Source organism: Domibacillus sp. 8LH, from assembly GCF_038806185.1.
Classification (GTDB): Bacteria; Bacillota; Bacilli; order Bacillales; family Domibacillaceae; genus Domibacillus; species Domibacillus indicus_A.
Genome location: NZ_JAVJNG010000002.1, coordinates 115,344 through 173,014, shown reverse-complemented (window position 1 = coordinate 173,014; position 57,671 = coordinate 115,344). Strand labels below are relative to the sequence as shown.

Annotated in this window: 58 protein-coding genes (2 of these 58 cut by a window edge); 6 read left to right on the top strand and 52 right to left on the bottom strand. The window is 46.9% G+C overall.

The genetic code is table 11. From position 1 onward, the window contains the following. The 3 genes from cydD to RG959_RS04340 form a co-directional block, all read left to right on the top strand. Positions 1-1,431: the 3' portion of a thiol reductant ABC exporter subunit CydD gene (gene cydD / locus RG959_RS04350; protein ID WP_342796102.1), read on the top strand. 288 nt of this gene lie to the left of the window's left edge; only the last 1,431 of its 1,719 coding nucleotides appear in the window; the start codon falls outside the window, past its left edge; it ends in the stop codon at positions 1,429-1,431. Continuing rightward, positions 1,397-3,088: a thiol reductant ABC exporter subunit CydC gene (gene cydC / locus RG959_RS04345; protein ID WP_342796101.1), complete on the top strand. Its 1,692-nt coding sequence runs from the start codon at positions 1,397-1,399 to the stop codon at positions 3,086-3,088. Before cydD ends, cydC begins: the two co-directional genes overlap by 35 nt. A 119-nt stretch (positions 3,089-3,207) precedes the next feature. Next, positions 3,208-4,158: a bile acid:sodium symporter family protein gene (locus tag RG959_RS04340; RefSeq protein WP_342796100.1), complete on the top strand. Its 951-nt coding sequence runs from the start codon at positions 3,208-3,210 to the stop codon at positions 4,156-4,158. A 273-nt stretch (positions 4,159-4,431) separates the two neighbouring features. On the opposite strand, the gene RG959_RS04335 is transcribed toward RG959_RS04340, so the two are convergent. The 32 genes from RG959_RS04335 to uxaC form a co-directional block, all read right to left on the bottom strand. Further along, positions 4,432-5,142 (bottom strand): DNA alkylation repair protein, encoded by a 711-nt coding sequence (locus RG959_RS04335; RefSeq protein WP_342796099.1) that lies wholly within the window; start codon positions 5,140-5,142, stop codon positions 4,432-4,434. A gap of 61 nt (positions 5,143-5,203) precedes the next feature. Next, a complete protein-coding gene (locus RG959_RS04330; RefSeq protein ID WP_342796098.1) occupies positions 5,204-5,620 on the bottom strand; it encodes a universal stress protein in 417 nt (138 codons plus the stop codon). A gap of 60 nt (positions 5,621-5,680) precedes the next feature. After that, positions 5,681-7,147 carry a SulP family inorganic anion transporter gene (locus RG959_RS04325; RefSeq protein WP_342796097.1) on the bottom strand — a complete coding sequence of 489 codons (1,467 nt, stop codon included), beginning with the start codon at positions 7,145-7,147 and terminating at the stop codon, positions 5,681-5,683. A 288-nt stretch (positions 7,148-7,435) separates the two neighbouring features. After that, on the bottom strand, positions 7,436-7,717 hold the full coding sequence (locus RG959_RS04320; RefSeq protein WP_342796096.1) for a mannitol-1-phosphate 5-dehydrogenase: 282 nt from the start codon (positions 7,715-7,717) through the stop codon (positions 7,436-7,438). After that, positions 7,686-8,585: a mannitol-1-phosphate 5-dehydrogenase gene (locus RG959_RS04315; RefSeq protein WP_342796095.1), complete on the bottom strand. Its 900-nt coding sequence runs from the start codon at positions 8,583-8,585 to the stop codon at positions 7,686-7,688. Before RG959_RS04315 ends, RG959_RS04320 begins: the two co-directional genes overlap by 32 nt. A gap of 213 nt (positions 8,586-8,798) precedes the next feature. After that, positions 8,799-10,307 (bottom strand): MDR family MFS transporter, encoded by a 1,509-nt coding sequence (locus RG959_RS04310; protein ID WP_342796094.1) that lies wholly within the window; start codon positions 10,305-10,307, stop codon positions 8,799-8,801. A 239-nt stretch (positions 10,308-10,546) separates the two neighbouring features. Further along, positions 10,547-11,170: a HoxN/HupN/NixA family nickel/cobalt transporter gene (locus tag RG959_RS04305; RefSeq protein WP_342796093.1), complete on the bottom strand. Its 624-nt coding sequence runs from the start codon at positions 11,168-11,170 to the stop codon at positions 10,547-10,549. 15 nt (positions 11,171-11,185) lie between these two features. Beyond that, the gene (locus tag RG959_RS04300) at positions 11,186-12,001 is read right to left on the bottom strand and encodes an urease accessory protein UreD (RefSeq protein ID WP_342796092.1); all 816 of its coding nucleotides are present in this window, start codon (positions 11,999-12,001) and stop codon (positions 11,186-11,188) included. After that, entirely contained in the window at positions 11,998-12,615 is a 618-nt protein-coding gene (gene ureG / locus RG959_RS04295) for an urease accessory protein UreG (protein WP_342796091.1), read from the bottom strand. Before ureG ends, RG959_RS04300 begins: the two co-directional genes overlap by 4 nt. Positions 12,616-12,637: 22 nt before the next feature. Continuing rightward, a complete protein-coding gene (locus tag RG959_RS04290) occupies positions 12,638-13,324 on the bottom strand; it encodes an urease accessory protein UreF (RefSeq protein ID WP_342796090.1) in 687 nt (228 codons plus the stop codon). Beyond that, entirely contained in the window at positions 13,317-13,763 is a 447-nt protein-coding gene (gene ureE / locus RG959_RS04285; protein WP_242232607.1) for an urease accessory protein UreE, read from the bottom strand. Before ureE ends, RG959_RS04290 begins: the two co-directional genes overlap by 8 nt. 12 nt (positions 13,764-13,775) lie before the next feature. Continuing rightward, positions 13,776-15,485, bottom strand: coding sequence for an urease subunit alpha (gene ureC / locus RG959_RS04280; protein WP_342796089.1), 1,710 nt, complete (start codon positions 15,483-15,485; stop codon positions 13,776-13,778). After that, positions 15,482-15,805, bottom strand: coding sequence for an urease subunit beta (locus RG959_RS04275; RefSeq protein ID WP_342796088.1), 324 nt, complete (start codon positions 15,803-15,805; stop codon positions 15,482-15,484). Before RG959_RS04275 ends, ureC begins: the two co-directional genes overlap by 4 nt. Positions 15,806-15,817: 12 nt before the next feature. Continuing rightward, a complete protein-coding gene (locus tag RG959_RS04270; protein WP_315693828.1) occupies positions 15,818-16,120 on the bottom strand; it encodes an urease subunit gamma in 303 nt (100 codons plus the stop codon). Between the two features lie 181 nt (positions 16,121-16,301). Next, the gene (gene urtE, locus RG959_RS04265) at positions 16,302-17,000 is read right to left on the bottom strand and encodes an urea ABC transporter ATP-binding subunit UrtE (protein WP_342796087.1); all 699 of its coding nucleotides are present in this window, start codon (positions 16,998-17,000) and stop codon (positions 16,302-16,304) included. Beyond that, complete coding sequence (gene urtD / locus RG959_RS04260) at positions 16,994-17,746, bottom strand: urea ABC transporter ATP-binding protein UrtD (RefSeq protein ID WP_251271340.1); 753 nt, start codon at positions 17,744-17,746, stop codon at positions 16,994-16,996. Before urtD ends, urtE begins: the two co-directional genes overlap by 7 nt. After that, positions 17,721-18,788 (bottom strand): urea ABC transporter permease subunit UrtC, encoded by a 1,068-nt coding sequence (gene urtC / locus RG959_RS04255; protein WP_342796086.1) that lies wholly within the window; start codon positions 18,786-18,788, stop codon positions 17,721-17,723. The genes urtD and urtC overlap by 26 nt, the downstream gene beginning before the upstream one ends. 11 nt (positions 18,789-18,799) lie before the next feature. Continuing rightward, complete coding sequence (gene urtB / locus RG959_RS04250; RefSeq protein WP_342796085.1) at positions 18,800-19,702, bottom strand: urea ABC transporter permease subunit UrtB; 903 nt, start codon at positions 19,700-19,702, stop codon at positions 18,800-18,802. A 59-nt stretch (positions 19,703-19,761) separates the two neighbouring features. Beyond that, complete coding sequence (gene urtA, locus RG959_RS04245; protein ID WP_342796084.1) at positions 19,762-21,012, bottom strand: urea ABC transporter substrate-binding protein; 1,251 nt, start codon at positions 21,010-21,012, stop codon at positions 19,762-19,764. Between the two features lie 585 nt (positions 21,013-21,597). Continuing rightward, positions 21,598-21,909: an iron-sulfur cluster biosynthesis family protein gene (locus RG959_RS04240; RefSeq protein ID WP_251271332.1), complete on the bottom strand. Its 312-nt coding sequence runs from the start codon at positions 21,907-21,909 to the stop codon at positions 21,598-21,600. Positions 21,910-21,981: 72 nt separating this feature from the next. Beyond that, complete coding sequence (locus tag RG959_RS04235) at positions 21,982-23,040, bottom strand: DUF871 domain-containing protein (RefSeq protein ID WP_342796083.1); 1,059 nt, start codon at positions 23,038-23,040, stop codon at positions 21,982-21,984. A gap of 54 nt (positions 23,041-23,094) precedes the next feature. Then, a complete protein-coding gene (locus RG959_RS04230; RefSeq protein ID WP_342796082.1) occupies positions 23,095-24,459 on the bottom strand; it encodes a PTS transporter subunit EIIC in 1,365 nt (454 codons plus the stop codon). Positions 24,460-24,505: 46 nt separating this feature from the next. After that, positions 24,506-25,360 (bottom strand): MurR/RpiR family transcriptional regulator, encoded by an 855-nt coding sequence (locus tag RG959_RS04225; RefSeq protein WP_342796081.1) that lies wholly within the window; start codon positions 25,358-25,360, stop codon positions 24,506-24,508. Continuing rightward, positions 25,357-26,268, bottom strand: coding sequence for an N-acetylmuramic acid 6-phosphate etherase (gene murQ / locus RG959_RS04220; RefSeq protein WP_483298850.1), 912 nt, complete (start codon positions 26,266-26,268; stop codon positions 25,357-25,359). The genes RG959_RS04225 and murQ overlap by 4 nt, the downstream gene beginning before the upstream one ends. Before the next feature lie 247 nt (positions 26,269-26,515). Further along, positions 26,516-27,370, bottom strand: a complete 855-nt coding sequence (locus RG959_RS04215; RefSeq protein ID WP_342796079.1) for an HAD family hydrolase — start codon at positions 27,368-27,370, stop codon at positions 26,516-26,518. An 89-nt stretch (positions 27,371-27,459) separates the two neighbouring features. Beyond that, positions 27,460-27,726: a phosphocarrier protein HPr gene (locus tag RG959_RS04210; RefSeq protein ID WP_242232594.1), complete on the bottom strand. Its 267-nt coding sequence runs from the start codon at positions 27,724-27,726 to the stop codon at positions 27,460-27,462. A 143-nt stretch (positions 27,727-27,869) separates the two neighbouring features. Next, positions 27,870-28,505: a phosphoheptose isomerase family protein gene (locus tag RG959_RS04205; protein WP_342796078.1), complete on the bottom strand. Its 636-nt coding sequence runs from the start codon at positions 28,503-28,505 to the stop codon at positions 27,870-27,872. Positions 28,506-28,592: 87 nt separating this feature from the next. Beyond that, positions 28,593-29,447: a MurR/RpiR family transcriptional regulator gene (locus tag RG959_RS04200; RefSeq protein ID WP_342796077.1), complete on the bottom strand. Its 855-nt coding sequence runs from the start codon at positions 29,445-29,447 to the stop codon at positions 28,593-28,595. Between the two features lie 129 nt (positions 29,448-29,576). Next, the gene (locus RG959_RS04195) at positions 29,577-30,086 is read right to left on the bottom strand and encodes a DUF3231 family protein (RefSeq protein WP_251271319.1); all 510 of its coding nucleotides are present in this window, start codon (positions 30,084-30,086) and stop codon (positions 29,577-29,579) included. 97 nt (positions 30,087-30,183) lie between these two features. Then, positions 30,184-31,668 carry a UxaA family hydrolase gene (locus tag RG959_RS04190; RefSeq protein WP_342796418.1) on the bottom strand — a complete coding sequence of 495 codons (1,485 nt, stop codon included), beginning with the start codon at positions 31,666-31,668 and terminating at the stop codon, positions 30,184-30,186. Further along, positions 31,637-33,100 carry a tagaturonate reductase gene (locus RG959_RS04185; RefSeq protein WP_342796076.1) on the bottom strand — a complete coding sequence of 488 codons (1,464 nt, stop codon included), beginning with the start codon at positions 33,098-33,100 and terminating at the stop codon, positions 31,637-31,639. The genes RG959_RS04190 and RG959_RS04185 overlap by 32 nt, the downstream gene beginning before the upstream one ends. Next, on the bottom strand, positions 33,069-34,514 hold the full coding sequence (gene uxaC, locus RG959_RS04180) for a glucuronate isomerase (RefSeq protein ID WP_342796417.1): 1,446 nt from the start codon (positions 34,512-34,514) through the stop codon (positions 33,069-33,071). Before uxaC ends, RG959_RS04185 begins: the two co-directional genes overlap by 32 nt. A gap of 144 nt (positions 34,515-34,658) precedes the next feature. On the opposite strand from uxaC, the gene RG959_RS04175 reads away from it, so the two are divergent. Further along, positions 34,659-35,648 carry a LacI family DNA-binding transcriptional regulator gene (locus tag RG959_RS04175; protein ID WP_342796075.1) on the top strand — a complete coding sequence of 330 codons (990 nt, stop codon included), beginning with the start codon at positions 34,659-34,661 and terminating at the stop codon, positions 35,646-35,648. 154 nt (positions 35,649-35,802) lie between these two features. Here RG959_RS04175 and bglB read toward each other — a convergent pair whose 3' ends face one another. The 15 genes from bglB to kduI all read right to left on the bottom strand — a co-directional run bounded on the left by bglB (position 35,803) and on the right by kduI (position 51,802). Then, complete coding sequence (gene bglB, locus RG959_RS04170; RefSeq protein WP_342796074.1) at positions 35,803-36,903, bottom strand: beta-galactosidase BglB; 1,101 nt, start codon at positions 36,901-36,903, stop codon at positions 35,803-35,805. After that, on the bottom strand, positions 36,875-38,281 hold the full coding sequence (locus RG959_RS04165) for a family 4 glycosyl hydrolase (RefSeq protein ID WP_342796073.1): 1,407 nt from the start codon (positions 38,279-38,281) through the stop codon (positions 36,875-36,877). Before RG959_RS04165 ends, bglB begins: the two co-directional genes overlap by 29 nt. Beyond that, complete coding sequence (locus tag RG959_RS04160; protein ID WP_342796072.1) at positions 38,278-40,284, bottom strand: beta-galactosidase; 2,007 nt, start codon at positions 40,282-40,284, stop codon at positions 38,278-38,280. The genes RG959_RS04165 and RG959_RS04160 overlap by 4 nt, the downstream gene beginning before the upstream one ends. After that, entirely contained in the window at positions 40,277-40,966 is a 690-nt protein-coding gene (locus RG959_RS04155; RefSeq protein ID WP_342796071.1) for a rhamnogalacturonan acetylesterase, read from the bottom strand. The genes RG959_RS04160 and RG959_RS04155 overlap by 8 nt, the downstream gene beginning before the upstream one ends. 21 nt (positions 40,967-40,987) lie before the next feature. After that, positions 40,988-41,761: a carbohydrate ABC transporter permease gene (locus tag RG959_RS04150; RefSeq protein WP_483298849.1), complete on the bottom strand. Its 774-nt coding sequence runs from the start codon at positions 41,759-41,761 to the stop codon at positions 40,988-40,990. Between the two features lie 120 nt (positions 41,762-41,881). Continuing rightward, positions 41,882-42,781: a carbohydrate ABC transporter permease gene (locus RG959_RS04145; RefSeq protein WP_342796069.1), complete on the bottom strand. Its 900-nt coding sequence runs from the start codon at positions 42,779-42,781 to the stop codon at positions 41,882-41,884. 70 nt (positions 42,782-42,851) lie between these two features. After that, a complete protein-coding gene (locus RG959_RS04140; protein WP_342796068.1) occupies positions 42,852-44,159 on the bottom strand; it encodes an ABC transporter substrate-binding protein in 1,308 nt (435 codons plus the stop codon). A 162-nt stretch (positions 44,160-44,321) separates the two neighbouring features. Then, a complete protein-coding gene (locus RG959_RS04135; protein WP_342796067.1) occupies positions 44,322-45,104 on the bottom strand; it encodes a response regulator transcription factor in 783 nt (260 codons plus the stop codon). Next, on the bottom strand, positions 45,079-46,869 hold the full coding sequence (locus RG959_RS04130; RefSeq protein WP_342796066.1) for a cache domain-containing sensor histidine kinase: 1,791 nt from the start codon (positions 46,867-46,869) through the stop codon (positions 45,079-45,081). The genes RG959_RS04135 and RG959_RS04130 overlap by 26 nt, the downstream gene beginning before the upstream one ends. A gap of 28 nt (positions 46,870-46,897) precedes the next feature. After that, complete coding sequence (locus RG959_RS04125) at positions 46,898-47,533, bottom strand: YesL family protein (protein WP_342796065.1); 636 nt, start codon at positions 47,531-47,533, stop codon at positions 46,898-46,900. Positions 47,534-47,612: 79 nt separating this feature from the next. Then, complete coding sequence (locus RG959_RS04120) at positions 47,613-48,440, bottom strand: sugar phosphate isomerase/epimerase family protein (protein WP_342796064.1); 828 nt, start codon at positions 48,438-48,440, stop codon at positions 47,613-47,615. 143 nt (positions 48,441-48,583) lie between these two features. Continuing rightward, positions 48,584-49,222 carry a bifunctional 4-hydroxy-2-oxoglutarate aldolase/2-dehydro-3-deoxy-phosphogluconate aldolase gene (locus RG959_RS04115; RefSeq protein WP_342796063.1) on the bottom strand — a complete coding sequence of 213 codons (639 nt, stop codon included), beginning with the start codon at positions 49,220-49,222 and terminating at the stop codon, positions 48,584-48,586. A 9-nt stretch (positions 49,223-49,231) separates the two neighbouring features. Next, the gene (locus RG959_RS04110; protein WP_342796062.1) at positions 49,232-50,179 is read right to left on the bottom strand and encodes a sugar kinase; all 948 of its coding nucleotides are present in this window, start codon (positions 50,177-50,179) and stop codon (positions 49,232-49,234) included. A 13-nt stretch (positions 50,180-50,192) separates the two neighbouring features. After that, a complete protein-coding gene (gene kduD / locus RG959_RS04105) occupies positions 50,193-50,957 on the bottom strand; it encodes a 2-dehydro-3-deoxy-D-gluconate 5-dehydrogenase KduD (protein WP_342796061.1) in 765 nt (254 codons plus the stop codon). A 14-nt stretch (positions 50,958-50,971) separates the two neighbouring features. Beyond that, the gene (gene kduI / locus RG959_RS04100; RefSeq protein WP_342796060.1) at positions 50,972-51,802 is read right to left on the bottom strand and encodes a 5-dehydro-4-deoxy-D-glucuronate isomerase; all 831 of its coding nucleotides are present in this window, start codon (positions 51,800-51,802) and stop codon (positions 50,972-50,974) included. 187 nt (positions 51,803-51,989) lie between these two features. On the opposite strand from kduI, the gene RG959_RS04095 reads away from it, so the two are divergent. Next, positions 51,990-52,751 (top strand): IclR family transcriptional regulator, encoded by a 762-nt coding sequence (locus tag RG959_RS04095; protein ID WP_251271283.1) that lies wholly within the window; start codon positions 51,990-51,992, stop codon positions 52,749-52,751. 17 nt (positions 52,752-52,768) lie between these two features. On the opposite strand, the gene RG959_RS04090 is transcribed toward RG959_RS04095, so the two are convergent. Continuing rightward, a complete protein-coding gene (locus RG959_RS04090; RefSeq protein WP_342796416.1) occupies positions 52,769-53,590 on the bottom strand; it encodes a polysaccharide deacetylase family protein in 822 nt (273 codons plus the stop codon). Between the two features lie 53 nt (positions 53,591-53,643). Then, positions 53,644-54,603 carry a 2-hydroxyacid dehydrogenase gene (locus RG959_RS04085; RefSeq protein ID WP_342796059.1) on the bottom strand — a complete coding sequence of 320 codons (960 nt, stop codon included), beginning with the start codon at positions 54,601-54,603 and terminating at the stop codon, positions 53,644-53,646. Between the two features lie 200 nt (positions 54,604-54,803). Here RG959_RS04085 and RG959_RS04080 point away from each other — a divergent pair, with 200 nt between their 5' ends. Continuing rightward, on the top strand, positions 54,804-55,310 hold the full coding sequence (locus RG959_RS04080; protein ID WP_342796415.1) for a shikimate kinase: 507 nt from the start codon (positions 54,804-54,806) through the stop codon (positions 55,308-55,310). A gap of 43 nt (positions 55,311-55,353) precedes the next feature. Here RG959_RS04080 and RG959_RS04075 read toward each other — a convergent pair whose 3' ends face one another. From RG959_RS04075 to RG959_RS04065, 3 genes are all read right to left on the bottom strand, one after another. Next, positions 55,354-56,583, bottom strand: a complete 1,230-nt coding sequence (locus RG959_RS04075; RefSeq protein ID WP_342796058.1) for a CynX/NimT family MFS transporter — start codon at positions 56,581-56,583, stop codon at positions 55,354-55,356. Between the two features lie 49 nt (positions 56,584-56,632). Beyond that, positions 56,633-57,322 carry a TerC family protein gene (locus tag RG959_RS04070; protein WP_483298848.1) on the bottom strand — a complete coding sequence of 230 codons (690 nt, stop codon included), beginning with the start codon at positions 57,320-57,322 and terminating at the stop codon, positions 56,633-56,635. A 73-nt stretch (positions 57,323-57,395) separates the two neighbouring features. Continuing rightward, a protein-coding gene (locus RG959_RS04065; RefSeq protein ID WP_342796056.1) for a lactonase family protein crosses the window boundary here: on the bottom strand, positions 57,396-57,671 show its final stretch. 774 nt of this gene lie beyond the right edge of the window; the window shows 276 of its 1,050 coding nt (coding positions 775-1,050); the start codon falls outside the window, past its right edge; the stop codon is at positions 57,396-57,398.

Sequence of the window (57,671 nt, the reverse complement as noted above, 5' to 3'; positions counted from 1 at the left end):
TTTGCACTCGGCCCCCGCTATTCAAAACAGGAAGGAACCGGGCGGCTTGTCACATTGATTATAGAAGGAACAAACCAGTTCCGTACGTATTTGGATTTGTTTTTACCGAAAATGATGAACATGATGATTCTTCCATTGGCGATTTGGCTGTTTGTTCTGTGGACCGACCGGACATCCGGAATCGTCTTGGCCATCACACTCCCTGTTTTACTCGTTTTCATGGTGCTATTAGGACTTGCAGCCCGGAAAAAAGCAGACAGCCAGTGGGAGGGCTACCAGCGGCTCGCCGGCCACTTCACAGACTCGCTTCGAGGGCTGGAAACATTGACGTTTTTAGGGCGCGCGCGCTCACATCGTAAACAGATCGAGCATGTAAGCGAACAGTACCGAAAATCAACGATGAGCACTTTAAAAGTCGCTTTTCTTTCTTCTTTTGCGCTCGACTTTTTCGCGATGCTGTCTGTCGCAACCGTTGCGGTGTTTCTCGGTCTTGGGCTTGTAGATGGAAAAATGACACTTCTGCCGGCGCTCACTGTGCTTATTTTGGCTCCTGAATACTTTCTTCCGGTTCGGGAGCTCGGCACCGATTATCACGCCACTTTAAATGGTCAGGAATCCGGCCGCGCTATGCAGGACATTTTGGATACGCCTGCTTACACAGAGGCCGCTGGTTTTTCCCTTTCATCGTGGTCAGAGCATGATGAACTGACGTTGTCAGGCGTGAATACCGCTTCCCTGCAAAACATCTCTCTTTCTATTAAAGGACGGGCAAAAGTCGGCATTATCGGGGCAAGCGGCGCGGGTAAATCCACTTTAATCGACGTACTGGGCGGTTTTTTAGGGGCTGATGCTGGAACCATTTCGGTGAACGGCCAGACTGTTTCCCATCTTCAGCAGCCGGCCTGGCAAAACCAGCTGACTTATATTCCGCAGCATCCGTATATTTTCAGCGGAACATTGGCAGATAATATCCGCTTTTACGAACCGGATGCATCAGACGAAGAAGTCATCGAAGCAGCCAAAAAAGCGGGTCTGTCTTCGCTTGAGGAGCTGCTGCATACAACGATCGGCGAAGGCGGACGCCGCCTGAGCGGCGGGCAGATGCAGCGTGTAGCAGCAGCCCGGGCTTATCTCAGCAACCGGCCGGTTGTACTGCTTGATGAACCGACTGCGCATCTGGATATCGAAACCGAAGCGGCTTTAAAAGAAACCATGCTTCCTCTTTTCGATCAAAAGCTTGTACTGCTGGCCACGCACCGGCTTCACTGGATGCAGGAAATGGACTGGATTATCGTGATGGAACAAGGACAAATTGCCGAAGCAGGAACACATGATGAATTAATGAAGAAAAACGGCTTGTACGCCTCCCTCGTACAAGCCGCACGAGGTGATACACATGGGGTGGCTGATTCCTTACCTGAAAGAACATAAACGATTGCTCATTCTGGTTGTTCTGCTTGGCGGACTGACCATTTTTGCAGCCAGTGCGCTGCTGTTTGTATCCGGCTATCTGATTTCAAAAGCCGCTTCACGCCCCGAAAACCTGCTGATGATTTACGTGCCGATCGTATTGGTACGCACCTTCGGCATTATGCGGTCCGTTTCTCGTTATGTAGAGCGGCTGGTGAGCCATAGCCTCATTTTAAAAATCGTCTCCCGCATGCGCGTCCGGCTGTATGAAGTACTTCGCCCGCAAATGGCACGTTTTAAAACCGGTGACGCGCTCAGCTTGTTTGCGGATGATATTGAGCATTTGCAGGATGTATATATTAAATTGATTTTCCCATGGTTAAGCGCCCTGCTTTTATATGTCGCTGCTGTTGTGGCGCTTGGCTTTTTCTCTATTCCGTTTGCTCTTGTGATGGCGCTGTACTTTTTCATTTTTACTGTGCTTGTTCCGCTTGTTTCGCTGCTGGTTATGAAAGCAAAGCAGGCGAAGCAAAAAGAACAGCGTGCTGCGCAGTATGGCCGGTTAACCGATGCGGTAATGGGCATGGGCGACTGGCTGTTCAGTGGACGCCAGCAAGCGTTTGTGGATGACTTTGAGCGTGCTGAACAAAAATGGACAGAGCTTGAATCGGCTAAACGGGCTTTTGCCCGCAGCCGCGACTTTGGTCTGCAGCTGCTTGTCGGAGCGGCGGTTGTCACCATGATGGTATGGGCAGGCGGCCAAAGCGTTAACAGTGAAATGGCACCGATCTTAATTGCTGCTTTTACACTGGTGCTGTTTCCGATTATGGAAGCTTTCCTTCCCCTTTCTTCAGCAGCACAGGAGTGGACCGGCTACGTCCAGTCCCTCGGCCGTCTTGAAAAAGTTGAAGAAGGAAAAACGGAACCAAACATTATTCAGCCGGTTTTCGTAAAAGGAGTGCCGGCACTTTCTTTTGAAGATGTATCTTTTTCTTACAGCGAAACAGAACCGGTATTGAAGCATTTTCAATTCTCTGTGCCGGCAGGGGAAAAAGTAGCGATTCTCGGTCCGAGCGGCGCAGGGAAATCAACAATTATGCAGCTGGCAGAAGGATTAATTTCTCCGCAGGCCGGCACAGTATTGGTAAATGGAAATGAACCGGATGAATACATTTCCCGGGAAATAGCAGTGCTGAACCAGCAGCCATACTTGTTTAACACAACGGTTATGAATAATATCCGGCTCGGCAGCCCGCAGGCAACAGACGAAGAAGTCATCGAAGCGGCCAAACGGGTGCATATGCATGAGTATATTGAATCCCTTCCAAACGGATATGGAACGGTGATGCAGGAAACCGGGGCCCGCTTTTCCGGCGGAGAGCGTCAGCGGATTGCCCTGGCCCGTATTTTGCTGCAGCAGACCCCTATCGTTATATTGGATGAACCGACGATTGGGCTTGATCCTATGACGGAACGGCAGCTGATTGATACCGTATTTGAAGTGCTGGATGGAAAAACCGTTATCTGGATTACTCACCACTTGGCGGGTATGGAAAAAATGGACCGGATTGTCTTTTTAGATAACGGACAGATTCAAATGAACGGCACACACGAAGAGCTGTTCCAGCAGGAAAAACGCTACAAACGGCTTTACGAGCTGGATATGGGGATGAAGTAAGAACAGTCTTTACGGCTGTTCTTTTTTATTGTAAAAAATTAATTAACTTAAAAAATCAGAAAATACGCCCTATTTCGACTTATTTTATGCTATTCTACTATAACGGAGGTGAATACGAATTGAATACATTCGTAAAAGTTAGTCAATTTGCCGGCAAAACATTTGCTATTTGGGTGCTTTTGTTTGCGGCACTCGCATTTTTTCTTCCCGCACAGTTCACATGGATTGCGCCCTATATTTCTATTTTACTTGGTGTGATTATGTTCGGGATGGGGATGACTATTTCGGGAGAAGACTTTAAAGAAGTCGGCCGGCATCCTGTAAAAGTGATCATCGGGGTTTTAGCCCAGTTTATTGTGATGCCTTCTTTGGCTTTTGCTCTCGCAAAAGGGCTTCGGCTGGAGCCGGAAATTGCGATTGGTGTAATTTTAGTAGGCTGCTGCCCGGGCGGTACTGCCTCTAACGTCATGACGTTTTTGGCAAAAGGAAACACCGCTCTATCCGTGGCCATTACATCAGTATCTACACTGCTGGCACCGATTTTAACGCCGGCGCTTATATATCTTTTAGCGAGCGAATGGCTTGAAGTGTCCGCTTCTGCCATGTTTATGTCAGTGGTGCAGGTTGTGCTTGTGCCGATTATTCTCGGCTTGATTGTGCAGCGGTTCTTTAAAAAACAGGTGCAAAAAAGCGTGGACATTTTGCCGCTCATTTCCGTTATAGCGATTGTGCTGATCGTCGCAGCTGTAGTGTCAAATAGCAAAGAAAAAATTGTAGAATCCGGACTGCTTATTTTTGGTGTTGTGATCTTACATAATGGTCTTGGTTATTTGCTTGGATACTTAGCAGGAAAACTATTTAACATGCCATATGAAGACCGAAAAGCCATGGCGATTGAAGTCGGTATGCAAAATTCTGGACTCGGCGCTGCTCTTGCAGCCGCTCATTTCAGTCCGCTTGCTGCTGTGCCAAGTGCCATTTTCAGCTTCTGGCACAATATTTCCGGCCCGCTTTTGGCCACCTACTGGGCGCGAAAAGCAGACCGGAAAGCGGAACGAAAAGCAGCATAGAAATCGTATTTTTTATTAGATGAATGCTTTGCCCGACAAATAAAACAAGTCTCTCATACAAGAGAGACTTGTTTTTGTTTGGTCCATTTGGATAAGCAATGAAGTATCCCCGGTTAACACCTAAACTAAAAAACGCTCTGCCATAGTACTGGCAGGGGTCCAGTCTTTGCAAAGCGCTTTTTAGTTTAGGTGTTCGATTACGTATAAAAATCTTACCATGAACTTTTTAAAAAATCTTTTTTACTGTTATATTATCTTACAAAAAATTTCTATCTAACAAATACACGTTTTTCTCTTTTTACCGACTGCCTTTCGTTCTTCTATTTTTTGAATGTACGCTGTGGCAAGCGGAACTTTGCAGGCCGTATCCCCAACATCGACGTGTACGCTCCCTATACGTGCTGCAATTTCCTTCGCCCGCTCTGAAAGCGGCTTATAATAAGCACCCACGCAAATCACAAAATAATTCATCACGTACCGAACGCGGTTTTGCTCCGTATGAATGTTTTTTTCCACTCTGTTCAACAGTTTATGGACTTCTTCCCTGTCTACCTCGTCATCTGGAGCGATCGACAGGTAATTGCTGTAGGTGCTCCATCCGGCAGCCGCAATCATTTCTTCACCCGACTGCATCCACTCTCGCGCAAGCTCAAGTGCAAAAAGGGATTCCGCTGCAACTTGTGCGACTGTATATTCACTGATCATATACCAGTAAGCACCCTGTACCCATTCGTTCAGCCGTTCTTTCGTCATTTCTTTCGGCTTCACTGTCAAACCCGCTAAATACATAGCATCGCTATTGCCGGATGCGTACAAGTCGTAGACGAGCTGCTGATCTTTTTTTACCTCCTTGACAAAATGTTTTTTTAAATCGCCGACTTTGACACCAAAAAACGGCTCTTTGGCTCCGTGACGGGCAAGTGTTTTTTTCGTTTGATCTGAACCGAACTGCTCAAGCTTTTCCATTACTTCTTCATACGTCATGTTCAAGCCCCCTTTTCTTTATTATAAAGAAAAGCCATTCTCAAAAAGAGAATGACTTGGATTATTTCACAATTAATACAGGGCAGTTTACACGCTTCGCCACTTTATGGCTGACGCTGCCAAGCACCATTTCCTGCAGACTGTTCAAGCCGCGGCTGCCGAGCACTACATAGGAAACAGCTTCCTTATTCGCGTATTCTACAATCGCCGGTCCCGGCACGCCGTGAAGCAGTTGAATTGAATATGAGACGCCTGCTTCTCTTATTTTCTGTTCTGTGCTTTGAAGCTGTTTTCTTCGCTTTTGTTCCAGATCAATAGCGCCCGCACTGTGCAAGACGTCCCTTTTGGATTGATCAAAATCAACGACGAATACAATCACAATCTCTTTGTTCAGCACTTTGGCCAGCTTAATCGCTTCCTCCGCTGCCCGAAGCGCGTGGCTTGATCCGTCTGATGCCAGTAAAATACGACCGTTCATCAACATCCCCCTTTGTTTAAAAAAAGCGCACTGCTTTTACACAATGCGCTCATTTACATGTTAATGTCCAGACAGCTTTGCGTCCTGCTTATCGTGAACAGCCATCCGTTTCACCATGGATGAACTTGCTTCATTTAAGCCTGTCAGGACGGCTTTAATGCCATTATCACGGTATTTCAACACAATTTTATCCACCGCCGCCACGCCAGAATCATCCCAAATGTGTGCCTCAGAAAAATCAATATGCACATTCTTAATTCCTTCCGGCTGATAGTCGAATTCATTCACAAAATCCGTAACGGATGCGAAAAAGATTTGTCCTGTTGCTTTGTAGTGAAGCGTATCCCCCTTGTGGAAAGACGATACAGTTACCTTTGAAATTTTCGCTGTAAAGAAAATCGCACTAAGCAGAATGCCGGCGAACACTCCTTTTGACAGGTCATGTGTGAGCACGACGGTTATGACCGTCACGACCATGACGATGCTGTCCGTGATCGGAATTTTCGTGACGGCTTTAAGAGACGACCAGTCAAATGTGCCAATTGAGACCATAATCATGACACCAACCAATGCCGCCATCGGAATTTTTACGACTACATCGCCGAGCACCATAATTAAAAACAGCAGAAACGCTCCTGCCACAAAGGTAGACAACCGTCCGCGGCCGCCGGATTTCACATTAATAACCGATTGGCCAATCATGGCACAGCCCGCCATGCCGCCAAAAAAGCCGGTTACAATGTTTGCAATTCCCTGTCCGCGTGCTTCCCGGTTTTTATCGCTTGTCGTATCCGTCATATCATCCACAATGGATGCGGTAAGCAGTGACTCTAAAAGGCCGACCATCGAAAGTGCTAAAGCTGTCGGGAAAATAATCGACAACGTCTCCATATTCAATGGTACATCTGGAATCAGAAATGATGGCAAAGACTGAGTAATGTTTCCAAGATCACCGACTGTCCGTAAATCGAAGCCGCCAGCTACTGCAATGATCGTCATGACAACGATCGCAACAAGCGGAGAAGGAACGGATTTAACGAAGCGCGGAAGGATGTAAATGATAGCGAGCGTTGCCGCCACAAACACATACATAACCACTGAACTGCCTGCGAATTGGGGCAACTGGGCAGTGAAAATTAAAATAGCGAGCGCATTGACGAATCCAACCATCACTGAACGCGGCACAAATTTCATCAAGCGCGCAATTTTTAGCCATCCGAAAATCAGCTGCAGCACCCCGGTTAAAATGGTAGCCGCAAACAAGTACTGAAGCCCATGGTCTTTCACAAGTGTTACCATCACAAGCGCCATCGCTCCGGTCGCAGCAGAAATCATCGCCGGGCGTCCTCCCATAAAGGCAATCACAACCGCCATCGAAAATGATGCGTACAGACCCACCATTGGATCTACTCCCGCAATAATCGAAAAAGCGATCGCTTCCGGAATAAGCGCAAGCGCTACGACAATCCCCGACAAGATATCCCCGCGGACGTTGCCGAACCATTCTTTTTTCAGTTGTGTAAACATAAAAAAACACGTCACCTCTAGTAATTTATTTTTTTGACCTCCAACTCTCATGGAAGTCACTACCCGTTTGAAGTTCTTTTATCATATCATGAAACTAGCTCGCTTGAAAACGCACGCTCGTTTTTCCCAGACTGGCAGCCTGGGCCGGAAAACGACAAAAAAAGCCGGAATCTGCTTTGTTGTGGCCGGATTTCTCATTTATCCGGCCCAAATCAAGCATTTTCCGGCCCAGCCGTGAAAAATCCGGCCCTGGGCATACAAAAAAAAGCTGATGGAATCAGCTTCTTTTTAAATTCCTTTTTCCCGCATCGATTCGTATTGTTTCATAACTTCAGCAAAGAGCGAGTCTGACTCATCCAGCTGCGTAAACTTTTTCAGCGCGGATTCAATCCCCCTATGTTCAATTTCCCCTTGCACTTCTACCGCTTCCGGATCCTGTGCATAGTCATATAAAAGCGCTGCTGCAATACTTTTGGCTAAGTAAACCGGCGTTTCACCGAGCAGCTGCTCGTACTGCTTGGCCGGACTGAGGAGACGGTCATTTCCCCCCAAGCTTACGAATCGGCGCACGGCCCACCCGGGTAATATCGTCGCGAATATGCGGGTTAGCAAACCGGCCGATGATTTTTTGGATATATTGGTCATGTTCAGACTGATCAAATCCGTATTTCGTCACTAAAAGACGCCCGGTTTCATTCAAGACTGCCTGGAGCGTCTTGGCAACGTGCTTCATTCTGAGTGCTTCATCAATCGTTTGGGCACCGGTCTGCCAGCCAAAATAAGCTGCGGCTGCATGACCAGTATTAACCGTAAACAGCTTCCGTTCAATGTACGGCTTTAAGTCCGGCACCCAGGTGATGCCTTCCACTGCCGGCTTATCGCCAATCAGCTTGAGTTCTTCCACTACCCACTCGTAAAATGGTTCAACGACCACCGTCAATTTATCCTCATTTGACTGGTTAGGCACAATCCGGTCAACGGCCGCGTCCGGAAATCCAGTTCGTGACAAAATAGCATTACGCTCTTCTTGTGGTATTTTCTCCAGTACCTTCTCTTTTAAGAGCGTACTCCCTCCGATCATGTTTTCACACGCAATTATATTAACAGGTGATGTCCGCTTCCGAAGACCTTCTGCTACAAGCCGCGAAATGTGCGGCAAAATCACCGGGCCAACTGCGGCTGTAATGAGGTCTGCCTCAACAATAGCTTGTATTACACGATCCGCTTCCTCAGCGCTGTTAATGGCCCGGACATTTCTCACCATATGCTCCTCACGTAATTCATCCGCCATTACAACCCGGTATTCCTTTTTTTCGTTCAGCAGGTCGACCACTTCACGATTTACATCTATAAAACACAATTCATATCCTGATTGATATAAAAGACTACCGATAAAGCCGCGGCCAATATTTCCTGCACCAAAATGAACAGCTTGCATATTCATTCACCTCTTCAACTATTCTCGTCATTTTTCTTGTAAGCAGCTCATTCTTTGGGCTGCTTACCAAGTGATGATGAAGCTTTTCTTCATTTATTTTATTTCTGGCTAAAAGCTTACCGATCTGATACTGCCCCTTTTACATTATCTCCTTCTGCTTTAATCGTAAACCTGCTCACGACTTGCTCTTCGAACGAGAAAAACGGCTCTTTTTTAAGTTGTTTGTTTTTTCCCTTCTACTTGCAGCTGTTCGTCTCCCATAAAGTAAACCGCCATAAACGCAAGCGCAATCGGGATAAGTGACCACAAGAATGTTGCCGCAATCGAATGGGACATCGCACTGATGATCACGTTCAAAATATCCGCTGGGATTTGAGCGCGCTGCTCGGACTGAAATATAGTCTGAAGGTTATCAATGCCGAACGTTCCTGTACCGCTTCCACCCAATTTATCCTCCAGCTCATTTGTTAACAGCTTCGTCTGGATAGAGCCGAAAACGGTAATACCCAGCGCCAGCCCAAGTGATCGGAAAAAGGAGTTGGTGGAGTTCGCCGAGCCGCGGTGCCGGTAATCCATTTTGTGTACACTCGCAGATGGCAGCAGCGAAAACGAAAAACCGACGCCAAGTCCAACTGTCACCATATAAACCGTCAGCAGCATACGGCTTGTCTCCGGAGAAATAGTTGCCATAAGAGCCATGCCAACCGCGTAGACAATCACAGAAATCCACATAATACGGCGGTAGGGCATTTTGGCCTGCGCGATTCCTGCAAAAGCACTTCCGGCAACGGACCCAAGCAGCATCGGCATTAAAATAATTCCGGCATTGGTTGCCGATCCCCCGTACACCGCCTGGACAAAAATCGGGATAAAAATCGTCAGCCCGACAAACGTAGCCCCGTACAAGAAAGCAAGTACCTGGGAGGACGCAAACAGCCGGCTGCGAAACATCCAAAACGAAATAATCGGCTCTTCCGCTTTTGTTTCGATCCATAAAAACAGCCCAATAAATACAGTAAACAAGCCAAACAGCAACACGCTCTGCCATGAAGTCCAGGCAAACTCTTTTCCGCCAAGCTCCAGCGCAAACATTAAGCTGATAACGGCTGTTACCAGTGTAACCGCGCCAGCCCAGTCAATTTTCTGCTTTGTATGCACCGGCGTTTCCTTGTAAAAGCGCCCAATCAGCAGCAGGGCTATCAGTCCAATCGGTACATTGACATAAAATACCCAATGCCAGCTGATGGCGTCCGTAATAAACGCACCGAGCAGCGGACCAATCACGCTCGAAGCGCCAAACACAGCACCAAGCATGCCGGTCATTTTCCCGCGCTGTTCGGCTGGAAACACATCAAATACAATCGTAAACGCAATCGGCATCAGTGCACCGCCGCCAATTCCTTGAATGGCCCGGTACACCGCCAGCTGTGGGATCGACTGGGCAACGCCGCACAGGGCAGAACCGATTAAGAATACAAGCAGTCCAAATACAAAAAAACGTTTCCTTCCATACATATCCGACAGCTTTCCGAAAATCGGCATGCCGGCCAGCACCGCTACTGCATATGCAGAGGTAATCCATACATAGCTGTCTACTCCGCCTAAATCAGCCAGAATGGAGCCGAGCGCTGTTGCCACAATCGTGTTGTCCATCGCAGCCATTAAAATGGCCAGCAGCAGCCCCGCCAGGACAAGCCGTAAATTTGTTTGTTCCGTCGTCATTCCACTCTTCCTCTCTTTTTTTACCTGATTACTAGTATAGCAACGAACGACAGAGCCGAACATTAAAAAGCGGTTTTGGGCAAAGAAAGCGGAACTCTTGCAGCAGGACGATTTCTTTGTCAGATAATCTAACCGGCTTGTTGTTCCGCTGCGCTCCCTTTCTGTATACTGAGGGTGTCATCTTTACAGAAGTATTGCCTCTAGGCAGAAAAAAAGCAGCCGGCTTACCGGCTGCTTTTTTATCCTGCGATCAGTCCTGAACCCGTCTCTATAATGTAATAAAGACCGTACAAAACGCTGATTAATGACGTGATCCGCATTAAAAAAAGCGGAATCGTTTTATGTGATGTAACTAAAAACGGAAGGCCCAGCAAAGTTGTAAAAAGCAGCATGCCGACAACTGTTCCCGCTCCGAAAATCAAAATAAACTGAAAGGCTTCTGAGCCGCTGTCAGCTTGTGTCGCTGTTAACAGCACCATGGCCGCACTTCCGGCAAGCCCGTGGATCACGCCAATCGTAAATGATTTTTTGTGGGTATGCTCATAATCTGCTTCGCCCGCCTTAAAGCTTCCACGCATTCCGTTTACACCTAAATAAACGAGCATGACTCCGACAAAACATTCGAGCAGAGCTGCAAGATTCTCAGGAATCTGCCGGCCCAGTGCGATCGCGGTGACGCCGATGATCAGCAGCGTAGCCGTATGCCCAAGCCCCCAAAACACACCCGTTAATGACGAGCGGTACAGCTTTTTTGTCCGGCTTGCAATAGTCGAAACCGCAATAATATGATCCGGTTCTGTTGCATGCTTAATCCCTAATGTAAATCCAAGCAATAAAATCGATAAAAGTCCGCCTTGAATCATAAATAGTTCCCTCTTTCAATACTTTCTAAGCTGCAGCGGCTCCTGGCCCAGTTTCCGGCGCAGCCAGTTGGTGCACTGCAGAATGATTTCTTCGGTGACATGAGAGGCGTGAGCCAGAATCCGTACGGTACAGCCGCCATTTTTCAGCGTAGAAAACCCAATCCGTGCTCCATCGTTATACGGAGCCAGAAGCGGCTCCAGTTCTTCCTGCCAGCCGGGCTCAAGCAGCGGCGAAACAATAAAAAGAGAGCCGACATGTGTATAATCCTCCATTTGCATAAGAGAAAACAAAGGCTGCTGGTCCGGTTTTAAAAAAAGATGGTCATACACCTGCAGCTGGCCGTCTTCGTACATTTTGAGCTTCGACCGAATCCACTCATAACGAAACGGCCGGCCGCTCTCAGACCAGCCCGGTGTTATGCTGTCGCTGTAAAGCAGCGTCGCCCCTTTTTCCATATAGATCGTGGTTGTCTGCTCAAAGCGTGCCTGCTCATACGCAATGAGCGGGTCCGGCATATACATAAACACACTGCCCGCCGCGAGAGATACGTTCATCGACTGAAAAACCGGCTCATGCGGTGTTTTATACACTTTTGCGGCAGACTGCGTCGTCAATATCATTCTCGCATCCTGTTCGAGAATCACCTCTGTATGATAGCGGTCGCCTCCTACGTATCCGCCGCCGACATGAAGGCTGTACACCGTTGGCTCGCTTTCATTAAAATAGATCGGGCGTGCTACTTTAAACGCGCCGTCAAAATACGTATCAGCTATCACCGTTTTATCGCCCCGGCAGACTGCTTTCATCCGCAGCGTGCCGGTCATGCTCATGCTTCCAGCCCCATCAAAAGCGCATTTTCTTTAATCCATTTCACCACGTCTTGAAGTCCCGTTTCCTCTTTTAAGTTCGTAAAGAAAAACGGCTTGTCTGCTCCACGTGATTTTTTCGTATCTTCCGCCATCACATCCAAATCGGCTCCTACATAGGGGGCGAGATCCGTTTTATTGATAATAAACAAATCTGATTTAATCATGCCCTGGCCGCCCTTACGCGGAATTTTCTCGCCCTGCGCCACATCGATAATGTAAATCGAAAAATCCACAAGCTCCGGGCTGAATGTGGCAGCCAGGTTGTCCCCTCCGCTTTCTACAAAAATAATATCCAAATCCGGATGTGCCTCTTTTAATTCATCAATTGCTGCAAAGTTCATGGAGGCATCTTCCCGAATCGCTGTGTGCGGACAGCCTCCGGTTTCCACTCCAATAATGCGTTTTTCCGGCAGAACCCCGTTTTTAATAAGAAATTGGGCATCTTCTTTCGTATAAATGTCGTTCGTCACAACGGCCATGCTGAATTCATCGTTCATCGCACGTGTGAGCTTCTCTACAAGCATTGTTTTGCCGGCACCAACAGGTCCTCCAACACCGATACGTACTGGTTCCATTCTGCACCACTCCTTTTGTTTTTCACGACATAAAAAGCCGAACAGGCAGCTGTTCATGGCGCATTTGTGCGATTTCAAGCCCCGGCATATTCATACCGAGCTCTTCTTCCGTCATCTCTTCTGTTTGGTCTGCAATCTCTCTTATCAACGGCTGCAGCGCCAGCAGGATCCGCTGGCCGTCTGTCTGCCCAAGCGGAATCGCCCGGACAGCATTTTGAATCAAAGACTGAACACCCGAAAAAAGGTGTGCAGCGATGGCATCTTTTTTGCAAGCCTGAAGATAATGGGCCGCCAGGGCAAACACAATAGACGGATGGCCGACCGCTTTCTTTTGGCGGATTTGTTTGTAGTACATATTGATCAACGGGCTTTCATATAAGTCCACACATAGCTTGGCCATTCGTTCACCAATCCTCCGAGTGCCTTCCCGTGTTTCTTTTGGCAGTGCCAGTGCGGAAAGCATGTGGTCAAGCTCCGTTAAATGATCAAAGCGGCCGGCTGCCACACCCTCATAAGCAAGCCGGCAGGCGAGAGCATCCGTATAAGCCATTTGATTGGCTATATAGATTCGCATGGCTGATTCGAATGTTTCAGCATTATGAATGCTGCCTTCGTAAATGTACGTTTCCAGTCCAAACGAGTGCGAAAACGCACCCGAAGGAAAATTGGAATCACACAGCTGCATAAAGGACAGCATTGGATTAATCATGGCTGTGGCCGATATGGCGGAATGCTTTTTTCACCTTGCGCTCTTCGCGGCGAAAAGGAATGCCGAGCTGCTCGAGAAGCTGTTCGACTAAATAGTCATACTGCACAATCATTTCATCGCCTTCAAACTGAGCCGGCAGATGCCGGTTGCCAAGCTGATGGGCAATGTCTCCCATTTGGCCGATTGACTCCGGCATAATAGTTAGAACATCATCGGCCAGCACTTGGATGACAATCATGTTTTTATCATCGCAGTATAAAATATCACCGTTCTGCAAGTCTTTCGGCTCCCGCAGCCGAATACCGAGCTCGCGTCCATGATCTGTTTTCACACGCTGAATGCGTTTAACAAGCTCGTCACTCGACAGGAAAACCCGTTCTGTATGCGGTGCACGAATATCATCTGTTTCCACATTTCCAATTACTTTTTCAACAATCACTTTGATCCCACCTTAAAATAAGAAATAGCGCTGCGCCATTGGCACGGTTTCTGCCGGTTCACACGTTATCAGATCACCGTTTACTTTTACTTCATATGTCTGCGGGTCCACTTCGATCTTGGGTGTTTCACCGTTGTATTTCATATCGCTTTTTTGCAAAGTGCGGATACCGCCGACAGGACGGATCATTTTCTCTAAACCGAGTTTTTCTGGAACACCGCGCTCGATCGCCGCTTTAGACATAAAGGTCATCGATGTTTTGAAAAGTGCCCTGCCGAAGCTTGCAAACATCGGACGGTACAAAGCCGGCTGCGGTGTTGGAATGGACGCGTTTGGATCGCCCATGACGCTGTGGGCAATCAAGCCGCCTTTTAAGACAAGCTCTGGTTTTACGCCAAAAAAAGCGGGCTCCCATAAAACAAGATCTGCAAGCTTGCCTGTTTCAATAGAACCAACGTAGTCGGAAATACCATGTGTTAAAGCAGGATTGATCGTATATTTCGCGACATATCTTTTCGCCCTGAAATTATCGCCTTCTCCTGTTTCTTCACTCATTTTCCCTCGCTGCTTTTTCATTTTGTCGGCCGTCTGCCATGTACGCAAAATCACCTCGCCAATCCGCCCCATTGCCTGGGAATCAGAGCTGATCATACTGAACACACCTAAATCATGCAAAATATCTTCTGCCGCAATCGTTTCTTTCCGAATGCGAGAGTCGGCAAACGCAATATCTTCTGGAACCGATGGATCAAGATGGTGGCAGACCATCAGCATATCCAAATGCTCGTCCAATGTATTGACCGTGTAAGGACGGGTTGGGTTTGTGGAAGAAGGAAGAACATTTGGATAGCCGGCCGCTTTGATAATATCCGGCGCATGCCCGCCTCCTGCTCCTTCTGTATGGTATGTATGAATCACCCGTCCATCGATCGCCGAAATCGTATCTTCCACAAAGCCGCCTTCATTTAATGTATCGGTATGAATAGCAACCTGAATATCGTACTTGTCCGCTGACCTTAACGCCGTATCAATTGTGGCAGCCGTTGTGCCCCAGTCTTCATGCAGCTTTAAACCAATCACGCCTGCTTGAATTTGTTCTTCAAGCGGCTCAATTCCAGACGCATTTCCTTTGCCAAGAAAGCCGATATTCATCGGAAACGCTTCGGCCGCTTCAAGCATACGGAAGACATTCCACTCACCCGGGGTGCATGTGGTCGCATTTGTTCCGGTAGCCGGTCCTGTTCCACCGCCAATCATCGTTGTGACACCGGAGGCAAGTGCTGTTTCAATTTGCTGCGGGCAAATAAAATGAATGTGCGCATCGATGCCGCCGGCTGTGACAATTTTTCCTTCTGCGGCAATCACTTCGGTAGAAGCGCCGATCACAATGTCTACTTTGTCCATCAAAAGGGGATTGCCCGCTTTGCCGATGGCAGCAATCATTCCGTCCTTTACACCAATATCCGCTTTATAAATACCTGTGTAATCAAGGATAATGGCATTGGTCAGCACAAGGTCAACGGCTTCTGCGCGCGTGGCAAGGGGGTGCTGACCCATCCCGTCACGGATCACTTTCCCCCCGCCGAATTTCACTTCATCCCCATACACCGTGTAATCTTTTTCAATTTCGATAAAGAGATCTGTATCTGCCAGACGGACACAGTCACCGGTTGTGGGTCCGAACATATCCGCATACTGCCGGCGTGACATTTGAAAACTCATGCCTCTTCCTCCCCATCAAGCGCGCCATTCACGCGATTGTTTAACCCGTATACGCGCCGCTCGCCGGAAAACGGAACGAGCGCAACTGGCTTGCCGTCTCCCGGTTCAAAACGGACTGCCGTTCCTGCGGGAATGTTCAGCCGTTTACCAAGCGCTTTCTCGCGTTCAAATTCGAGTGCCTGATTCACTTCTGCAAAATGAAAGTGGGAACCAACCTGCACGGGCCGGTCACCCCGGTTTGTCACAAAAACCTTCGTTTCTTCTTTTCCTTCATTGCATACAACCGCAGTGCTCTGAAGCTTATATTCACCAGGAATCATGCGCGCTCCTCCTTAACGTATCGGGTCATGGACAGTGACTAGTTTCGTTCCGTCCGGAAAGGTTGCTTCCACTTGAATATCATGAATCATCTCCGGAACACCTTCCATCACATCATCTCTTGATAAAATCGTTGTGCCAAACTGCATCAGCTCCGGCACCGATTTTCCATCGCGTGCCCCTTCCATTACTTCATACGTGATAAGCGCAATCGATTCCGGATAATTCAGCTTTAACCCTCTGTCTTTGCGGCGGCGTGCCAAATCAGCTGCCACAACAATCATTAACTTTTCCTGCTCGCGTGCCGTCAGTTTCATAAAAAACCCCTTCTTCCTTTTCTGCACACCCTTCATTTTACACGTTAAAAGATAAAGATTTTGTTATCCATGTAATATCTTCTAACATCATTATAACTTTATTTCCAACAAAAAGGAATAAACGTTGTTAGAAAATTTATTTTATTCATAAAAAAAGAGGACGCTTTGTCCTCCTTTCGATTTAAATAATTAAATGTTGTTTTACCAGGTCTTTATGCACCGTATCCGTGATCCCTTCACTTACTACCGTACCGTGATCCAAAATGTAATAATAATCAGCACAGGCAAAAGCAAGGTCGAGGCTGTGCTCTACTAGAATAACACCCATTCCTTGCTTTGAAGCAATGTCGATGATCACCTCTTGAATAAGCTGCACGATTGATGGCTGGATTCCTTCCATTGGTTCATCCAAAAGAAGCATTTTAGGCCTGCTAACGATGGCTCTCGCAATTGCCAGCTGCTGCTGCTGGCCGCCGCTCAGGTCACCGCCTTTTCTATGCATCATTTCACTCAAAATGGGAAACCACTCGAATATTTCACCTGGCAGCTCCTTTCGTTCCTTCCTTGGCAGAGCTTCAAGACCCAATAATAAATTTTCCTCTACCGTTAAGGCTGAGAAAATTTCGCGTCCTTGTGGTACATACGCAACACCACTTCTCGCTCGAAATTCAGGAGCTTTCTTTTCTATTCTTTCATCCATCCACTTGATAGAACCGCCTGCCGGTTTAATCAGACCGGCAATCGTTTTAATCAGAGTAGATTTTCCAACTCCATTACGCCCAAGCACTGCTGTCACTTTCCCAATTTCCGCCTGAAGAGATACATCATTCAGCACCATGCTTTCATCGTACCCTGCCCGGATACCTCCTACTTTTAACACGCGCTGTCTCTCCTTCCGAGATAAACTTCTGCCACTTGTTCATTTTGCTGAATTTCAGACATTGTCCCTTCACAAAGCACCCGGCCTTCATGCATAACCGTCACTTGTTTCGAAAAGTTTCGTACAAACTCCATGTCGTGTTCTACAATTAAAACTGCACAGGTCTTTGAAATGTCATGAATGAGTTCTCCCGTTTTATGGCGCTCAGTTTCACTCATCCCGGCGATCGGTTCATCCAGCAGCAAAATTTCCGGCTCCTGCATCAGCTGCATACCAATTTCAAGCCACTGCTTCTGGCCATGCGCAAGTATCCCGGCCGGCTGGTGCCGCTGTTCGGTTAATCCAATACGGTGAAGCATGGCGTCCATCTTTTCTTCGTCTTCCCTTGTTAATTTGGCTCGCATGACTGCCCAGAGGCTTCTTTTTTGTTTAAGGGAAAGCTCAAGGTTTTCCAGCACAGTCAAATTGGTGAAAACGGAAGGTGCCTGAAACTTACGGGTAATACCGAGACGTACAATTTCATGCTCTTGCAGTTTGCGAATATTTTCTGTTTCCCGGTATACTACTTCACCATCATTTGCTTTCGTTTTTCCGCAAATCACATCAAGCAGTGTCGTTTTTCCAGCGCCATTTGGCCCGATTAAAAAGCGGACTTCCTGCGGATAAACGGTTAAATTAACTCCTTGAAGTGCCTGAAACCCGTTAAACGAGACTTTCACATCACGACACGACAGAATCGGCTGCATCGGCAGTTCCTCCCTTTTGCTTGGATTTGATCCGCTTTTCATTCCACGAATTCACCGCGCCAGCAATACCATTTGGTAAAAACATCACCATAATAATAAATAGAAGACCTAAAAAGATCGACCATATGTCAGGGTAAGACTCACTGAAAAAGCTTTTGGCACTGTTGACAATAATTGCCCCTAAAATAGCGCCAATCAATGAATGGCGGCCGCCTACCGCCACCCACAGCACCATTTCAATCGACGGGATAATCCCCATCATAGCCGGGGAAATAAGACCAACCTGCAGAACGAATAGTGTGCCGGCAAGGCCTGCCAGTGCCGCAGATAAGCTGTAAACGAGCACTTTATAGGACGTTGGGTTAAATCCTAAAAAGCGCACTCTGTTTTCGCCGTCCCGCACGGCAGACAGCACCCGCCCTGCCCGGCTTTTTGTCAAGACAGCAGCAAGAGCAAACGAGGCACCCAAAATCAGAACTGTTACCAAGTAAAGGGCAATCTGCACAAGCGGGGACGCCAATGAAAAACCAAGAAATGTAGTAAAATTCGTTAACCCGTTTGTGCCGCCGGTCCAATCCTGCTTCGCCACAAAAAGTGTTACGAAGACAACAACGACAGCCTGGCTAATTAGGGAAAAATACACTCCCTTAATTCGATTTTTAAACGTTAAAAAACCAAGCATTGCCGCAAGCAGCGCCGGAATCAGCAAAGATGCACTAAGCGCAAAAACAGGATTTGAAAATGGCTGCCAAAATGACGGAAGAGCCGTTACGCCGCTCCATTCCATAAAGTCTGGCAGCGTTCCGCCCGCCGCCGCTTCAAGCTTTAAGTACATCGCCGTGCAATAAGCGCCGAGGCCGAAATAAACACCATGCCCAAGGCTTAAAATACCGGTGTACCCCCAGATGAGACAGATACCAAGGGCGACAAGTGCAAAACATAAAAACTTGCCTAAGAGTGCCAAACGAAATTCCGTTAAATAAAGAGGGCCTAAAAACAGCGCGATAAAAAAAAGCCAATAGCCCAGTTTTTTCTTATCCATTTTGTTCCCTCCTATTCCAATGACCGCGTGCGTGCTGAGAGCAGCCCGGCCGGTTTAAATTGTAAAAAGGCGATAATAGCTGCAAACACGATGACCTTTGCCATGGAGGCACCCGTCCAGAACTCAGCCACTGTGCCAAGCATACCAATGCTAAGTGCACCAAAAACAGTGCCGACCAAGCTTCCAATTCCGCCTAGAATAACAATCATAAAGGCATCGACTATATAATAGGTGCCAATTGTTGAACCAATTGGACCCAGAACCGTTAAGGCACATCCTGCAATTCCAGCAAGTCCTGAACCGATCGCAAATGCCGTCGCGTCCACTTTTTGAGTGGATACCCCCAGGCTTGATGCCATGCTGCGATTCATTGTAACCGCACGCATTTTCCGTCCTGCTGCTGTTTTATCAAGGTATAAATAAAGAGCAATCATACAAATCACAGCAAGCGCGATGATAAATAAACGCTTATACGGAAAAACAGCACCCGCGATTGTTAACCCGCCGTCAAGCCAGGCCGGTGCCGTGACTGCGACATTTGGTGCGCCGAAGATGGATCGTGCCACCTGCTGTAAAATTAAACTGACCCCCCACGTGGCCAGCAGGCTGTCAAGCGGCCTGTGATATAAAAAACGGATAAGCGTTTTTTCAAGAACAAAGCCAAGCAGGGCACCAATTAAAAATGAGAGCGGAATCGCTGCGATATAGTAATAATTAAATAGTGCCGCTGGAACATAATGTGAAAATGCCTGCTGGACCACATAAGTTGTATATGCCCCAGCCATAATAAACTCTCCGTGCGCCATATTAATCACGTTCATTAATCCAAATGTAATGGCCAGCCCAAGGGCAATTAAAAGCAAAATAGAGCCAAGACTAATACCGTTAAACAGCTGTGTAGCCACGACTGCCATGTAGTTCACTCCTTTTAAAAAACAAATAAGGGAGAAGTCTCCTCCCTTATTTGTACCGATTAATTTAGTCCTTCTGCCCAAGAATACGTTTCTAAATACGGATCCGGTTTAACAGGCTCGCCTGAGTTCCATACTTCCTTAAACTGGCCGTCTGCTTGAATTTCACCAATGCGGGCAGTTTTGTACGTATGCTGGTTATCCCCATCAATGGTGACCGTTCCGCCCGGCGCTTTAAATTCAATGCCGCCTGCCGCTTTTTTCACTGCATCAACATCAAAGGATCCAGCTTTTTCAACTGCAGCTGCCCATAAATAAACGGCATTATACGCTGCTTCAATTGGATCACCGGTTACACGATCATCTCCGTATGCTTTCTTGTAAGCCGTAACGAACTTTTTATTTTCCGGCGTATCAGTTGTTTGGAAATAATTCCACGCCGCATAATGGCCTGTTAAAATATCCGTCCCAATGCCGCGAATTTCTTCCTCCGCAATACTGACAGACAGAACTGTAATATCATCCGCTGTAATTCCCGCATCCTTCAGCTGTTTAAAAAAGGCAACGTTGCTGTCTCCATTCAGCGTGTTATAGATGACTTCTGGGTTTTTTTCTTTGATTTTACTGATCAGTGTGCTGTAATCAGTGTGGCCAAGCGGTGTATATTCTTCGCCTACTAGAGTGCCGCCTTCCGCTTTAAGTTGTGCTTTGATTTCTTTGTTTGCTGTGCGTGGAAACACGTAATCAGAACCGATTAAGAAAAAGGATTTTCCTTTGTTTTCAAGAAGCCATGTCACAGACGGAACAATTTGCTGATTCGTTGTGGCTCCTGTATAAAAAATATTCGGTGAAGACTCCATTCCCTCATACTGTACAGGATACCAGAGCAGGCCGTTATTCTGTTCGAATACAGGCAGCATCGCTTTTCGGCTCGCAGATGTCCAGCCGCCGAAAACGGTTGCGACTTCATCTTTCTGCAAAAGCTTTTTTGCTTTTTCGGCGAATGTCGGCCAGTCTGAGGCCCCATCTTCAACGACCGGCTCAATCTGCTTGCCAAGAACACCGCCTTTTGCGTTAATTTCCTCAATAGCCATTAATTCTGCATCCCGAAGTGACACTTCACTGATTGCCATCGTTCCGCTTAATGAATGAAGCACACCTACTTTTACTGTATCCCCTTCTGTATTAGCCGCAGGCTTTTCTTTTTCCTCATTTAAAGCACTTGAAGCTGCACAGCCGCTTAATGCAAGTGCAGCTGCCGAAACTGCTGCGATAATGGTTTGTTTGCCCCAGAATCTTTTCGTCCCTATCATATAAGCACCCCTTAAAATAATGTACGCAGCTTTTTATCCAAAAAGAAAAGCGGATAAATCTGTTATGTATGGTTTTGAAATCAACCTCTTTTATCGCCTCCTAAAAAATAATTTCCCATCAATGTTTGAAAAAGGAACAAAAAACATATAATTCCATGTTAGATCTAACTATATACTCATACTTTTCAGTTTATTTGTCTGAATTTTTGTTAGATTATGTAACAAAAAAGATCTTTCAAAAGAAAGACCCCAAACCGCAGACAAATAAAATCGGTTGCCAAAGGACCTCTTCGCTTCTTTTTCATGCAAGGAGTGCGGGCGGTTGGGATGAGAGCCGGTAAGGTGTCGGGCGCTGCTTGTGCAATTGGCCAAAACTGCATAGCCTGATAGATCCAATTGCCCCTATCACTAAAGCCATAAAAAGCGGATGTGGACATACCGTTTTGGCCGGCTTCCCCTATCGGCTCTTTTTAAGAAGCGACATTGCCTGAAAAGTCCCCGCCTCGTTTTCGGCAATGGAAGTTTTCATAAAGAAAGACTGCCGACTTTGTCGACAGTCTTAAGAATTTTTTAGGGAAAGATTTTTTATGCCCGTTCTAATTTTAAGTTGTAACGATAGGTTTCTTCGGCTGATGTCAGCTTGTAACCCATTGCCGGGTTAAAGTCGAGTGCAATATGGTCATGGAGATTTTCCTGGCTTTCTTTTGAAACAAGAAACGGAATGCCTGAGACGGTAAACAAATCATCGCCTTCTTTTTTACGATCGATTCGCAAATGATATTCGGATGCAATCGAACAGCTGCCGATAAAAATCGATTCAATCCGGACTCCTTCGTTTTCTCCAAATTCGTACTTTTTCAGTTCTGCTACAGCGGCCGGCTTTACATTAATATTCATATCCATCACCTCCCTTTTCTTTTCCCCAGAACGCAAAGAAAAAATCATCGGTGGCGGGGCAAGAACCACTTATTATTCCCAGTGAATGATAAAGCGCCCGCCCGGCCCTACAAATGAAAGCAGCGGCAGGTCTTCCGCCATGGTTCTGCCAATCACATTTACTTTTTCATCGGCTGGCAGGTCATTCAGCGTAATTTGCATTTCCCCGGCATAGCGTAAATACTGTTTGTTGTCGACGGTAATCGTTCCTCTCGGCCGCTCAACCGTCTGAAAAGGCTCTACTGTTTTGTCGCCGATTTGGGCAAACCCTCTTGATTCAACGGAACGAATACAATCTCTTGCCGGGTCTGGCCGGTTCGTTTGAACGTCCGCATAAAGAGTGACATCCGTGAATGGTTTTGCCCGCAGCGGAATACATTCGTCCTCCTCGAAGCACTTAAACTGCCGGAAGGCTTCATCTGACAAGTCCGGATCACCAATCAATACTTTTTGCGTATGCAGCTGACGGATCAGCTCAAGCGCCGCCCCAAAAGGTGCCCGGTTCCGGTGCTTCTCTAATGTAGGCAGTCCCTGAAACAGCGGGCCCCGCTTATGACGGTCCCCCGGAACAAACGCCATGGTACTTAGACCGAGCGAAAGGAGCCATTTATTTTTTTCTTCTATGTAGGCTTCTCCAAGTCCTGTTTCCGGACGCGGATAAAAATTATGCCATGCTTCAATGCGGCTGATATCCGCTCCAGCCGAAAGAATGTCTTCGTATTCACGCCGGGTCAGCGTACTGGCATTGAGTGCTATGTTCATCCTTTTAGAAAGATCTGCAATCGTCTTTCCGGCAATACCGTAATCGACGCGCAGCCCGGTAACGCCCCACTCAAGCAACTCTTCGGCCCGGTCCATAGACAAGCCAATTTTCTCAAGCGATGCGGGAGAAACATCCGCAAAAAGCGCCATCCCTGTTTCCCGGGCGAGCCTGGCAAGCTGGCGGAACCGGCCGCGAAGCTGTGAGGCATCATCCTCGGGAATATGCAGCGATGTAAATACCCACTTAAAGCCATGCTGCTTTGCTTTCTTCACATATTGCTCTTGCTTTTCTCCGATGTCTTGATTTAAATAAACCGAAATTCCAAACATGCGCATCCTCCTTATGTAAAAAGCGCAGAAGAGAGTCTCTGCGCTTTGCTTTCTTCATTCATCAAACTCTTTGGCCATTTCATCTTTAAAGCCGAACAAATACGTAAACGCAAAACCGGCCGCATACGCGATAACAAGTCCGGCTAAATACAATAAAATTTGATGCGGAAGAACAATAAACGAAAGCGGCAGGCCGGAAACCCCAATCGCACTTGTGGCAACGTTGAAGTATGCTTGAAACGCGCCGCCAACACCTGCACCGAGGCAGGCGGTCAAAAATGGCCTTCCGAGCGGCAGCGTTACGCCGAAAATAAGCGGCTCGCCGATGCCGAGCATGCCGGAAGGAAGAGATCCCCCTATCGCCCGCTTTAATCGTTTTTTCTTTGTTTTCATATAAATCGCAAAGGCAGCACCCACCTGGCCGGCTCCACCCATGGCCAAAATAGGAAGAAGCGGATCATCGCCGATGGAATTGAGCAGTTCCAGGTGAATCGGTGTCAGTCCTTGATGAAGGCCGGTTACTACGAGCGGCAGAAATATTGCGCCAAGTACAAAGCCAGCGACAATTCCGCCGATATCTAAAACAGCCAGCAGACCGTTTGTAATCGCGTCAGAAATAAAACCGCCGATCGGCATAAAAATCACATACGTGACAATACCAGTAATTAGCAGCGCAATCGTTGGCGTCACGATAATATCGAGCGACTGCGGCACCCCTTTACGAATCCAGCGCTCTATATAAGCGATGAAAATAGCGGCAAACAAAATTCCAATCAAGCCGCCGCGGCCTGGCACCAATGCTTCTCCAAACAATGTAACGCCTTCAATCGCCGGATTGATGACCAAAATGCCGGCCAGCGCACCGAGGGCAGGTGATCCGCCAAACTCTTTTGCTGCATTTAAGCCGACTAAAATACCCAGGTAAGCAAACAAGCCGCTGCCAATCGCTGTTAAAAGAAGGGCGGTTTGTGAATCAGCCGCCAGCCAGCCTGCTTGAATAATTGCTTTCGATATACCTGTAATCAGTCCAGATGCCACGAGTGCCGGAATGAGCGGAATAAAGATACTCGATATTTTACGCAAAAACAGCTTAAATGGCGTGGCGTTTTTTTCTTTTAATTCTGCTTTTACGGCAGCTGCACGGTCTCTCAGCATCTTTCCATCTGACGCATCCATGATCTTGCTAAACTCTTCTGCGACTTTATTGACTTTCCCCGGTCCTAGAATCACTTGAATCGTTTCTTCTTCGACCACTCCGAAAACCCCGTCAATTTTTTTAATCGCCTCTGTATTTACACGCTCATGATCTACTGGTGTTACTCTCAGCCGCGTCATGCAGTGGGTAAAAGATTCGACATTATCCGTCCCGCCTAAACAGTCGGAAATTTGCTGTGCGATCATTTTATTTTCGTTTGTCATCCCCGCTCACCCTTTCCCCGTATTTCAACCCTTTGTTTCCCCTTTTTTATTTTGATTCTTTTAAAAAGCTGATCGCTTCTCTTGAACGATCAATATACTGTACTGTTTGATCAAATTCTTTTGTTGCCACACCCATAAATAACACATCAATCACAAACAATTGAGCAAAGCGTGAAGCGGTGGCAGCGCTTCTAAGCGGTGCTTCGCTTGATGCAGATGTAAATAAGTTGATATCTGCCAGAGACGCAGCGGTAGACGATCCATACTTGGTTAAGCTGATCGTTTTGACTCCCCGCTTTTTGGCGAGAGACAGGAGACGTGCGACTTCCTGCGTTTCTCCTGAAAACGAAATGCCCAAAAGCACATCATCCGCTTCCGCATTGGCAATCAGGGACGCCACTAAATGTGTATCGGTAAAAGCCGTTGCGTTTTTGTGAATGCGCAGCAGTTTTTGCTGGGCATCCATCGCAATTAAGCTCGAAGCGCCGATGCCAAAACAGTGAACCGTTTTCGCACCCGCCAGCGCCTCGACTGCCGCCTCCATTTGCCCGTAATCCATCAATTCGGCTGTATCCGTTAAGCTTTGAATTCCATTGCTCAATGTTTTCTGTGTAATACCAGCAAGCGTTTCGCCGCTTTCAATGTCCCGGTACCCTGTTTCCGGTACTTTCACTAAATCACCGGCGACCCGGACTTTTAACTCCTGAAACCCTTTAACCCCCATTGATTTGCATAAGCGAATCACTGCCGCGCTGCTTGAGCCAGCCATTTGGCTGATTTCGCTTGCTGTAGCATGGAGTAGTTTTTCTGGCTGCTCCAAAATAAACTGGGCGACTTTTTTTTCTGAAGGAGGCAGCTGGGGCAAAATGCTCCGCAGCCTGTTTAATCCCCCGGTAGTCATTGGCTGCTTCCTCCGCGTGCGTCCCCCATTTTAACGGCTCGGTGTACATACCCTTCCGCTTTTGTTAACAGCTCTTTAGCTTCTTTGAATGGCACGCCGCATTCGAGCATCACAATCGCTGTTTTCACTTCGTTTCCGGCTGCATCGAGTGTTTCTTCTGCCCGCTTTCTTGAAACGCCTGTTACCCGGACAATTGTGTGAACCGCTCTTTGTCTCAGCTTTACATTGCTCACGCGCACATCGACCATTAAATTTTCAAACGCTTTGCCCATTTGCAGCATGGAAGCCGTCGAAATCATATTTAAAATCATTTTTTGTGCTGTGGCTGCTTTTAAGCGTGTAGATCCCGTTAACACTTCCGGTCCGACCACGACTTCGATTGGCTGATCAGCATACGCGCTGATTTGAGCATTTTTATTGCAGGAAATAGCAGCCGTTTTGGCACCAATTTCCCGGGCATACGCGAGCCCGCCCTTTACGTAAGGCGTCCTGCCGCTTGCCGCTAATCCAACGACTGTATCCCTTTCTGTTAATCCGCGGCTTTGGAGGTCCTGCCGGCCGGCGGCTTCATCATCTTCTGCTCCTTCAACCGCTTTTACAAAGGCGTGTTCACCTCCCGCGATAAGACCCTGCACCATTTGGGGCGGTGTGCTGAACGTTGGCGGGCATTCAACCGCATCGAGCACACCGAGACGGCCGCTCGTTCCAGCGCCTATATAAAAAAGACGGCCTCCTTTTTGAAACGAGTGAAGCACAAAGCCAACGACCTGTTCGATGTCAGGAAGCACTTCCTTGACAGCTTCTGCCACGCCATGGTCTTCCTCGTTCATCATCGTTAAGATTGTTTTTGTATCTGCTGTGTCTATCTGCATGGTACGGCTGTTTCTTGACTCGGTCGTCAGCTGCATCAGCTTTTCTTCCAACCAAATCCCCCCTCTTGAATAATGCCATCATTGTAACCGCTTTGATTCTATATTTCAATATTTTTTAATAATTATGAAATAATATTTTAAAAAAGACATAAAACCTTTGAGAATATCCACAAAGGTTTTATGTCTTTTTGATGAAAGCTTTCGCTGGTGAGCATAGGCAGATGGATTCAGCGCCTGCCCTATAGAAAAGTCCGCCGGCTCATCGGCTCTCCAGCATGAACCTTTACTGCATTAAAAAATCGATCGCTTCTCCAATGCCATTTTCATCATTTGAAGCGGTCACATGCTGTGCCGCAGCCCTAACGGCTGCCGGCGCGTTCCCCATGGCAATGCCGATGCCCGCACATTGAAACATCGAAATGTCATTGAAGTTATCACCGATGGCGGCCGTTTGGGACAGCGGCACGCCAAGACGCAGGGCAAGCTCCTTTAAAGCACTGCCTTTCGTTGCACCACGAGGCGAAATTTCTAAATTCACATAATTGGAGCTGCTGGCTGCTTCCACATCCGACAGGCTTGTTTTGATTTTTTGTTCAATCTCCCGAAAATCGCCCGTTTCACTGAAAATGGCCATTTTTGAAACATCCGGATGGTTCTCGAGCCACTGACTGATGTTTGGTGTCACCCGCACCCGGCATTCCTCTAAATATGCGTTTCGCCGTTCCTGCAGGCCGCCTGTTTGAACGAGCGGAAGAATATTTTGATCTACCCATTTCTCATTCCAGGGGTTCTTCTCTGGTACAATCAAGTCGTTTCCTTCATATAAGTGAACGCATATGTTTTCCTCCTCGCAAAATGAAACAAATTGCTTTAAACCTGCGTAAGAAAAGGTTTTTTGATTGAGCAATTCGCCCTTTTCATCATGAAGAACTGCACCATTCAATGAAATAATAGGTGTTTTCAGACCAAGTGTCTCACCAATCCAGCGTGTGGCCAGCGGCGTCCGTCCGCTGCAAATGACGACCTGGCCGCCCCGCTCTTCAAAGGAACGGATCGCCCGGATTGATCGCTGATCAATTTCTTTTTCTTCATTTAAAAGTGTCCCATCCAAATCAATCGCAATCAGTGAGTAAGCCATTTCATTTCCTCCACATTTCGATTTTTATGTATGAAAAAACGGAAAGAAGGGACTCTTCTTTCCGTTTTAAGAGAAGACTTGGGCAAAAATTATTCGCCAAGACCTTGAGTTTTAATTGTTTCGCCTACAGCTTCGATTGCTTGATCTTCGTCAGAACCAGCAGCTGTTACTGTGATAGACGCGCCTTTTGGAATACCAAGAGACATAACGCCCATGATTGATTTCAGGTTTACTGTTTTGCCGTTGTACTCAAGGTTTACATCTGAGCTGAATTTTGAAGCTGTTTGAACAAGTACTGTAGCCGGACGAGCGTGGATACCTGTTTCATCTGTAATTGTAAATGTTTTTTGTGCCATGTTAAGAAAACTCCTTTGTCGTTAAAATTGTACGCTGTTCCTATTATAAAATAAACTGCACACAAATACCACTAAAGTGCTGTCGCATTTTAGCGTAAAACAAAAATCCCTGCTTTTTCTTGTCTCATTGAAAAAACAGAGAATTAAAAGGAAATTTCTTTTAACTCGTATTGGAGAATATAAGTTGACGCTGCCTGTGACACAAGACGGATAAACAGGTTTTGCAGCCATGCCCGCTGGAAGGCGGTTGAATGTTGATCCAAATCCAGCTTTATATTGATATTGGCCGGCATTTTCTCCTCTGGTTCTTGGCCAAGCAGAATACTTGCTGTCATCGCACCGCTTTTCCGTGCGTACCTTAAGCTGCTCTCCGTATAAGATGGTGCCTCTGCCGCAAAGCAAATGACCATATCACGAGGCCCAGCCTGAAGCTCGTTTAAATCCATTCGTGCTAAAAGCTCATTTTTGCCCGATTTTGGGCAGTATTTTTTTCCAACACTATAATTTTGCAGTCTCACTGGTCCGTTTAAATCGGTTATATGAATACGCTCACTTGCTCGAGGAGTCAGATAAATTAATCGTCCGTTTTTTTGAATCGTTTGAATGGCCGCGATCACCAATTTGTGAATTGAACCTATTTCTTCTTTTATGCTTTTGAACGTGATGGAATCGTTTATTTGACCTGAGTGTAACAGTTCGTTGATGTGACGGAAACAGTCAAATGTGTCTTCATCTGCCACTTGCTTAACATCTTGTACGGTTTGCATTCTATCACTCATTTCTCTTGAAGCGTCCCAACTTCTATTATACGCCCAAGAAATAAAAATACAATTTTTCCAGCATATTTTGTGAAATTTTATTTTTTATTATTTTTTTAATTTCGAAACAGCCTCAGATGCTTTTGCATATGGCTCCTCTACATAAGAACCAATTTGATGAAAAACCGCTACGTACAGAGCATCAATCATATTCATCTGAACGGTTCTAGAAGCAATGCTCCCAATCCGCTTTTCATGCTCCACCATTGGCGTTCCAAGGACAATATCCGCTTCTTTGTACAGAACCGATTTGCCAACAGTCGTAATAGCGATGACGGTGGCGCCTCTTGATTGGGCAAAACGAGCGAGCTCAATAACGTCTTTTGTTTTGCCTGATGTACTGATTGCGATAAACACATCTCCCTCCTGCATATGGGCAGCCATCGAAAGTGAAAAATGAAAATCCGGCGTCATGACCGCATGGAAGCCAAGCTTCGCAAATTTATAGTGTCCGTCAACGGCCGCAGCAGCAGAACCGCCTACTCCATAAAATAGGATCATTTTTGATTGAAGCAGTGCCTGGACAGCTTTAGACAGCTCCCGCTTATCCAATGCTGAAAGGGCAGCGTCAAGCGCACCCCGGTTCACGTGAGTGACTTTGTTAAACAGCTCATAGGGCGAATCTTTAGACTGCAGCAATGAGAAGTCATTGACACTCATGGATGTATTCGACAATTCTTTGACGAGTGTTAATTTAAACGTTTTGTAGCTTCCAACCCCAATCGTTTTGCAAAACCGGATGACCGTTGCTTCACTGACTTCCGCCCTTTTCGATAACTCCCCTGTCGTCATGTTCGGTACAAGGTGGGCATTGCTTAAAATAAAGGACGCTACTTTTTGTTCTGCTGTGCTCATTTCACTGCTTTGAAGTTTTATTTTTTCCAGCATCGATGTTCCGCTCATTCGGCCCCTCCTGAATGTATTGTTTTTATCTTATCGGACAGGCTTAAAAAGCGTCAATTGGTGCTGGCACAATTGGTGCTATTTTCAGAAAAAAAGCAGGACTGTCTGGATAACAGTCCTGCTTTTTCACTATGCATTTACGTGGCTCATATGAAGGGGCGGCACGACAAGCCAGCCTTTTTCTTTTAAAAGCCGTAAGTTAGTCTGGCCAAGTTTCGCTTTGGCTGTGTGAAATTCTCCGAACATCATCGCAATGTCCTCACGAATACACTGCGCCATTGCCTGGCTGTGCGATGTTAAGCCCATGCCGATATCCTTTCCGATCATCGACGCAATTTCTGGATCTTGAATACGCGCCCCCGGCGGAATGCTTTCAAGATCTGCATGCGGACGTTCAGGAGGCTCCGGCGGGATCGCTACGCCATTTTCTCTTAAGATTTCATCCAAGCCTGCCATTTCCGCGCGTGCCAATGTTAAGCCTTCCTCAATCACTCTCTTCAAATCGCCATCACCGGCATGGTTTAACATCGTGCTGTAAAAAGCGGCTGCGCTTTTAGCGGCCAGGGAGCCTGCCCAGACAGCAGCTACTTCACCGTAATGCAGCGGCTCGTCTTTTGGATTTCCACTTAAAATACCCATCGTATCCCTCCATCAAAGTAGATAGTGTGTGCTTGTCTGCACACGACTAGTATTTTGAAGTGGAAGCCATCCTATTCAGAAAGTTCGGGACTGTCTCTTACAGCGTTACGCCTGTTTTAAAAATAGCGAGCTCGCGGAAATTATTCCTTTCATTATTCACCCATTCACCGCTTGCTACCCGGATAATATATTGAATAAAATCCTCAAGGACCAGGTCTGCTGATATGTCTTCAATCAGCGCTCCGGCATTGTAGTCAATCCAATGACGCTTTTTCTCGTAAAGCGGCGTGTTTGTAGCGATTTTTACCGTCGGCACAAATGAGCCAAATGGGGTACCGCGCCCTGTTGTAAAAAGAACCATCTGACAGCCGGATGCCGCTAAAGCGGAAGACGCCACCAAATCATTTCCAGGAGCGCTTAATAAATTCAGTCCCTGCTTTTTCAAGCGGCCTCCATACGGAAGCACATCCACGATTGCCGATGTGCCGGCTTTTTGCGTGCAGCCGAGTGACTTATCTTCAAGTGTTGTGATGCCGCCTGCTTTATTGCCCGGCGATGGATTTTCATATACCGGCTGGTTGTGATCAATAAAATACTGCTTAAAATCGTTGATCAGCCCGACAATCTTCTTGAACACTTCCTCATTTTCGGCACGCTCCATCAGAATTGTTTCAGCTCCAAACATTTCTGGCACTTCTGTTAGCACGGTCGTGCCGCCCTGGGCAGTGAGAAAGTCAGAAAACCGGCCCAGGAGCGGGTTGGCGGTAATACCGGAAAACCCGTCTGATCCTCCGCACTTTAAGCCAATTTTAAGCTCAGAAAGCGGTACTTCCTCCCGGTGATCGTGCTTTGCGGCTTCCCAGATAGCGTGCAGGCATTTCACCCCTGCCTCCACTTCATTTTCTACGTCCTGTGAAAGCAGAAATTGAACACGGCTTCTATCATATTCACCGAGTGAATCGCGCAGCTCATTAATATTGTTGTTTTCGCAGCCAAGCCCAAGCACCAGCACTCCACCTGCATTTGGATGGACAATGGCGTCTGCTAATATTTGTTTTGTCTGGGCATGGTCATCCCCAAGCTGAGAGCACCCGTAATTGTGTTTTAAAACGAGCACATTTTCAAAAGGTGTAATATCTCCGCCCCGTTCCTGCTTAAACTGCTCAATGACCAGGTCGGCAATACCGTTTACACAGCCGACCGTTGGGACAATCCAGAGCTCGTTACGAATACCGACACTTCCATTGGCACGCTTGTAGCCTTTAAAAACCGCTGTTGATCGTTTAAATGGATTATCGTTTAATTTTTGTGTAAAGGTATAGGTCTGAATATCGTTTAAATTGGTTTTCACATTATGCGTATGAACAATGCTTCCCCTTTTAATAGGCTTTGTGGCATGCCCAATCGGAAAACCGTATTTAACAACGTTGTTATTTTCTTCGATATCCTGCAGTGCAATTTTATGTCCTCGGGCTGCGTCCTCCCAAAGCTCTACACCCGATTCGATGTGTGTTCCTTTTGGCAAATCTCGAAGCGCTACAGCGACATTATCACGACCGTTGATGATCAGCGTATCTTTCACCATGTGCACCTGCTTTCTTTAACGTATCGATGACGCCGTTGCGTTCAATATCGAGCGCAAAACGGGCTGTTTGGTCTGCCAGACCGGAGATACGGTTTAAATCCTGGCCCCACAGCGCTTCATATCCGAGCACATTTCGCACAAGCTCTTCAATGGCTTCATCTGTACCATTACATGCACGCCATTGATCGCGGAAAAAATCGACGATATACGCTTCATCCGTTTCGCTTTTTTTGTATACATGAATCCAGGCAGCAAGGGCAAGCGCCATCCGCTGAGGCACTTCACCAAATGTTTCTGCATACTTGATCAGTACCGGCACATTTCTCGTTTTAAATTTTGATATTGCATTCAAGGCAATGCTTTTCACATAATGCTGAACAAACGGATTAGCAAACCGGCTCAATACTTCATGTGCAAAAGCGGTCGTTTCTTTCTCCGGCAGCCCAATCGCCGGGATAATTTCCTCGAAAATAAGCTCTTCAACAAAAGCGTTTGTATCGCTGTTCGTCACGGTTTCTTTTACCGTTTCGATTCCTGAAAGCAGTGCAATCGGCGTTAAAGCAGTGTGTGCCCCGTTCAAGATAAACACTTTGCTTAACCGGTACGGAGCCAGGTCCTCTACCACTTTTACATTCAATCCGGCCGCATGAGCTGGAAACTCTTCTTCCAGCCAGCCAGGTCCTTCGATCGCCCATAAGTGATAATGCTCACCAACAGTCATTAACTGGTCTTCAAAGCCAAGCTCCCTTTCCAGCTCTTCTCCATCCTCTTTGGGATAGCCCGGCACAATCCGGTCGACCAAGCTGTTGCAAAATGTATTCGCTGTCTCCACCCATTCCGCGAAGATTTCGCCGAGCTGCCATGCTTTTGCATAACGCAGCACCATTTCTTTTAACACTGCACCATTTCGGTTAATCAGTTCACATGGAATGATAACGAGCCCTTTGTCGGAATCTCCATTAAAATGGGTAAACCGTTTCCATAACAACGCTGTTAATTTACCTGGAAAACTGTTTTGTGGGCGGCTCTCTAGCTCGTCTTCCTCGTCAAACGCGATGCCGGCTTCGGTTGTATTAGAGACGACAAACCGGAGATCCGGGCTCTTTGCCAGCGCCATATACTCGTCGTATTGGTCGTGTACATTCAGCGCCCGGCTGATCGATTCGATTACTTCATGCCGGCGCACGGCTCTGCCGTCCAGCATTCCCTGGAGAAAAAGGCTGTACAGCCCGTCCTGCTCATTGATCACATCAGCGGCACCACGTTTAGTGGATTGAACAATCACTACACTGCCGTTAAAATCTGTTTCTTTATTCATACGGTGAATCATCCAGTCGGTAAATGCTCTTAAAAAATTGCCTGTGCCAAATTGAAGCACCCGTTCTGGGTATTCTGTTTTACCGTGCGCTGTTTTGGTTAGACGCTGCAAGAAGTCCGCCCCCTTTTTCATCTAAGCCGAAGTCAAAATAAGCGGCCGCGTTTTCAAAGCAAATCCTTTTGACAATTCCGCCAAGAAGGTCCATATCATTCGGGACTTCCCCCTGCTCGACCCACGTACCGATTAAATCACAGACAAGACGACGGAAGTATTCATGGCGTGTGTAGGACAAAAAGCTGCGTGAATCCGTCAGCATGCCGATAAACTGGCTGAACAAGCCAAGATTGGCCAGCGCTTTCATTTGATCAAGCATTCCGTCCTTCTGGTCATTAAACCACCAGGCCGTCCCAAACTGAATTTTGCCCGATACGCCGCCTCCCTGAAAGCTGCCTGTTACACTGGCAATCGTGTAGTTGTCTTTCGGATTTAAAGAATACAGCACCGTTTTCGGCAGGCTGCCCTTCCTCTCAAGAGCGTCCAGCAGCCCGACGAGCGGCTTTGCGAGCGGCTCATCATTCATACTGTCATAGCCCGTATCAGGACCGAGGCGTGTGAACATGCGCTCATTGTTATTGCGGTGGGCATGCATATGATACTGCATCACCCAGCCTCGTTTGACGTACTGCTCACCGAGGAATGTCAGCGTGTATGTTTTGTACTTTGCTTCTTCTTCAACGGATACCTTTTCGCCGTTTAACGCTTTTTTGAAAATGGCGCTGGCTTCTTCCTGTGTAGTCTCCGCAAACATCACCTGGTCAAGTGCGTGGTCAGATACGCGCCCGCCCGTTTGATGGAAAAAGTCAATTCTAGCTTCGAGCGCTTTTAAAAACGCATCGTAGCTGTCGATGTGTATGCATGCCGCTTCTGAAAGTGCCGCCGTCCAATCCTTAAAGCTGTCACGGTTAAGTTCAAGGCCTTTATCCGGACGGAATCCCGGCACGACCTTTACATCAAAATCACCTTCTTCTAAAAGCTTTTGGTGGTACTCGAGTGAATCAGCTGGATCATCTGTTGTACAAACGACTTTTACGTTGGAGTTCCGGATCAAGTCACGCGCACCCATGCGCCCGCTTGCCAGCTGCTCGTTTACCTTTTCCCAAATGGCCGGTGCGCTTTTTTCATTTAATAGCTCGTGAATGCCAAAGAACCGCTGCAGTTCAAGATGTGTCCAGTTGTAAAGCGGGTTGCCGATTGTCATGGGAACCGTCTTTGCCCAGGCAAGAAACTTATCGTAGTCATCAGCGTCTCCCGTAATATGTGACTCCTCTACTCCATTTGCCCGCATAAGCCGCCATTTGTAATGGTCCCCATACAGCCATGCTTCCGCTATATTGGCAAACTGCTTGTTTTCATAAATTTCTTTTGGGCTTAAATGGCAGTGATAATCGATAATCGGCATTGCTTTAGCATAATCTTCGTACAATGTAACCGCTGTCTTATTGGTCAACAAAAATTGATCATCCATAAATGCTTTCACATTTCCCATCTCCCTTTTTCTTAATAACAACGTTGTTATTATCATACTGTATTGTTTTATTTCATGCAATCCTTTATTGATAACAACGTTTTTTTAGAGTAACATGAAGGAAAAACAACTCAGGTGATCGATATGGCCATTACAATAAAAGATATTGCAAAAGCGGCTGGTGTCAGCTATTCAACGGTCTCAAAAGCATTAAACGACAGCCCGCTCGTTCAGCCGAAAACAAAAGAAAAGATTCATCAGGTGGCACGTGAAATGGGGTATGAGCCTAATTTTGCGGCAAAGCAGCTGGTCACAAAGCAATCGAAGACCATTGGCTTGATTTGGCCGACGCTGGATCGTGCAGCTCATTCCACTCTTGTGACCGAGCTAAACACTGAAATTCAGAGAAGGGGATTTTCGATGATTTTATCCGTTAACCCTGTCCAGTCTTCTCTTGATTTGTTCAAGCGGTTTCATGTAGATGGGGTACTGATTTTTGATGAAGAAAACAATCTTTCTTCTGATGTTACTGCTCCGTTTCCCGTTGTTTCGTACGGAGCCGGGCCGCAAAATTCTTTTTCCTTTGTGGACCTTCATTATCAAGAAGCGATGTTTCAGGCAGTCGAATATTTAAAAGAGCTCGGCCACCGGGATATTTCTTTTATCGGCGATTTTTCTCCCCTTAATTTGCGCCAGCAGGAAAAGTACCGCGGCTTTGAACGGGCGATGCAGCATTTTAACCTGCCGGTTCATAAACAGTCGTTTATTAATTCAGCCGGCCTTGAATGGTATGACGGCTATCAGGCAACCAAAAGAATGCTGCGGTCTTCTTCTCTTCCTTCTGCGGTGATTGGTGCGAGCTATGATATTAGCGCGGGCATTGTGCGGGCCATCCGCGAAACGAGTCTTGTGATTCCGAAAGATATGTCGATTATCGGCTATGACAACATTCCGCAGATGGCTACACTTGAAGTGCCGCTGACCAGTGTCGGTGTTCCCGTTCAAGCTGTTGCCGAGCAAATGACGTCGCTTCTTTTTGAACAGCTGGAAACCGGGTCAATGGAGCAGATCACCCGCACGATGAACTCTATTTTAATCGAGCGGCATTCGTGCGCCCGCGTAAATGGACGGTAACCTTCTTTTCTGGGTCGGAAAAAGAAAAATAGAGCCGGTTTTTCCCGCTGCCGGGCCGGAATGAAATAAAATCCGGCCGAACAGCTTTAGAATCTGGCCCAAATTTAACAATTCCGGCCCCGCCAATAAAAAAGAGGCGCGTAGAGCGCCTCTTTTACAATTTTACATATAAATATTCAACTAAGCATAAGATCGCCATCGATTGGCCATACGGCATGGCTGTGACGGGAATCTGCTTGTAAAAATCAAGTGTTTCTCCCATGGCCGTTCCGGCGGATACATGCTTTAGTTCGCCTGTTTCATCAATGTTTTCGATTACTGCTTCTACTGCTTTCAAGCCCATTTCTTTGTACTTTTTTCCAACGTAGCGCTTGCGCACAGCTTTTAATGTACCAAAGCCAAAGCCTGCCGTACAGGAGGCTTCCACGTAAGAAGACGGGTCTAAAAGCAGCGTATGCCAAAGCCCATTTTCATTCTGGCACACCTGCAGCGCTTCAAGCTGGCGGTCTAACGTATCGATCAGCACCTGGCGGACCGGGTCGCCTGCCGGCAGTTCCACCAGGTCCAGAAATTCCGGAATCGCAATCGTAATCCAGGAGTTGCCGCGTCCCCACAATGCTTCCGCAAAGTTATGATTGCCCTCAAACGTCCAGCCGTGGAACCAAAGGCCGGTTTTTTTATCAAATAAATACTTAATGTGGACAAGGAATTGTTTTTTGGCTTCTTCTACATATTCCGGCTTGCCTAAAAGCAGCCCGATTTTCGCCAGCGGCAGCACGCTCATCATCAGCGTGTCATCCCAAAGCTGCTGATGGTTCTCTGAGCCGAACACAACGTGCTGGATGCCGCCATCTTTCGTACGCGGCATATCGTGATACAGCCAGTCTCCCCATGACTCCAGGTATGGCAAATACGTTGGGTTGCCTGTTTCTTCGTACAAATAAGCCATCGTTAACATTTGCACCATCGTATTAACGTTTTTCTCAACAGGCTGTTCTTTAAACTGGTCTTCAAACCATTTCACAATAATATCGAGAACGCCCTGCTTTTTCGTCAGCTTGTAATATTTCATCATGCCGTACAAGCCGACGCCTGCTGTCCATTCCCAATAATTAAAGCTTTTATTGTCGATCTTCCGTCCGTCCGCAAGCGGAATCGCATACGTTCCGTCCGGGTCGCTTAAGTTCACAAGGTTATCAATCAGCAAATCAATGGTTTGTTCAATATCATGACGATGCATACGCGTTGCGATCACGAACAAAACCTCCTCCAACATGTGATTTTGTGTTTTGAATCATTTCATCAAATAGTGCTTCCGCCTGCTTAAAACCGAGCGGCGCTACAAGCGGGTCGTTGAGAAACGCGTTAAGCGCAAGCTCTCTATTTTCAGTTAACGCTGCCTGCAGGACCGCTTCTTGATTGGCGGCATGCCGTCCAATAATGCCAAGCAAATCAGCCGGCAGGCTTCCGGCTAAAACTGGCTGCACGCTGTCACGGCGTAAAACGGCGTTTGTTTCTACAACAGCCCCTTGCGGCAGATTGGCAATCTGGCCCCGGTTCGGCATATTCACGTTTGTGACAAGCTCCTCGAGTCCAAGAAGGGCAGCAATGATGGCTACTCCTTCTTCTCCAGACGGTGCGAGTTCAAAATCTGCTTCGCCAGCGGCCACTTTTTGATTTTGCTCTATTTTGCTTTTGTGGTCTTTTTTCCGGAAATCAACCGGTGTTAAGTGAAACTTCCATTTCGCCACTGTTTCCGGGCTCTCCAGATAAACCGGCGGCATAAATTCTGCTAAATGGCGGTCGCCTGCTGCGGCGATGAGGCCGTACCGGCGAAACAGGTCAAACTTCACCCGGTTCGCAGATGAAAAAACGCTCTTCTCCCAGTCTCCCGGATTTTTCTCGTAGCCTGATTCGGCATGCTTCTCGACAAACTCCTTGTACATCGGCAGCAGGTCCATCTGTTGATAGCTTGCCCGGTCAATCCACGTAAAATGGTTAATGCCGATTACATTAACCTGTATATCCTGGCGCTGCTTCACTGCTGTGCCGGTCATTTCTTCCACCATGTCGGCCAGAAGGTGCTGCACTTCAAACACTTCATGGCAGCAGCCGAACGCTTTTACTTCTGGAAATACTTCATACAGCGTGCGCGTGCAAAGAGTCATCGGGTTTGTGTAATTAATGACCCATGCATCGGGTGCATACGCTTTAATGTTCTCCGCAATTTCTTTGTAAATCGGAATAGTCCGCAGACTGCGAATGATACCGCCCGGTCCGACTGTATCGCCGACAGATTGATAAATCCCGTATTTCTCCGGCGTATGGACGTCAGATGCCATTTCATCAAACGATCCCGGCAGGATAGACATAATCACAAAATCAGCATTCGTCAGGGCTTCCTTTATATCTCCGGTTGCTTCGTATACCCACTTGCCGACTGCTTCCTCGCGCGCAGACACACTGTTGCCAATGACAGCATTTTGCCGGGCGGCTTCCAGATAAATATCATAAAGCGAAACGGTCCCGCTGATTCTTGGCTCAAGCGCGAGGTCATTCATCAGCCGTTTGGCCCAGCCTTGAGATCCGCCGCCAATGTAGGCAATTTTCACATTTTCTACTTTCCGATTCATAAAGAAGCACCTTCTTTTCTAAATTCGATAATTCTATATTCGTATGGCTGTATCGTAAGTTTTCCTGCTTCTACCGGCTCCGCCTTCAACTCGTCCTGCCCGCCTGCTGGCACAGTTACCGTGCCGCCGTGACCATCCATATTGACAATCACCCACATCGCACGCCCATCCTCCGTTTCGCGCGGCACGACAATCGTACCTGGCGTCACATCTGTTTGTACTGCTGCGCCGGCTTCTTTTGCATAATGCTGAAAGATTTCCGCGATCAGTTTCTTTCCTGCCGCTCCAGATGGCATAGAGCCAAGCATCACAACTTTTCCTTTGCCAACATGATGCTCGGTTAAAAAAGCTTTGTCCGGCGTCACCCCTTTTGTAACGGTTCCAACCACACGGGCACCGGCCGGTTCAAATACAGCACTCCATAGTCCAAGCGGCGCTTCACAACCAAATGCTTCTCCAGCCGAGGTGTGCTCATCCATCGGGAAGGTAAAAAGGGTTCTGACACCTGCCCATTCCTCCAGCCGGCCCAATGCCCGGTCTGTATGAATGGTGTGGTTCTTTGTCCGGCCGCCTGTCATCGGCCCGGCAATCCAAATACCGCCCGCTTCCACAAAAGCCTTCGCTTGTTCCAAATACTCATCCGATACGTATGGAAGCAGCGGTGTAAACAGCAGTTTATACCCTGTAAGATCGCCTCCTTCAGGCAGCACATCGCGGTGAAACCCTTCCTGCAAAATGATGTTGTATAAGTCGGTCATGAGATCTTTGTAATGAATGCCGTTGTGCGGTTCCGTCAAATGAAACATGCGCGCCCGGTCCGAGTACGTTATCGCAATATCCGCTTGAACCGGCTTGGTCGCAAGCATGGCCGATTCTATTTTTTTGCGTGCTTCTTCAACCTGCAGCACATTTTCATACCCGACAGACGGCTCGCCCCACGCACTGATCACAGCGCTGTGCGGCAGTTCAGACCCGGTGCGCTGCTGGCGCCAGAGCCAGTAGCAAAAGCCTTGGCCGCCGAGCGCGTAAGCGGCAACGGCCTCTGATCTTAAATAACCGTTTTGGTGCGGATTTGCATAGCTTTCAAGCGATGCAGCATAGGAAGTACTCGTTTCCATTACCCAAAAAGGTGTGTTTCTCTTTAACCCTCTCCATACGTCGCAGTTCAACAAGTAAGACCCCATTTTTTCCTGAGGGGCATACGTATCAAAGGAAGCAAAATCAAGATGTTTAAACAGACGTTCATTATCAACCGAAAAAAAGAGTGTACTATTATGGGTAATGGGTGCTTCGGAATACCGGCGGATAATAGACGCCTGTTCATCCGCAAACTCGGCAATTTTTTCTGATTCAAACAGCCGGTACATCGTTTGCAGCGATGAATGATGAAGAAACGGGGTAGCGGCCGGCTGGGGAATTTGCTCGAATGACTGGTAATATTCACTCCAAATGTGAGTGCCCCACTCCTCATTCAGCTGCTCAATTGTGCCGTATCGTGCTTCAAGCCATTGGTGCCACTGACTTTTACACGAAGCACACATACACTCGGCGATGTGGCACTTAAATTCATTATCAAGCTGCCAGGCAATTACACCCGGCAGCCGGCCAGCTTCTTTAGCAAGTGCTTCTGTAATGATGGCCGCTTTCTTGCGGAAGTGTGCATTATTCGTACAAGCATGCTGTCTGGACCCATGAGTCATCGTGCGGCCGGCCTGATCCACATGCATCCATTCCGGGTGCCCGTGTGAAAACCAGATCGGCGGCGTTGGGGTCGGTGTACAAAGAACCGTATCAATGCCGTTTTCGTACAGACGATTAATGATATTTGTAAAAAAGCTTACATCAATCTTTCCTTCTTCCGGCTCCATTTTCGACCAGGCGAACTCCCCGATACGCACAACGTTAATGCCAGTTTCTTTCATTTGTTCAATGTCTTTGGCGATTGTTTTGTCATCCCACAGCTCCGGGTAAAAACAAGCGCCGTGGTAAAGCTTGTCAGCCATTGCGAATGGCCTCCTTTATATACGCCTTGAGCGGCAGATTTAATTCCTGAATGCCTTCTGCAACGAGCGCGGCGACTTTGCGGGCGCCGGTTTCGCAAAAGTGGGTATTATCCTGGATGCCTTCGGGGTAATTGTTGTTTTCTCCAGGGGCAAACCAAGTAAACAGCTCTGTGGAACGCTCCAGCCCGTATGACTCGTAAAACCGTTTTGTTTTCGCCCACATATCAATAAGCGGCACACCTTTTTTATCTGCCAGCTCTCTCATAGAAGCCGGATAGTCACCAAGCGAGTTTTGGATCGTGCCATCTTCTCCAAATGTACGGCGCTGAACCGAAGTGAGGAGAACAGGCAGGGCTCCCCGTTCCCTGGCTCCATCAATGTACTGGCTTAAATACTGAGGGTATGTGGTCCACGGCTTTGTGCCAAAATCTTTTTGATCGTTGTGGCCGAACTGAATAAACAAGTAATCACCCGGCGAAATGCTGTCCCATATGCCATCCAGGAGTCCTTCCTCAATAAAGCTGTTTGAGCTTCGCCCGCCTTTAGCGGCGTTTACGACTTTTACCTTATCGGTGAAACAATCAGCGGCCACCTGTCCCCATCCCATCATGGGAGCTTCATGAGGGGGACAGTCCGCTGCAGTAGAATCACCGGCAATAAATAAACACAGTTTTTTTCCCATAGAGCCGCTCCTTTTCGTTTCTTATTTCAATCCGCTTGTGCTGATTCCTTCTACGATATATTTCTGGAATAAGAAGAAAATCAAAATAACCGGCAAAAGTGAGACAACCGACATGGCAAACATGGCGCCCCAGTTAGAAGCAGTCTCAGAATCCAGGAATAGCTTTAAGGCCAGTGAAACCGGATATTTATCGGGACTGTTTAAATACAGCACCGGGTTGATCAAGTCTTCCCATTTCCAGTAGAACGAGAAAATCGCGGCTGTAGCCATCGCCGGCACGATCAGCGGCAAAATCACTTTGTAGAAAATGCCGAAGCGGCCGCATCCATCAATCCGCGCTGCTTCATCAAGCTCAATTGGAATGTTGCGGATAAATTGCACCATCAGGAAAATGAAAAACGCATGGCCGAAAAACTGCGGGACAATAATCGGCAAAAACGAGTTCAGCCAGCCGATTTTCGCAAAAATGATGTACTGTGGAATCATAACGACTTCGTGTGGAAGCATCATCGACACCATCATGCAGGCGAACCAGAATGCTTTTCCTTTAAACGAAATGCGGGCAAATCCGTACGCGATTAAGGACGAAGAAATAACGGCGCCGATTGTGGAAAAACCGACGATGATAAGCGAGTTTTTAATAAAGGTGCCGAACGACTGGCCGGCGATGCCTTCCCATCCCTGTGCATAGTTGCTTAAAATAAACGGATCTGGAATCAGTGAGTGAGCTGTAACAAACACTTGCGAGCTTTCTTTAAAGGAACTCATTAACAGCCAAATAATCGGATAAAGCATTAACAGGGCAAATGCGCCTGTGACAAGATGATAGATCCATTTTTTCCAATTAAATTTCGGTTTTTGCAATTGAAGCTGACGGGGCTCCGCCTGCGGTGATTCTTGTAATGCTTTCATTCGTTACCCCTCCTTCGATTCGTAGTGCACCCAATACTTGGATGTTTTAAATAAAATGAATGTTAAAAGTCCGACGATCAACAGCATCACCCACGCCATCGCGGATGCATAGCCCATCTGGAAGAAGTTAAATGCTTTTTGGAACAAGTAAAGCGAGTACAAAAGCGTTCCATCCAGCGGTCCGCCTTCTCCTTTGGAAATGATGTAGGCCGGCGTAAACGTCATAAATGCGGAAATCGTTTGCATCACCAGATTAAAGAAAATAATAGGGCTGAGGAGCGGCAGTGTAATTTTGAAAAACTTCTGGAACGGGTTCGCACCGTCTACACTTGCTGCTTCGTAATATTCCGGCGAAATATTTTTTAAGCCAGCCAGGAAAATAAGCATGGAAGAACCGAACTGCCATACAGACAGCATGATCAATGTCCAAAGAGCTGACGTTGGATCCTGGTACCAGTAGATTTTTTGATCAATTCCCATAAAGAACAGCAGCTGGTTAATGGTCCCTTCATTCCCGAAAATGTTGCGCCACATAATCGCTACCGCAACACTTCCGCCAATGATGGACGGCAGGTAAAACAGTGTCCGGTATATTCCTACCATGCGGGAAGCTCGGTTTAACAGCATCGCGACAATCAGAGCAAAAGCTAAGCGAAGCGGCACACCGGCCAGTACGTAGGTAAAGGTAACTTTAATTGTTGTCCAGTATTTTTCGTCTCCGGTAAACATTTCAATGTAGTTGGCAAGCCCAACCCATTGAGGTGTTGTAAACAAGTCATAGTTTGTGAAAGACAAGTAAAGTGAAATAACCATTGGGATAATAGTGAAGGCAAGAAATCCAATAATGAATGGAGAGATAAAAGCATAGCCTGCGAGATTTTCTCCTGCCGGGCGTAGTTTCATTTGGGGTCACGTCCTTTCTTATTTTAGAAAAGCAGGAGTACGATCTGTCCGTCATACCCCTGCCCTGTCATTAGGCGTTTCTGCTTAAAATTTCATCTGCCTGCTTACGGAATTTCTTCGCCCCTTCTTCAGGTGAAATTTTCTCAAACAGGATTTGGTCGGAAATGTCTTTCAAGGCTTTCATTACTTCAGCGCTGCCAAGCGGATCTGGCGGGTCAGCAGGGCTGGCTGTTTCAGAGGCACGTTCAACATATTCAAAGATTTTCAATTCATCTTCTGTCAGTTCAGGCTTTAGGGCATCGATGATTTCGGATGAAACCGGTACGCCGCGGTCGCCTTTGATCAATTTGTTGGCTTCAACGTCATTTGTAAAGAAATCGATGAATTTCGCTGCTTCTTCTTTGTGCTGAGAGCTTTTCGGCACGGAGAAGAACATACTTGGACGAAGGAACAATGCTTTGTTTTCAGCTTGCTCCGGCGGCAGGTTAAGTGTTAACGGTGCATCTGTCAGTTGCGCGAAACCAAGATATTGGTTTGAGTAGTTCCATGTCATGGCTGCGTTGCCTTTTACGATAAAGTCATCTTCAAGTCCTTTAACCTGAGCAGACACATCTGGCGTTGGGAACGCTTCCGCTTTAATTAAACGAACCTGGCGTTCAAAGAAATCGACGAACAGCTGGTCATCCTTGTAGGCAAGGCCTGTACCATCTTCTTTATAAAAACGTTCGCCTTGTGTGCGCAGATAGTACGGGAAAAAGACATCCGGTGGATTCATCGGGTTTGTGCCGTATTTGCCGGTTGCTTTTTGTACGTCAATGGCCGCTTTTTCGAAATCATCCCATGTCCAATTTTCACTATTTAATTCAACCCCTGCCTGCTTCAGCATGTCATCGTTTGTAATGACTGACAGTACGTTTGAACCCATATTAAACCCGTACATTTTTTCTCCAATATTGCCGCCCTTTAGCGTTGTTTCATCAATATTTTCAACGTTGATCGTGCCGTCTTTTGTATATGGTGTTAAATCTTCTAATTGGCCTTTTTCACCGTATTGTGATAAGTAAGCTGTATCCATTTGAATAATGTCAGGAAGCTGATTGGCTGCCGCCATCGGCGCCAGCTTTTTCCAGTAGTCATCCCAGTTCGCAAACTCCGCTTCGATGTTTACGTTTGGATGTTCTTTTTCATACATTTCGATAACTTTCATTGTATAATCATGACGTGGCTGGCCGCCCCACCATGCAACACGAAGTGTAATCTCTTCATTTGAACTGCCTTCTTTTGTTTCACCGCTTGTCCCGCTGCTGCTGTCATTGCCACATCCGGCAAGTCCGGCAGCCAGCATGAGGCTGCTTAGCGACAATACTACTTTCTTCATCCCAGTCCCCCGCTTTCGTTTCTTTTTTGAAAGTGCTTACAATCCTTATTTTATGGATTTTCTGAATTATTTAAATGGAAAAACCCGATAACAATGTTTAAAAAACAGTGATGGATGAAAAGTCCAAAAAAAAAGACCCCGACTCGGTCAGGACCCACCCGTTCATATGGCTTTACGATATTCCGTCGGCGTAACACCTGTGTACTTTTTAAATACCTGGCTGAAATACTGGGGATTGTCCCCAAAGCCGGTCCGCTCCGCCAAATCGGCGACTCGCACGTCCTCTGTCTGTCCAATTTGCTTGATCGCTTCTTCAATGCGGACTTTCGTTAAATAAACGGAAAAGCGCTCATTTGTTTCCTGCTTAAACAGCTTCCCGAGATAGTCAGCATTCATGTAAAGCATTTGACCGGCTACCCATTTTAAGGACAAATGCTTGTCGCTGAAATGAGTGTAAATAATGTCGACTACTTCGTTAATCACCGGCGAATACTCCCGGCACGGCTGCCGTGTTTCGGGTGCTGGCTGCTTCGGCTGCATTTCTTCAAACTGCTGCCGCTGCTGTTCCTTCTGCTTAATGTTTTTCACCGCGTCCGTGACCGTTTCAATAATATCAGCTTCATTGCACGGCTTGAGCAAATAGTTTTTTACCCCGTGCTGCATGGCGCACCGGGCATATTCAAACTCACTGAAGCCAGACAGAACAATAAATTGAATATCAGGAAAATCAGTCCGCACTTTGCCGGCAAGCTCAAGGCCATCCATACCCGGCATTTTAATATCGCTGATCACAATGTGCGGGTGATGCTCGGCAATTTTTTCGTAGGCTTCAATTCCATTTCGTGCGGTTGCAACCAGTTCCGTATCAAGCGACTGCCAGTCAATCACTTTTGAAATCCCTTCCAAAATGATGCGTTCATCATCCGCCAGCAACACTTTGTACATGATTTTCATCCCCCTTTTCAAAAGGTAAAAAAACCGTCACAGCCGTTCCTCTTCCAGATGCACTGTGAATGGTAATTCCGTATTTCTCCCCAAAAAACAGCTTCGTCCGTTCATCAATATTTTTCAGGCCAATGCCTGTCCCGCGTGTTTTGACCTCCCCTTTGTACAGCTTTTCCAGAAACTGTGCATCCATGCCAGGTCCATTATCTTCGACTATCACAAAAACAGCATCGCGCTTTTTGTGCGCCCTGATCGTGATCGTACACGGATCAATAATTTTCTCAAGTGCATAATGAATCGCGTTTTCAATCAGCGGCTGAATGGTCAGCTTTGGAATACGGCACTCCAGTACTTCCGGCTCCACTTCAAGGTGAAAATCAAGCCGGTCTTCAAAGCGATATTTTTGAATGGTCACATAATGGCTGACTAAATCGACTTCCTGCTCAATCGTAACGATATCTTCTCTTAAGTTAACGGAGTTCCGCAGCAAATAAGCAAGGGACTCTACCATTTTAGAAATCTGCGTCTGTTTGTTTGCCTTCGCCAGCCAGTTGACGGATTCAAGCGTGTTATACAAAAAGTGCGGATTCATCTGTGCTTGCAGCGCTTTAAATTCCGTTTCTTTTAAGAGCAGCTGTTTTTCATAGTTTTCTTTGATAAGTTCATTAATGCGCTGAACCATAAATGTAAAATCGCGGTGGAGCATCCCAATCTCATCCTGATGACGAGGAGGCGGCGGCATCGTTTCCGCGATTGCAAAATCCCCTTTCTGTATGTGGTGCATCGTTTGGACCAGTTCTTCAATCGGTGTAGTAATTTTTCGTGTGAAATGAACCACTGTCATAATGACAATAAGCAGTAAAACAACAAAAGCGGCAATAATCGAATACTTTACTTTGGTGATGTTTGAAAATACCGCGTCAAACGGAATAAAGTGCCAATACGTCCAGTCTGCAAACGATGTTTTTACGTAGGTGACAAAATACCGGCTGCCATTGATTTCCTTGATCGCGTATCCTTGCGCTGTCTGTTCGGAAAAATCAAAAGAGCGAAACGGACGTATATCTTCCTCCGAAAAAAACACGTGATCTCCATTTGAAATCATCGTGTTGCCCTGCGTGTCTTCCCATTCTTCAGGCAGTGACGCGACGATTTTGGCTAAATCCACACGAATAACAATCGTGCCCAGATTCTCCATACTTAAATTCTCGTAGGAGCGGATCTGACGGGCAGCGGTTAAAAACCGGTTCATGCCGTCTGCCGTTACCCATACATTCGATCCGTGCGCCTGCTCTGCCCGTTCAATCAGCATCGCTTTTTCTTTTTCCGCTGCCGGGGCGAGCGAATTTCCTGCTGAATACATTTTGCCATTTGTATCAATCAAGTAAATGGAATGAATATATTTTTCAGAGCTGATGTAGTCGCTTAACCGGTTGCTGATGGCTGTTTGAATGCCATACTGCTCATACCGGTTTGCCGCTTTCTTTGTATGGGCTGTCTGCTGAATAAGAGAAGGGTCGGTGACAATTTCAAATGAAATATCCTGAATACGCTGCAGTTCATTTTCTACACTGTCAGATGACATGCTGAGTACCTGAGAGGATTTTCGATAAATTTGCTGATCGTACGTTGTAAAGGCATACTGCAGGCCGGCAATGGTAAAAAGTAAAAACATACACATAATGGCGGAAACAAACACAATGAACTTATACTTAATTTTTAAATTTTCAAATGTGATAACAAGATATTCCCATAACGCCTTCAATCACACGCATCCTCCTCCGGTGCATTTTTTACGTTTGCTGCAGAGAGGCTTCTTCCTGCTTTTCCGCTACCTTGTGAAATGCCCTCATCGCAAACCACATAAGCACGAACCCGAAAGCGCTTCCACTAAAGAACAACACAAACGTAATATGCTGCATCATAACATATGCCATTCCGATCAGACTCGCAATCATCAACACGGTATGAACAGGGCGCAGCAGCCCGATCAAAAGTGAATACTTGACCGTTTGTTTGAGTGGAACGTTATAGTGAACATACACCGGAAAAACAAATAATGCAACCACACTATACAACAAAAAAAAGCTTGTTAACAGAAACGGCATAAATGGAAGCGGCGCTCCATATTGTTCAAAGATCATGAAGTTCGCACCAAATAAAACAGCGGGCAGCGTCAGCGTAAGGCCAAGTCGGTTGGACCGCCAAAACAATTCCTTATACGTACGCCAAAATGTCCGAAAAACAGATATATCTGTTTCCCCCATGGCCCATTTGCGTGTGACTGCAAACAGGGCAGCCGTCGCAGGAAAAAAGCCAAGAACGAGCAGACCCGCCAGTGAAAACGCTATCCATAAAACGTTTAAATAAGCAAGGCGGGTCACCCATTCACAAAACCGGTACACACCATTCGTCATCATTTGTACCATTATACCATCCCCTTTTTATCCAGTTTATCGAAATCAGGAAAAATTTCGATATTACTTTTCCGGGGAGTTTGTTTAAAAATCAGTGATGTTGAGCAGTAAGAAATTGGCGGCTCTCTTCAATAAAGGGGTCACGTACATCTTCCAGTAAAACCGGGATCGATCGGCCTGTTTCTCTGATCAGTCGAAAAACAGTCTCGTAATCAATTAAGCCTTTCCCTACCGGCACGGCTTGAAGCGAACCGTTTTTCAGCTCAACGTCTTTGGCATGCAGCACGGCAATTTTATCACCAAACAGATGAAAAGCCTCTTGGAATATAGCTGCTTGATTCTCCCACGTCTCGGCCGTCAGTAAATTAACTGGATCGAAAATAACCCGTACATGATCGGACTGAACAAGGTCAAGCAGCCGCTTCATCGTTTCCGGTGAGTAGATCGGATGGTTCACACCGGCCTCTACTCCAATGACCGCATTCTGCGCTTCTGCTTCAGCAGCTAGTTCTTTCATGCTTTCTACAACGGCTAGAAACGGCTCTTCCTTGAAATTGTCCGTTGTGTACGCGATTTCTGCATGAGCATTTCCAGTCTCTGTCCCGACCAGCAGGCAGCCAAAATCATTTGCAGCAGCCAGGTGCTCTTTGAAACGATCCAGCTCACGCCGGCGGACAGCGGTGTCCGGATGAATCATTTGAATATAGCAGCCGAGCACCGCAATTTGCACATCATGCCGGCGGAACGTCTCGCCAATTTCCCGGGAAATCTCTTTCGTTAAGCTGCCGGGCCCCGTATAAAAATCAAATGATTTTCCGACCGCCAGCTGCACCGCATCGAATCCTTTATGAGAAATGGTCCGGGCCAGCTCTTCTGCCGGCATTTTTTCCAGATCATGTCCACGAATGCCTAGTTTCATATTTGCTTCCCTCCTGTTTTTCTGCAGGCCGAAAAAAACGCAAGGGAGCCGGAATCAGTGAGCCTATGGCCGGAACGATAAAGAATCCGGTCATAGGCGGAAAATGCCGGCCTGTTTTCCTTATATTTCGGCTATACAGTGTTTTACCCTGCTACTTTATGGATCGTTACAGCTTGAATCCACTTTTCCGTTTCTTTCTTTAACCCTTCCCAGTCATTAGAAGCAATCAAGTCTTTTTTCAACAAAGCGCTGCCCGTTCCGACTGCCGCAGCTCCTGCTTTAATGTAGTCAGCGGCTGTTTGGAGCGTAATGCCTCCGGTCGTCATAATGGGAATATGGCTGAGCGGCCCTTTTACGTCTTTGATAAAAGCAGGCCCGAGCACGGATGCCGGAAACAGCTTAATGGCTTCTGCCCCCAGCTTCATTGCCCGCATCATCTCTGCCGGCGTAAATACACCTGGAATGATCGGAACGTTTTGCTCGACTGCGTATGCCGTCACTTCTTCATCCAATGCCGGCGTCACAATAAATTGGGCACCAGCTTTAATGGCCCGGCGGCAGTCCTCAATATTCAGCACCGTTCCGGCACCCACCAGCACACGATTGCCGTGCGTCTGAATGGCTTCCGCTATGATCTCCTCGGCCCGGTCACTTTCCATGGTTACTTCAATTGAGGTTACACCGCCGTCAACAAGCGCTTTTACAATAGCAGCGCTTTTGTCATACGGCACTTTTCGTAAAATGGGCACAAGAGGCGCCTCGATTAACTGTTCAATTACCATGCTGTTTCCCTACCTTTCTATCGTTTCACGCTGACCTAAAAACCCTTCCACCTCTTCCAAGTACGGAAGGCCTTCGTTATCGCCGTTCACCTGTACAACCATCGCGCCAATGGCATTGGCAAATTCAAGTGACCGTTCCACCGGCCAGCCCTGCAGCAAACCGTATAGAAAACCGGCATCAAACCCATCGCCGGCTCCAACTGTGTCTACTACTTTTGCAACCGGAAAACCAGCCACATGCTTCCACGAGCCATTGTGAAGAACAGCTGATCCTTTTTCACCGTCTTTCATAATCACCTGCTCAAGTGAAAATCCGCCGAGTGCGCGGCGCAGAAAGCTGTCATCCGCTGAATCAAAGATGATTTCCAGCTCTTCGCGGCCCGTTAATAAATAATCGACATATGGCAAATAGGATAAAATCGTTTCACGCGCTTCTGTCTTTGACCAAAGACGAAGCCGGATATTTGGATCAAAGGACACTTTCACACCATTTTCTTTCGCAATTTGAAGCGCCCGCAGAATCACCTGGCGGTTTTGCGCCTGAATCGCCGGAAATACGCCGGTAACATGAAGAATTTTGGCTCCTTTGATGTATTCCTCCGGCAGTGCCTCCGGTGTCAATGTTTCAGTCGGTGAAGGCAGGCGGTAATAAAAGGTTCGTCCCGCACCGGATTCCTGTACTTCTTTGAAATTCAGCGACGTCGCGTATCCTTCCTCCAGCTTTACCTCGGAAACATCCACTCCTTCTCCGCGGACGGTGTTTACAATATGCCGGCCAAATTCATCCTTGCCAAGGCGGCTGATCCAGCCCGAGCGAAGACCGAGGCGGGCACAGCCCAGCATCACGTTTAATTCAGCCCCGCCAATTTTCCGCTGGAATTGATTGACGAAGCGAAGCGGCCCTTTTGAAGCGGGGTCAAAGGTGATCATGCCATCGCCGATTGTTATCACATCCATCTCTTTCGCCTCCTTATCTTCCCATCCAGCCGCCATCGACAACGAGTACGTGACCGTTCACGTAATCCGCTGCTTTGGAAGCAAGAAAAACAGCTGCACCGGCAATATCATCCGCCTCTCCCCATCTTCCAGCAGGGATTCGGTCCAAAATAGATTTGCTTCGGTCTGGATCGTTACGAAGTGCTTCTGTATTGTTCGTTTCAATATAGCCAGGTGCAATGGCGTTCACCTGGACACCTTTAGCGGCCCATTCATTCGCAAGCGCTTTCGTTAAACCGGCTACCGCATGCTTGCTTGCCGTATAAGCAGGAACGAAGACACCGCCCTGGAAAGAAAGAAGCGAAGCAATATTAATGATTTTTCCGGAGCCCCGCTCAATCATGAACCGCCCTGCTTCCTGCGATAAAATAAACACGGCATTTATATTTACATCCATGACACGGTTCCATTCTGATTCATCAAATTCGGTTGCCGGCTCGCGGTAAATGACGCCGGCATTGTTGACTAAAATGTCAATTTGATGCTTTTCAAGCACCGGCTTGATCTGTTCCCGAATGCTGCCGGTTTGGCTTAAATCAATCAATACCGTTTCACATGTTCCACCTGCTTCGGCAATCTGCGCTTTTGTTTCTTCTAAATTATCGCGGTGCCCAAGCAATAAAACATGTGCCCCAGACGCGGCAAGACCAACGGAAATCGCCTGCCCGATTCCTGTTCTTGCTCCTGTGACGAGCGCTGTTTTTCCTTTTAGTGAAAAAAACTCCTGTTGAAAAGCCATCCTGGTCCGCCTCCTTAGCGCAAGTCCTTCATATCGACAAATTGCATATCATCAAAGTCAATGTTCTCGCCGCACATGCCCCAAATAAACGTATAGTTGTTCGTGCCGGCACCTGCATGAATCGACCAGCTTGGCGACAGCACCGCCTGCTCATTCGCCATGACAATATGACGTGTTTCCTGCGGCTGTCCCATCATATGAAACACGCGTGTGTTCTCTTCCATATCAAAGTAAAAATAAACTTCCATACGGCGCTCATGTGTATGGCACGGCATTGTGTTCCAGCCGCTTCCTTTTTCAAGCATGGTCATCCCCATGCTCAGCTGGCACGACTCTAATACATCTGGATGGATAAACTGGTAAATCGTCCGCTTATTCATTGATTCGTCTGCTCCCATTGGACGCGCAATGGCGTTATCAAGGCCGACTTTAACCGTTGGATAGGAGTGATGTGCTGGACATGAATTGATATAAAACTTAGCCGGGTTCCCTGCATCTTTTGATTCGAACGCGATATCCTTCGTTCCTTTGCCGATATAAAGGCCGTCACGGCTATTGATCTCATATTCTTTGCCATCCAGTGTGACTTTCCCGTCACCGCCGACGTTGATGACGCCCATTTCACGGCGCTCAAGAAAATATTCTGCAGCTAATTCCTTTCCCGCTTCCATTGTTAGCGCTTTCCAGACTGGCATGGCACCGCCATAAATAATCCGGTCGACGTGACTGTACGTTAACTGAATGCTGTCTTCGATAAATACCTTTTCCATTAAAAACTGTTCACGCAGCTTGTCAGTCGTGTAGTTTTTTACATCATCCGGATGATGAGCATAGATCGTTTTCATATATCCAACACTCCTTTTCATCTTGTTCCGTATCGTGGAACATTGTTTCATTATTTATACTTTTATTATAAAGGTGTTTTCATCGTTTGCAAGTAATTTTCTGAAAAAAGAAAAAAACGGGCCTATTTACAAAAAAACAACGATTCCCTATGATAAATGGAACAGCTCTTTGAAGGAGGACACTTTTATGTCCAATGTCCAGTCACTTGAACGCGCATTGACGCTTCTTAATATCATGTCGGACTATCCAGACGGTATTCAAATCAGCCGGCTTGCTGAGAAAGCTGGCTTATCCAAAAGTACGATTCACCGCCTGCTCGGCACACTGCTGAATATGAAGTATGTAACGCAGGATCCGAAAACGGAAAAGTACCGGCTCGGTTATCAAGTTTTGTACTTATCACGCAATATGACAGCTAACAACGGTCTTATTTCCGCTGCCCGGCCCTTTCTTGAAGCTTTATGCGAGGATATTAACGAAACGATTCATTTGTGTGTTGAGGATAATGCAGAAGTGGTGTATATCGATAAAATTGAAAGCAGCCAGACGATCCGCATGTATTCCCGAATCGGCAGCCGTAATCCGATGTACTGCACCGGGGTAGGAAAAATCCTGCTGTCCGGCATGGATGAAGATGAATTTAAACAGGCAACAGCGTCAATCGATTTTGTGAAAAGAACAGCCAAAACGATTGATTCACTTGAGGAACTAAAGAAAGAAATTGATCTCGTCAAACAGCAGAATTATGCATTGGATAATATTGAAAATGAAGAAGGCATTCGCTGTATCGCCGCGCCGATTCGCGACTTCAGCGGCCGCATCGTCGCCAGTTTCAGTGTATCCGGCCCTGTTCACCGCATTACTATGGAACGCATTCATGATGAACTGATCCGTAAAATGCGCGAAACATCCAAAAATATTTCACGGCAGCTTGGCTGTCAAATATAAAAAGCACTTCCTGACTATCAATCAGGAAGTGCTTTTTTTCCGGCAAGCGTAAGCTGCTTGCCTCCTTTTACTTCAACAATCTCTCCATCCACGTCGAGCCAGACCGGCTGCGCCGAGGGATTGTAAACAAACCGGCTGTCGGCAGAAAATTTAAGTGCATGAAAAGCATTCATATAATCAACAATCTCAATATTTGTAGCGTACCAAATATCTTTTCGCCCTGAGATGAACGCACAAAACGACTCTATGATTTCCCAGTTATCATCCAGGTCAAATTCGTAACTATGGCCCCAAACATACATCATATATAAGTATTGGGTTTTATGAAGTTCAGCAAACGTTTCCGCTTTGTGCATTAAATTTTGCTTATGATGGCATGTCGGATTCCATTCCAAAAAGTCATCCGGCATCGCAAAAGAACCCGTGCTGTTAATCGTTCTTGCGTATTCAATACCGAGAAACGGGAGCATGGATTTAATTCGGGAATTGAAGGATCCGTTCGGGTAAGCCATGCCTCTGACCGTGCAGCAGGCCAGTTGTTCAAGCTGCTTTCGGTTCTCCATTATTTCGCTGATCAGTTGTTCTTTCGGAGAACGCTCAATAGTGGGGTGCGTATGCGTATGAGCAGAAATTTCATGCCCTTTAAACAAATCAGCAATTTCATGCGATGGAATCCGGCCTGCTGTATGAAATAAGCCTGAATTTAAATGAAAAGTTCCTTTAATACCGTATTGGTTAAACAACGCTACAAGCCGGCGGTCTGCTTCTTTTCCATCATCATAGCTCATTGTCAGCACTTTATGTTTGCCTTCGGGGAAAACAACGGTTACTTTCACCACAATCATCCATCCCTTTCCATTTTTTCTTCCTCGTTCCGCGGAAACAAAGAATGTTAAAAAATCGGCGTTTTCAACGTTTTCCCTATAACGCCGGCAACCACGTTTTCGGCCGCAAGCATCGCCATTTTTTTGCGTGTTTCTTCGGTTGCCGAGCCGATATGCGGCAGCGTAACGACGTTGTCCATTTGTAAAAGCGGGTTGTCGGAGCGGACCGGCTCCTGCTCGAATACATCGAGTCCGGCAGCCCGGATTTGCTTGGACTGTAAGGCATGGATCAGTGCTTTTTCATCTACGACCGGGCCGCGTGATGCATTGATAAAAACAGCTGTTTCCTTCATTTTCTCAAACGCTTCCCGACCGATCATTCCCCTCGTTTGTTCGGTCAGCGGTGTCATCACACAAACGAAATCCGACTGTTCAAGCAGCTCATCTATCGTACAATAAACAGCGTTGTATGTATGCTCTGCTTCTTCCTGGCGTGAACGGTTATGATAGAGAATGTTCATATCAAAGCCAAAATGCGCTCGCTTGGCAACGGTCCGCCCGATACCACCCATGCCGATAATACCAATTGTTTTATGATGCACATCCACACCAAATTGGCCCTCATGAAATCCCTTTTCAGCCCAGCCGCCTGTTTTAACGAACCGGTCCAATTCGGTTACCCGCCGTGCAGCGGCCAGCACGAGCGCCATAATGGTATCTGCGACTGTATCGTCTAAAACACCCGGCGTATTCGCTGCTTGTATGCCACGCTTTTTTAAAAGCCCAATATCGAGATTATCGTAGCCTACTGATTTGTTAGCGATTACTTTTAGATTTGGCGCTTTATCCAAGAGTGCCTCATCCACTTTTAAACCTGAACCAATCAAGCCGTCCGCGCGGCCGAGCGCTTCCACGAAAGCTGGATCGGTTCGTTCATATCCCGGGAAATATTCAACCTGGCATAGGGACTGAATATACTGGAGCGCTTCCTCATACAAAGGCTTGTACACCACAACAACTGGCTTCAATTAAATCATCCTTTCTTTACATTTTCTTCTAGTGTAGCATGAAACGCTTGGAAAGCCTTCTTCTATCCTGCGCTGAAACATGTTTACGGCGCTTCACAGCTGTACTATACTAAAAAGTAATTTAAACAAAGGAAAGAGTGTTTCGATTGAACCATTTACAGATACCGGCAAGACAGAAATCCATTGTATTGATCGGTTTTATGGGCGTCGGCAAAACGACGATCGGCGAACTGGTTGCAAAAAAACTCTACCGAACATTTATTGACGTAGATCAGGAAATTGAAAAAGAGTTCGGTATGACTATTCCCCAAATTTTCGCCGAGCACGGCGAGCCGTTTTTTCGTGAATATGAACAGAAGAAAACATGCTCTCTTGCCCAGGAAAAGCTGAAAGTTCTGTCTATCGGTGGTGGTGCTTTTTTAAACCCGGAAATCCGAAAAGCATGCCTGGATCATTGCATCGTTTTTTATCTGGATGTAGATTGGGAGGAATGGAAAGAACGCCTTGATCTTTTGGTCGATACCCGTCCTGTTCTTCAAAGCAAAAGCATAGATGAAATTAAAGAGCTGTTTTACAAACGGCAGAGCGCGTACGCCATTCACCATTCTACACTGCCGGTTCGTCATCGTTCCGCAGAAGAAGTAGCCGACTTTATTGTTGATTCTCTTAAATACACATGGGAATTATACGAACCGAATCATAAGTAAAAAAGCTGCACGATAAGGAGCAAGACTCCTTATCGTGCAGCTTTTATTTCATGGAGTGAGGATCCAGCTTCCCCGTTACATACTCGTCTTTTCCGGCACCCATACCGGCGATAAAAAGGCCGATCACAGCCGCTATTAATAGCAGAAGAGGCACTGTCCATCCGTTTAATGTATCATGAATCGCGCCAAACAAGGCCGGCCCCAATGCAGCAAACAAATAGCCGGCTGATTGCGCCATTCCGGATAGGTCAGCCGCTTCCAGCGATGTTCTCGTCCGCAGGGTGAAAAACATCATGGCAAGACTAAAAGAAATCCCTCCAGCAATCCCAATCAAGATAACCCACAGAACGATCCATTCTGTCCAGGCGAATAAAATACCACTCAAGCCGGCGGCCATAAAGAAGGCGGCCGCGATCACAAGCGGCTGCTGATTCTGCATTCGATCGGCGATGATCGGAACAATGAACGTAAACGGCAGCTGTGTGAATTGAATGGCGGACAGCATCCACCCTGCCGATTCCACACTCAGCCCCTGTTCATGCAGAATGTCAGGCAGCCAGGCTACAAGTGAATAAAACAGAAGAGACTGAATGCCCATAAAAGCGGTGATTTTCCAGGCCAGTACCGAGCGCTTAAGGGAAGTTTTTTGGCCTGTGCGCCGTCCTGCTTTTAACGAATGCCGAATGTAGCGCCACTGCGTCATCCAAACAAGGATAGCGGCACATGCCGGTATGATCCAAACCCCTAATGAAGCCCGCCAGCTAAAAGAACTGAATACGGCCATTGGAATACTAAATCCAGACGCAAAGGCTCCTGATAAATTCATAGACATTGCATATAAGCCTGTCATAACGCCGATTTTATGAGGAAAATTCAGCTTTACAACAGCTGGTGTAAGCACATTGCAAAGAGCAATCGCCAGCCCGATCAGGATCGTACCGGAAAACAATCCCGTTACACTTCCCGCCGGCCTCAGCATCAAGCCGATTGTTAAAAGCAGCAATGCGCTAAACAGCACCCGCTCTATGCCAAATGCACGCGCTAACGTTGATGCAAACGGTGATAATACGGCAAAAGCGAGCAGCGGAATCGTTGTCAGCGCCCCTGCTGCTGCACTTGATAGCTGCAGGTCATTTTGAATCATCGTTGTGAGCGGTCCGACTGAAGTGATCGGTGACCGCATATTTAACGCCAGCAGGATAATACTGAACAGCAGCAAAAGCTGTCCGGTCCTTGACCGCTGTTGTTCTATCTCATTTCTTAAACTGCTCATTTTCTGTTTCCTTTCTCCTTTTCTTATCTCCATAAAGAAAACCCTGCCGCTAATTGACAGGGTTTCTTCGAAAAATATGAACGACGAATGTTCCTACAAACGCCATCGCTAAAATCACAAAGAAAATGGTATGGCTTATTTCTATATATGCAATACTCAGCATCATTTTAATAGAGATGATCCCAATTAAAATATAAGCAGTCGTCTCAAGCTCCGGCACCCGGTCAATCAGCTTCATAAACAGGCCTGCTACTGTTCGCATCATCAGAACACCGAACATGCCGCCCAAAAGCAGGATCCATACTTCTTTGCTGATCCCAAAGGCCGCCAGAACGCTGTCGACGGAAAAAGCAATATCCATCAGTTCTACCGCTGCAACCGTTCCCCAAAACGGGCCAAACATCCGAATCAGTACGCCGGTTTTCGTCGTTTCAACAGGCTGTTCTCCTTTATTGGGCTCTTTTAAATGATCCCAAACGAGCCATGCTAAATAAATAGCGCCCAGAATTTTGACCCATCGAATTTCCATCAGCCAGACACCAAGCCCAATCGCCACAAACCGAAATGTATATGCGCCTAAAAGCCCGTAAAACAGTGCTTTTTTCCGCTTATTTTCAGGCAGGTGACGAACCATTACGGCCAGCACTAAGGCGTTATCCGCTGAAAGAAGCCCTTCCATCACGACAAGTGTCCCAATCAATCCCCAGCTGACTGGGTCTGTCAGGACATGAACCCACATGTCCCAGTCAAAAAAGGAGGCGTACGTCTGAACAATATGGTCGATTGCATTCAAATAGAAGGCCTTCTTTCAATTAGTTTCCTTTTAAAAAGGTCACACAAACTCCTTCGGGTACAGTCACTTCTGATTGTGCAGGCGTCAGCCGGCCGGTTTTCGCTTCACGCTTAAACAGGACTACATTATGTGTTTTCTCGTGTGCTACGATTAAAAACATTTCAGTTGGGTCTAAATCAAAATCACGAGGCCAATCGCCTTTTGTGGACACGATCTCTACCAGCTGAAGACGGCGTCCATTTTCAGTTGTTTCAAATACCGCGATACTGTTATGGCCGCGGTTGCCTGCATAAAC

What these genes read in the sequence shown, in the direction of transcription:
- cydC (WP_342796101.1), top strand. Translation starts at nt 1,397, where the DNA reads ATGGGGTGGCTGATTCCTTACCTGAAAGAACATAAACGATTGCTCATT.
- RG959_RS04335 (WP_342796099.1), bottom strand. Translation starts at nt 5,142, where the DNA reads ATGACGTATGAAGAAGTAATGGAAAAGCTTGAGCAGTTCGGTTCAGAT.
- RG959_RS04330 (WP_342796098.1), bottom strand. Translation starts at nt 5,620, where the DNA reads ATGAACGGTCGTATTTTACTGGCATCAGACGGATCAAGCCACGCGCTT.
- RG959_RS04325 (WP_342796097.1), bottom strand. Translation starts at nt 7,147, where the DNA reads ATGTTTACACAACTGAAAAAAGAATGGTTCGGCAACGTCCGCGGGGAT.
- RG959_RS04315 (WP_342796095.1), bottom strand. Translation starts at nt 8,585, where the DNA reads ATGCAAGCTGTTCATTTTGGTGCAGGAAATATTGGCCGCGGCTTTATC.
- RG959_RS04310 (WP_342796094.1), bottom strand. Translation starts at nt 10,307, where the DNA reads ATGACGACGGAACAAACAAATTTACGGCTTGTCCTGGCGGGGCTGCTG.
- RG959_RS04305 (WP_342796093.1), bottom strand. Translation starts at nt 11,170, where the DNA reads ATGATTCAAGGCGGACTTTTATCGATTTTATTGCTTGGATTTACATTA.
- RG959_RS04300 (WP_342796092.1), bottom strand. Translation starts at nt 12,001, where the DNA reads ATGAGCATGACCGGCACGCTGCGGATGAAAGCAGTCTGCCGGGGCGAT.
- ureG (WP_342796091.1), bottom strand. Translation starts at nt 12,615, where the DNA reads ATGGAACCAGTACGTATCGGTGTTGGAGGACCTGTTGGTGCCGGCAAA.
- RG959_RS04290 (WP_342796090.1), bottom strand. Translation starts at nt 13,324, where the DNA reads ATGATTAATCCAATGCTGTCCTTTATGCAGCTGTGTGATTCCAATTTT.
- ureC (WP_342796089.1), bottom strand. Translation starts at nt 15,485, where the DNA reads ATGAGTTTTCAAATGTCACGCCGGCAGTATGCGGATATGTTCGGACCC.
- RG959_RS04275 (WP_342796088.1), bottom strand. Translation starts at nt 15,805, where the DNA reads ATGATTCCTGGTGAATATAAGCTTCAGAGCACTGCGGTTGTATGCAAT.
- RG959_RS04270 (WP_315693828.1), bottom strand. Translation starts at nt 16,120, where the DNA reads ATGAAACTGACGGCACGCGAGCAGGAAAAGTTAATGATTGTTGTGGCA.
- urtD (WP_251271340.1), bottom strand. Translation starts at nt 17,746, where the DNA reads ATGCAGCCGATTCTGTCGTGTCGTGATGTGAAAGTCTCGTTTAACGGG.
- urtC (WP_342796086.1), bottom strand. Translation starts at nt 18,788, where the DNA reads ATGGATAAGAAAAAACTGGGCTATTGGCTTTTTTTTATCGCGCTGTTT.
- urtB (WP_342796085.1), bottom strand. Translation starts at nt 19,702, where the DNA reads ATGGCAGTCGTGGCTACACAGCTGTTTAACGGTATTAGTCTTGGCTCT.
- urtA (WP_342796084.1), bottom strand. Translation starts at nt 21,012, where the DNA reads ATGATAGGGACGAAAAGATTCTGGGGCAAACAAACCATTATCGCAGCA.
- RG959_RS04240 (WP_251271332.1), bottom strand. Translation starts at nt 21,909, where the DNA reads ATGAATATTAATGTAAAGCCGGCCGCTGTAGCAGAACTGAAAAAGTAC.
- RG959_RS04235 (WP_342796083.1), bottom strand. Translation starts at nt 23,040, where the DNA reads ATGTTTGGAATTTCGGTTTATTTAAATCAAGACATCGGAGAAAAGCAA.
- RG959_RS04230 (WP_342796082.1), bottom strand. Translation starts at nt 24,459, where the DNA reads ATGACAAACGAAAATAAAATGATCGCACAGCAAATTTCCGACTGTTTA.
- RG959_RS04225 (WP_342796081.1), bottom strand. Translation starts at nt 25,360, where the DNA reads ATGACTACCGGGGGATTAAACAGGCTGCGGAGCATTTTGCCCCAGCTG.
- murQ (WP_483298850.1), bottom strand. Translation starts at nt 26,268, where the DNA reads ATGCAGCTGACGACCGAGTCAAGAAACAGCCGTACCATGCAGATAGAC.
- RG959_RS04215 (WP_342796079.1), bottom strand. Translation starts at nt 27,370, where the DNA reads ATGGCTTACTCACTGATTGCGATTGATTTGGATGGGACACTTTTAAAT.
- RG959_RS04210 (WP_242232594.1), bottom strand. Translation starts at nt 27,726, where the DNA reads ATGGCACAAAAAACATTTACAATTACAGATGAAACAGGTATCCACGCT.
- RG959_RS04205 (WP_342796078.1), bottom strand. Translation starts at nt 28,505, where the DNA reads ATGAGTGATAGAATGCAAACCGTACAAGATGTTAAGCAAGTGGCAGAT.
- RG959_RS04200 (WP_342796077.1), bottom strand. Translation starts at nt 29,447, where the DNA reads ATGAGCGGAACATCGATGCTGGAAAAAATAAAACTTCAAAGCAGTGAA.
- RG959_RS04195 (WP_251271319.1), bottom strand. Translation starts at nt 30,086, where the DNA reads ATGGGTATTTTAAGTGGAAATCCAAAAGACGAGCCGCTGCATTACGGT.
- uxaC (WP_342796417.1), bottom strand. Translation starts at nt 34,514, where the DNA reads ATGGATGATCAATTTTTGTTGACCAATAAGACAGCGGTTACATTGTAC.
- RG959_RS04175 (WP_342796075.1), top strand. Translation starts at nt 34,659, where the DNA reads ATGGCCATTACAATAAAAGATATTGCAAAAGCGGCTGGTGTCAGCTAT.
- RG959_RS04165 (WP_342796073.1), bottom strand. Translation starts at nt 38,281, where the DNA reads ATGAATCGGAAAGTAGAAAATGTGAAAATTGCCTACATTGGCGGCGGA.
- RG959_RS04160 (WP_342796072.1), bottom strand. Translation starts at nt 40,284, where the DNA reads ATGGCTGACAAGCTTTACCACGGCGCTTGTTTTTACCCGGAGCTGTGG.
- RG959_RS04155 (WP_342796071.1), bottom strand. Translation starts at nt 40,966, where the DNA reads ATGGGAAAAAAACTGTGTTTATTTATTGCCGGTGATTCTACTGCAGCG.
- RG959_RS04150 (WP_483298849.1), bottom strand. Translation starts at nt 41,761, where the DNA reads ATGCTTTATCCGATTATTTGGCTGTTAATGAGTTCCTTTAAAGAAAGC.
- RG959_RS04145 (WP_342796069.1), bottom strand. Translation starts at nt 42,781, where the DNA reads ATGAAACTACGCCCGGCAGGAGAAAATCTCGCAGGCTATGCTTTTATC.
- RG959_RS04140 (WP_342796068.1), bottom strand. Translation starts at nt 44,159, where the DNA reads ATGAAGAAAGTAGTATTGTCGCTAAGCAGCCTCATGCTGGCTGCCGGA.
- RG959_RS04135 (WP_342796067.1), bottom strand. Translation starts at nt 45,104, where the DNA reads ATGTACAAAGTGTTGCTGGCGGATGATGAACGCATCATTTTGGAAGGG.
- RG959_RS04125 (WP_342796065.1), bottom strand. Translation starts at nt 47,533, where the DNA reads ATGGTACAAATGATGACGAATGGTGTGTACCGGTTTTGTGAATGGGTG.
- RG959_RS04120 (WP_342796064.1), bottom strand. Translation starts at nt 48,440, where the DNA reads ATGAAACTAGGCATTCGTGGACATGATCTGGAAAAAATGCCGGCAGAA.
- RG959_RS04115 (WP_342796063.1), bottom strand. Translation starts at nt 49,222, where the DNA reads ATGGTAATTGAACAGTTAATCGAGGCGCCTCTTGTGCCCATTTTACGA.
- RG959_RS04110 (WP_342796062.1), bottom strand. Translation starts at nt 50,179, where the DNA reads ATGGATGTGATAACAATCGGCGATGGCATGATCACCTTTGACCCCGCT.
- kduD (WP_342796061.1), bottom strand. Translation starts at nt 50,957, where the DNA reads ATGGCTTTTCAACAGGAGTTTTTTTCACTAAAAGGAAAAACAGCGCTC.
- kduI (WP_342796060.1), bottom strand. Translation starts at nt 51,802, where the DNA reads ATGAAAACGATCTATGCTCATCATCCGGATGATGTAAAAAACTACACG.
- RG959_RS04095 (WP_251271283.1), top strand. Translation starts at nt 51,990, where the DNA reads ATGTCCAATGTCCAGTCACTTGAACGCGCATTGACGCTTCTTAATATC.
- RG959_RS04080 (WP_342796415.1), top strand. Translation starts at nt 54,804, where the DNA reads ATGGGCGTCGGCAAAACGACGATCGGCGAACTGGTTGCAAAAAAACTC.
- RG959_RS04075 (WP_342796058.1), bottom strand. Translation starts at nt 56,583, where the DNA reads ATGAGCAGTTTAAGAAATGAGATAGAACAACAGCGGTCAAGGACCGGA.
- RG959_RS04070 (WP_483298848.1), bottom strand. Translation starts at nt 57,322, where the DNA reads ATGTGGGTTCATGTCCTGACAGACCCAGTCAGCTGGGGATTGATTGGG.